This window comes from Kitasatospora sp. Ki12, assembly GCF_054601375.1.
Genome location: NZ_BAAIHT010000001.1, coordinates 3308307 through 3364321, shown reverse-complemented (window position 1 = coordinate 3364321; position 56015 = coordinate 3308307). Strand labels below are relative to the sequence as shown.

General features: G+C 72.8%; 50 protein-coding genes and 2 tRNA genes (1 of these 52 only partly in view). 16 read left to right on the top strand and 36 right to left on the bottom strand.

Annotated features, from left to right (window positions below; genetic code table 11):
* A protein-coding gene (gene folC, locus ACYP53_RS14805) for a bifunctional tetrahydrofolate synthase/dihydrofolate synthase (RefSeq protein ID WP_189923706.1) crosses the window boundary here: on the bottom strand, nucleotides 1-152 show its 5' end (the start). 1240 nt of this gene lie to the left of the window's left edge; the window shows 152 of its 1392 coding nt (coding positions 1-152); it begins with the start codon at nucleotides 150-152; the stop codon falls past the left edge of the window.
* 233 nt (nucleotides 153-385) lie between these two features.
* Between folC and ACYP53_RS14800 the strand changes: the two genes are divergently transcribed.
* Nucleotides 386-1819, top strand: a complete 1434-nt coding sequence (locus tag ACYP53_RS14800) for a glycosyltransferase family 2 protein (RefSeq protein WP_459647633.1) — start codon at nucleotides 386-388, stop codon at nucleotides 1817-1819.
* Nucleotides 1820-1872: 53 nt separating this feature from the next.
* On the top strand, nucleotides 1873-3018 hold the full coding sequence (gene wecB / locus ACYP53_RS14795) for a non-hydrolyzing UDP-N-acetylglucosamine 2-epimerase (RefSeq protein WP_189923710.1): 1146 nt from the start codon (nucleotides 1873-1875) through the stop codon (nucleotides 3016-3018).
* Nucleotides 3019-3107: 89 nt separating this feature from the next.
* Here the strand turns inward: wecB and ACYP53_RS14790 are convergent, their stop codons facing one another.
* Nucleotides 3108-3632, bottom strand: a complete 525-nt coding sequence (locus ACYP53_RS14790; RefSeq protein ID WP_189923712.1) for a hypothetical protein — start codon at nucleotides 3630-3632, stop codon at nucleotides 3108-3110.
* 322 nt (nucleotides 3633-3954) lie between these two features.
* A complete protein-coding gene (locus ACYP53_RS14785; protein WP_189923719.1) occupies nucleotides 3955-6591 on the bottom strand; it encodes a valine--tRNA ligase in 2637 nt (878 codons plus the stop codon).
* Nucleotides 6592-6782: 191 nt separating this feature from the next.
* On the opposite strand from ACYP53_RS14785, the gene ACYP53_RS14780 reads away from it, so the two are divergent.
* Nucleotides 6783-7586 (top strand): hypothetical protein, encoded by an 804-nt coding sequence (locus tag ACYP53_RS14780; protein ID WP_459647632.1) that lies wholly within the window; start codon nucleotides 6783-6785, stop codon nucleotides 7584-7586.
* Between the two features lie 82 nt (nucleotides 7587-7668).
* On the opposite strand, the gene clpX is transcribed toward ACYP53_RS14780, so the two are convergent.
* The 5 genes from clpX to ACYP53_RS14755 form a co-directional block, all read right to left on the bottom strand.
* Nucleotides 7669-8958, bottom strand: a complete 1290-nt coding sequence (gene clpX / locus ACYP53_RS14775) for an ATP-dependent Clp protease ATP-binding subunit ClpX (protein ID WP_030058268.1) — start codon at nucleotides 8956-8958, stop codon at nucleotides 7669-7671.
* Nucleotides 8959-9238: 280 nt separating this feature from the next.
* A complete protein-coding gene (locus ACYP53_RS14770; protein ID WP_189923724.1) occupies nucleotides 9239-9901 on the bottom strand; it encodes an ATP-dependent Clp protease proteolytic subunit in 663 nt (220 codons plus the stop codon).
* Between the two features lie 56 nt (nucleotides 9902-9957).
* Nucleotides 9958-10575 (bottom strand): ATP-dependent Clp protease proteolytic subunit, encoded by a 618-nt coding sequence (locus ACYP53_RS14765; RefSeq protein WP_308437644.1) that lies wholly within the window; start codon nucleotides 10573-10575, stop codon nucleotides 9958-9960.
* A 268-nt stretch (nucleotides 10576-10843) separates the two neighbouring features.
* The gene (gene tig / locus ACYP53_RS14760; protein WP_189923726.1) at nucleotides 10844-12232 is read right to left on the bottom strand and encodes a trigger factor; all 1389 of its coding nucleotides are present in this window, start codon (nucleotides 12230-12232) and stop codon (nucleotides 10844-10846) included.
* A gap of 293 nt (nucleotides 12233-12525) precedes the next feature.
* Nucleotides 12526-12599: transfer RNA gene (locus ACYP53_RS14755), tRNA-Pro, on the bottom strand.
* 205 nt (nucleotides 12600-12804) lie between these two features.
* On the opposite strand from ACYP53_RS14755, the gene ACYP53_RS14750 reads away from it, so the two are divergent.
* Nucleotides 12805-12875, top strand: a tRNA-Gly gene (locus tag ACYP53_RS14750).
* A gap of 78 nt (nucleotides 12876-12953) precedes the next feature.
* On the opposite strand, the gene ACYP53_RS14745 is transcribed toward ACYP53_RS14750, so the two are convergent.
* Complete coding sequence (locus ACYP53_RS14745; RefSeq protein ID WP_459647631.1) at nucleotides 12954-13568, bottom strand: DUF6197 family protein; 615 nt, start codon at nucleotides 13566-13568, stop codon at nucleotides 12954-12956.
* Nucleotides 13569-13758: 190 nt separating this feature from the next.
* Between ACYP53_RS14745 and ACYP53_RS14740 the strand changes: the two genes are divergently transcribed.
* On the top strand, nucleotides 13759-14550 hold the full coding sequence (locus ACYP53_RS14740; RefSeq protein ID WP_459647630.1) for a DUF6348 family protein: 792 nt from the start codon (nucleotides 13759-13761) through the stop codon (nucleotides 14548-14550).
* 45 nt (nucleotides 14551-14595) lie between these two features.
* Here ACYP53_RS14740 and ACYP53_RS14735 read toward each other — a convergent pair whose 3' ends face one another.
* The 4 genes from ACYP53_RS14735 to ACYP53_RS14720 all read right to left on the bottom strand — a co-directional run bounded on the left by ACYP53_RS14735 (nucleotide 14596) and on the right by ACYP53_RS14720 (nucleotide 17956).
* Nucleotides 14596-14793, bottom strand: a complete 198-nt coding sequence (locus ACYP53_RS14735; protein WP_030058274.1) for a hypothetical protein — start codon at nucleotides 14791-14793, stop codon at nucleotides 14596-14598.
* Nucleotides 14794-15273: 480 nt separating this feature from the next.
* A complete protein-coding gene (locus ACYP53_RS14730) occupies nucleotides 15274-16500 on the bottom strand; it encodes a PP2C family protein-serine/threonine phosphatase (RefSeq protein ID WP_189923732.1) in 1227 nt (408 codons plus the stop codon).
* A 311-nt stretch (nucleotides 16501-16811) separates the two neighbouring features.
* The gene (locus ACYP53_RS14725) at nucleotides 16812-17297 is read right to left on the bottom strand and encodes a ribose-5-phosphate isomerase (RefSeq protein ID WP_189923734.1); all 486 of its coding nucleotides are present in this window, start codon (nucleotides 17295-17297) and stop codon (nucleotides 16812-16814) included.
* Nucleotides 17298-17356: 59 nt separating this feature from the next.
* The gene (locus ACYP53_RS14720; protein ID WP_189923736.1) at nucleotides 17357-17956 is read right to left on the bottom strand and encodes a biotin transporter BioY; all 600 of its coding nucleotides are present in this window, start codon (nucleotides 17954-17956) and stop codon (nucleotides 17357-17359) included.
* 266 nt (nucleotides 17957-18222) lie between these two features.
* Here ACYP53_RS14720 and ACYP53_RS14715 point away from each other — a divergent pair, with 266 nt between their 5' ends.
* On the top strand, nucleotides 18223-19635 hold the full coding sequence (locus ACYP53_RS14715) for an amino acid permease (RefSeq protein WP_189923738.1): 1413 nt from the start codon (nucleotides 18223-18225) through the stop codon (nucleotides 19633-19635).
* Between the two features lie 80 nt (nucleotides 19636-19715).
* On the opposite strand, the gene ACYP53_RS14710 is transcribed toward ACYP53_RS14715, so the two are convergent.
* Nucleotides 19716-20348: a mycothiol-dependent nitroreductase Rv2466c family protein gene (locus ACYP53_RS14710; RefSeq protein WP_189923746.1), complete on the bottom strand. Its 633-nt coding sequence runs from the start codon at nucleotides 20346-20348 to the stop codon at nucleotides 19716-19718.
* A 227-nt stretch (nucleotides 20349-20575) separates the two neighbouring features.
* Between ACYP53_RS14710 and pepN the strand changes: the two genes are divergently transcribed.
* Nucleotides 20576-23140 carry an aminopeptidase N gene (pepN, locus tag ACYP53_RS14705; RefSeq protein ID WP_189923748.1) on the top strand — a complete coding sequence of 855 codons (2565 nt, stop codon included), beginning with the start codon at nucleotides 20576-20578 and terminating at the stop codon, nucleotides 23138-23140.
* 96 nt (nucleotides 23141-23236) lie between these two features.
* Here pepN and ACYP53_RS14700 read toward each other — a convergent pair whose 3' ends face one another.
* The 4 genes from ACYP53_RS14700 to ACYP53_RS14685 all read right to left on the bottom strand — a co-directional run bounded on the left by ACYP53_RS14700 (nucleotide 23237) and on the right by ACYP53_RS14685 (nucleotide 28821).
* Nucleotides 23237-24589, bottom strand: a complete 1353-nt coding sequence (locus tag ACYP53_RS14700; protein ID WP_459647629.1) for a glycoside hydrolase family 18 protein — start codon at nucleotides 24587-24589, stop codon at nucleotides 23237-23239.
* Nucleotides 24590-24763: 174 nt separating this feature from the next.
* Nucleotides 24764-27409 (bottom strand): aconitate hydratase AcnA, encoded by a 2646-nt coding sequence (gene acnA / locus ACYP53_RS14695; RefSeq protein WP_189923752.1) that lies wholly within the window; start codon nucleotides 27407-27409, stop codon nucleotides 24764-24766.
* 183 nt (nucleotides 27410-27592) lie between these two features.
* Nucleotides 27593-27748 carry a hypothetical protein gene (locus ACYP53_RS14690; protein ID WP_189923754.1) on the bottom strand — a complete coding sequence of 52 codons (156 nt, stop codon included), beginning with the start codon at nucleotides 27746-27748 and terminating at the stop codon, nucleotides 27593-27595.
* Nucleotides 27745-28821 (bottom strand): hypothetical protein, encoded by a 1077-nt coding sequence (locus ACYP53_RS14685; protein WP_459647628.1) that lies wholly within the window; start codon nucleotides 28819-28821, stop codon nucleotides 27745-27747. Before ACYP53_RS14685 ends, ACYP53_RS14690 begins: the two co-directional genes overlap by 4 nt.
* A gap of 29 nt (nucleotides 28822-28850) precedes the next feature.
* Between ACYP53_RS14685 and ACYP53_RS14680 the strand changes: the two genes are divergently transcribed.
* The 3 genes from ACYP53_RS14680 (at nucleotide 28851) to ACYP53_RS14670 (ending at nucleotide 30322) form a co-directional block, all read left to right on the top strand.
* Entirely contained in the window at nucleotides 28851-29198 is a 348-nt protein-coding gene (locus ACYP53_RS14680; protein ID WP_189923758.1) for a hypothetical protein, read from the top strand.
* Between the two features lie 50 nt (nucleotides 29199-29248).
* The gene (locus ACYP53_RS14675; RefSeq protein ID WP_229929097.1) at nucleotides 29249-29704 is read left to right on the top strand and encodes a type II toxin-antitoxin system VapC family toxin; all 456 of its coding nucleotides are present in this window, start codon (nucleotides 29249-29251) and stop codon (nucleotides 29702-29704) included.
* 84 nt (nucleotides 29705-29788) lie between these two features.
* Nucleotides 29789-30322 (top strand): superoxide dismutase family protein, encoded by a 534-nt coding sequence (locus ACYP53_RS14670; RefSeq protein ID WP_189923760.1) that lies wholly within the window; start codon nucleotides 29789-29791, stop codon nucleotides 30320-30322.
* A 55-nt stretch (nucleotides 30323-30377) separates the two neighbouring features.
* Here ACYP53_RS14670 and argF read toward each other — a convergent pair whose 3' ends face one another.
* The 3 genes from argF to ACYP53_RS14655 form a co-directional block, all read right to left on the bottom strand.
* Nucleotides 30378-31379: an ornithine carbamoyltransferase gene (argF, locus tag ACYP53_RS14665; RefSeq protein ID WP_189923762.1), complete on the bottom strand. Its 1002-nt coding sequence runs from the start codon at nucleotides 31377-31379 to the stop codon at nucleotides 30378-30380.
* 143 nt (nucleotides 31380-31522) lie between these two features.
* A complete protein-coding gene (locus ACYP53_RS14660) occupies nucleotides 31523-34126 on the bottom strand; it encodes a polynucleotide kinase-phosphatase (protein ID WP_459647627.1) in 2604 nt (867 codons plus the stop codon).
* Nucleotides 34123-35769, bottom strand: coding sequence for a 3' terminal RNA ribose 2'-O-methyltransferase Hen1 (locus ACYP53_RS14655; protein WP_459647626.1), 1647 nt, complete (start codon nucleotides 35767-35769; stop codon nucleotides 34123-34125). The genes ACYP53_RS14660 and ACYP53_RS14655 overlap by 4 nt, the downstream gene beginning before the upstream one ends.
* 140 nt (nucleotides 35770-35909) lie before the next feature.
* Here ACYP53_RS14655 and dapD point away from each other — a divergent pair, with 140 nt between their 5' ends.
* The gene (gene dapD, locus ACYP53_RS14650) at nucleotides 35910-36914 is read left to right on the top strand and encodes a 2,3,4,5-tetrahydropyridine-2,6-dicarboxylate N-succinyltransferase (protein ID WP_459647625.1); all 1005 of its coding nucleotides are present in this window, start codon (nucleotides 35910-35912) and stop codon (nucleotides 36912-36914) included.
* A gap of 191 nt (nucleotides 36915-37105) precedes the next feature.
* Here dapD and ACYP53_RS14645 read toward each other — a convergent pair whose 3' ends face one another.
* A complete protein-coding gene (locus tag ACYP53_RS14645) occupies nucleotides 37106-37414 on the bottom strand; it encodes a DUF6087 family protein (protein ID WP_189923770.1) in 309 nt (102 codons plus the stop codon).
* 129 nt (nucleotides 37415-37543) lie between these two features.
* The gene (gene helR / locus ACYP53_RS14640) at nucleotides 37544-39703 is read right to left on the bottom strand and encodes an RNA polymerase recycling motor ATPase HelR (RefSeq protein WP_459647624.1); all 2160 of its coding nucleotides are present in this window, start codon (nucleotides 39701-39703) and stop codon (nucleotides 37544-37546) included.
* A 399-nt stretch (nucleotides 39704-40102) separates the two neighbouring features.
* Here helR and ACYP53_RS14635 point away from each other — a divergent pair, with 399 nt between their 5' ends.
* Nucleotides 40103-40339: a hypothetical protein gene (locus ACYP53_RS14635; protein ID WP_459647623.1), complete on the top strand. Its 237-nt coding sequence runs from the start codon at nucleotides 40103-40105 to the stop codon at nucleotides 40337-40339.
* Here ACYP53_RS14635 and ACYP53_RS14630 read toward each other — a convergent pair.
* The 6 genes from ACYP53_RS14630 to ACYP53_RS14605 form a co-directional block, all read right to left on the bottom strand.
* Nucleotides 40285-41028, bottom strand: coding sequence for a DUF6099 family protein (locus ACYP53_RS14630; RefSeq protein WP_459647622.1), 744 nt, complete (start codon nucleotides 41026-41028; stop codon nucleotides 40285-40287). The genes ACYP53_RS14635 and ACYP53_RS14630 overlap by 55 nt on opposite strands.
* A gap of 147 nt (nucleotides 41029-41175) precedes the next feature.
* Entirely contained in the window at nucleotides 41176-41565 is a 390-nt protein-coding gene (locus tag ACYP53_RS14625; protein ID WP_459647621.1) for a nucleotide pyrophosphohydrolase, read from the bottom strand.
* Nucleotides 41562-43049: an AAA family ATPase gene (locus ACYP53_RS14620; RefSeq protein WP_459647620.1), complete on the bottom strand. Its 1488-nt coding sequence runs from the start codon at nucleotides 43047-43049 to the stop codon at nucleotides 41562-41564. Before ACYP53_RS14620 ends, ACYP53_RS14625 begins: the two co-directional genes overlap by 4 nt.
* A 206-nt stretch (nucleotides 43050-43255) precedes the next feature.
* Nucleotides 43256-44119 carry a putative RNA methyltransferase gene (locus tag ACYP53_RS14615; protein WP_459647619.1) on the bottom strand — a complete coding sequence of 288 codons (864 nt, stop codon included), beginning with the start codon at nucleotides 44117-44119 and terminating at the stop codon, nucleotides 43256-43258.
* 79 nt (nucleotides 44120-44198) lie between these two features.
* Nucleotides 44199-45062, bottom strand: a complete 864-nt coding sequence (locus tag ACYP53_RS14610; RefSeq protein WP_459647618.1) for an ATP-grasp domain-containing protein — start codon at nucleotides 45060-45062, stop codon at nucleotides 44199-44201.
* Nucleotides 45059-45967 (bottom strand): ATP-grasp domain-containing protein, encoded by a 909-nt coding sequence (locus ACYP53_RS14605; protein WP_459647617.1) that lies wholly within the window; start codon nucleotides 45965-45967, stop codon nucleotides 45059-45061. The genes ACYP53_RS14610 and ACYP53_RS14605 overlap by 4 nt, the downstream gene beginning before the upstream one ends.
* A gap of 293 nt (nucleotides 45968-46260) precedes the next feature.
* On the opposite strand from ACYP53_RS14605, the gene ACYP53_RS14600 reads away from it, so the two are divergent.
* Complete coding sequence (locus tag ACYP53_RS14600) at nucleotides 46261-47121, top strand: GNAT family N-acetyltransferase (protein WP_459647616.1); 861 nt, start codon at nucleotides 46261-46263, stop codon at nucleotides 47119-47121.
* Between the two features lie 155 nt (nucleotides 47122-47276).
* Here the strand turns inward: ACYP53_RS14600 and ACYP53_RS14595 are convergent, their stop codons facing one another.
* Together ACYP53_RS14595 and ACYP53_RS14590 are read right to left on the bottom strand one after the other, a co-directional pair.
* Nucleotides 47277-47672, bottom strand: a complete 396-nt coding sequence (locus ACYP53_RS14595; protein WP_373313904.1) for a fic family toxin-antitoxin system, toxin component — start codon at nucleotides 47670-47672, stop codon at nucleotides 47277-47279.
* Nucleotides 47673-47701: 29 nt separating this feature from the next.
* Nucleotides 47702-47938, bottom strand: a complete 237-nt coding sequence (locus ACYP53_RS14590; RefSeq protein ID WP_189923789.1) for a toxin-antitoxin system HicB family antitoxin — start codon at nucleotides 47936-47938, stop codon at nucleotides 47702-47704.
* A 248-nt stretch (nucleotides 47939-48186) separates the two neighbouring features.
* Between ACYP53_RS14590 and ACYP53_RS14585 the strand changes: the two genes are divergently transcribed.
* Nucleotides 48187-48384, top strand: a complete 198-nt coding sequence (locus ACYP53_RS14585; RefSeq protein ID WP_189923791.1) for a hypothetical protein — start codon at nucleotides 48187-48189, stop codon at nucleotides 48382-48384.
* A 140-nt stretch (nucleotides 48385-48524) separates the two neighbouring features.
* On the opposite strand, the gene ACYP53_RS14580 is transcribed toward ACYP53_RS14585, so the two are convergent.
* The gene (locus ACYP53_RS14580; protein WP_459647984.1) at nucleotides 48525-49874 is read right to left on the bottom strand and encodes a class I SAM-dependent RNA methyltransferase; all 1350 of its coding nucleotides are present in this window, start codon (nucleotides 49872-49874) and stop codon (nucleotides 48525-48527) included.
* Nucleotides 49875-50281: 407 nt separating this feature from the next.
* Nucleotides 50282-52357 carry an APC family permease gene (locus ACYP53_RS14575; RefSeq protein ID WP_189923793.1) on the bottom strand — a complete coding sequence of 692 codons (2076 nt, stop codon included), beginning with the start codon at nucleotides 52355-52357 and terminating at the stop codon, nucleotides 50282-50284.
* Nucleotides 52358-52604: 247 nt separating this feature from the next.
* Between ACYP53_RS14575 and ACYP53_RS14570 the strand changes: the two genes are divergently transcribed.
* Both ACYP53_RS14570 and ACYP53_RS14565 read left to right on the top strand, forming a co-directional pair.
* Nucleotides 52605-53273, top strand: coding sequence for a potassium channel family protein (locus tag ACYP53_RS14570; RefSeq protein WP_189923795.1), 669 nt, complete (start codon nucleotides 52605-52607; stop codon nucleotides 53271-53273).
* A complete protein-coding gene (locus ACYP53_RS14565) occupies nucleotides 53273-53944 on the top strand; it encodes a potassium channel family protein (protein ID WP_030060763.1) in 672 nt (223 codons plus the stop codon). Before ACYP53_RS14570 ends, ACYP53_RS14565 begins: the two co-directional genes overlap by 1 nt.
* A gap of 82 nt (nucleotides 53945-54026) precedes the next feature.
* Here the strand turns inward: ACYP53_RS14565 and ACYP53_RS14560 are convergent, their stop codons facing one another.
* From ACYP53_RS14560 to ACYP53_RS14550, 3 genes are all read right to left on the bottom strand, one after another.
* Nucleotides 54027-54758 (bottom strand): DUF3159 domain-containing protein, encoded by a 732-nt coding sequence (locus ACYP53_RS14560; RefSeq protein ID WP_189923797.1) that lies wholly within the window; start codon nucleotides 54756-54758, stop codon nucleotides 54027-54029.
* Nucleotides 54755-55162, bottom strand: coding sequence for an OB-fold nucleic acid binding domain-containing protein (locus ACYP53_RS14555; protein ID WP_189923799.1), 408 nt, complete (start codon nucleotides 55160-55162; stop codon nucleotides 54755-54757). Before ACYP53_RS14555 ends, ACYP53_RS14560 begins: the two co-directional genes overlap by 4 nt.
* A 65-nt stretch (nucleotides 55163-55227) precedes the next feature.
* A complete protein-coding gene (locus ACYP53_RS14550; protein WP_049657530.1) occupies nucleotides 55228-55908 on the bottom strand; it encodes a response regulator in 681 nt (226 codons plus the stop codon).
* Between the last annotated feature and the right edge of the window lie 107 nt (nucleotides 55909-56015).

Here is a 56015-nt window from a genome sequence, read left to right as displayed (position 1 = left end):
TCCATCAGCGCCTCGATCCGGTCGAGGGAGGGCTCAAGCTTGTTCTCCGGCCAGCGCTCGGAGAGTTCCACCTCGACGTCGCGCAGGGCGTCTCCGGTGCCGCCGTCGGCGGGGCGGATGGTGTACGGATTCGGGTCGGCCTTGTCACTCACGTCCACAGTCTACGGAGCGGTGGCGGGGCGTCCTCACAGGGTGAGAGCGGGGGTGAGGGCTGGGGTGAGGCCTGGGGCGAGGGCCGGGGTGAGAACGGCCACTTTGTCCGGTCTTCCACCACACCTTCCAGTTTGATCGCTTTACTATCTCTTTGGCGAGTTTGAACCGCAATGAAGCATCGATTCGCAGCCGACAGGAGCCACCAGCCTTTGATCACAAGGAGCACCGCGCCATGCCCGACGCCCTGCACGAGTGGATCGAGCTTCGCCAGGACGCCGTCGTCTGGGTCGCCGGACTGATCTCGCTGGCCCTCGTCGGCTACATGGTGCTCGTCTTCGGACGCTTCCTCGTGTACTGGGCCGGCTCCCGCCACGCCTTCAAGCACGGCCGGCCCGCCGAGCCCGGCGACCCCGCCGCCTTCGAGTGGCACCTGGTGATCCCCTGCCGCGACGAGGAGGCCGTGGTCACCCAGACCCTGGACGGCCTGCGGGCCGCCGCGCCCGAGGCGCACCTGTGGGTGATCGACGACGACAGCGAGGACGCCACCCGCGAGCTCGTGCTCGCCGCGGCCGTCCGCGACCCGCGCGTCCACCTCGTCCAGCGCCGCCGCCCGCACGCCCGGATCGGCAAGGGCGCCGCCCTCAACGCCGCCTACCGGGAGATCTCCGACCGGCTGCCCCGGTCCACCGACCGCTCCCGGGTGGTGATCGGCGTGGTCGACGCCGACGGCCAGCTCGACCCCGGCACCCTCGCCCAGGTCTGCAACGCCAAGGCGCTCGGCCGGCCCGACACCGGCGCCGTCCAGATCGGCGTCCGGATGCGCAACGCCGACGACGAGCTCCCGCTGCCCGGGCGCGGCCGCGCCGCCAACGCGCTGGCCCGCGCCCTCGTCCGGATGCAGGACGTCGAGTTCCAGGCCAACAACGCCGGCATGCAGCTGCTGCGCCGCCGCACCGGCAGCGTCGGCCTCGGTGGCAACGGCCAGTTCGTCCGGCTCACCGCCCTCGACTCGCTCACCGCCGAGGAGGGCCGGGCCGGCCGCCCCTGGCCCGAGCGCGCGCTGCTGGAGGACTACGAATCCGGCCTGGACCTGCGCCTGGCCGGCTGGCGGCTCACCCACGTCACCGAGACCCAGGTCTCCCAGGAGGGCCTGGTCTCGCTGCGCCGCTTCCTCACCCAGCGCACCCGCTGGGCCCAGGGCAACATGCAGTGCCTGCGCTACACCGGCCGGGTGCTGCGCTCCCCGCACTACACCTGGTCCGGCAAGGCCGAGGTGATGTACACCTTCCTGCAGCCCGTGGTCTGCGTGCTGCTGGTGCTGCTGTTCCCGCTCTCGCTCGGGATCACCGCCGCCGGGCTGGTGCTCTTCCCCGCCGAGACCGCCGACTTCCAGCTCCGCTTCGGGCCGTGGATGCTGCTCGCCTTCCTGCTCGCCACGCTGCCGATGGTGTTCTGGGGCCTCGCCTACCGCCGGGCCGTCCACCCCGACCGCGGCCGGCTCACCGGGCTGCTCTGGGGCGTGCTGGTCTGGCTCTACGCCTACCACCTGTTCGTGGTCGCGGCCCGGGCCGCCGTCCGGATGCTGCTCGGACGCAACGGCTGGGCCAAGACCCGCCGCAACGCCGAGCAGGTCGGCCTCGGCGCCCCCACCGCGCTCGAGTCCTGAGCCGCCGCCCCTCCCCCCTCGCTTCCTCCCCACGTCCCCACCGGAGCCCCCGCATGAGCACGTGTCTGCCCCCGTCCAGCGTCGCCGTCGTCCTCGGGACCCGCCCCGAGCTGGTCAAGCTCGCCCCGCTGATCCACGAACTCGGCGACGCCACCCGACTGGTGCACACCGGCCAGCACTGGGACGAGGCGATGTCCGGGCGCTTCCTGCGCGACCTGGACCTGCCCCGGCCCGAGCTGCTCACCGGTGTCGGCGGCCGCCCCCGGGCCGGCCAGATCGCCCAGTCCCTGGGCCAGCTGGACGCCGCCTTCGCCGAGGACCGGCCCGTCGCCGTGGTCGTCCAGGGCGACACCAACGCCACCCTCGCCGGGGCGCTGGCCGCCAACGCCCGGGGGATCCCGCTGGTCCACGTCGAGGCCGGGCTGCGCAGCTTCGACCGGGCGATGCCGGAGGAGCACAACCGGGTGATGGTCGACCACGTCTCCGACCTGCTCTGCGCCGCCACCGGGGACAACGTCGCCAACCTGCGCGCCGAGTCCCTGGCCGAGGAGCGGATCGCGCTCACCGGCAACACCGTCGTCGAGGTGGTCCGCCGTCAGCTGCCGGACGCGGCCGCCCGCGCCGCGCTGCTCGCGGCGCACGGGCTTCGCCCGGACGGGTACGTGCTGGCCACCGTGCACCGCCCGGAGAACACCGACACCGCCGAGGCACTCGGCGCCGTGCTCGCCGAACTGGACCGGATCGCCCGGGCCGGCACCCCGGTGCTGTTCCCGATGCACCCGCGCACCCGGGCCGCCGTCGAGCGCTTCGGCCTGGACGGCCTGCTGGAGCGGCTGGCCGTCACCGGGCCGGTCGGCTACGGCGACTTCCTGGGCCTGGCGAGCCACGCGGCGCTGCTGGTCTCCGACTCCGGCGGCGTGCAGGAGGAGTGCACCGTGCTCGGCCGTCCGCTGCTGGTGGTGCGCCGCTCCACCGAGCGCCCGGAGGCCGTGGCGGCCGGCTTCGCCGCGCTGGTGGGCCCGGGCGAGGAGCTGGGCGGGCTGGCCCGCGACTGGCTCACCGACACCCCCGAACGCCTCGCCCGGCTGGCGGCCACCCCTAGCCCGTACGGCGACGGCCTGGCCTCGGCCCGGATCGCCGCGCTGACCGCCGCGCTCGCCGAGCCCGCCGACGCCGAGGCACGGCCGCTCGCCGCCTAGGCGTGTCCTGACCGCGGGACCGATCCACTCCACCGTGTGGGGCAAGTCGCTTTTCCCGAAGGGGACTTGAGTTATCAACAGGTCGGAGCTCAGACCCCGGCCCGGGCCTCCGGCACATGCGCGGCGGCGCCGTGCCGACGGCGCAACTCGGCGGTGATCTCGGCGAGTTCGCCCTCCGGCAGCAGCGGCAGCATCATCGCCACGCCCTGCAGCAGACCGCCCAGCAGGAAGGTGGTGTCGGCCGTCGAGGCGACCAGGCCGCGGACCTCGCCCACCTCGCCGGCCGCCACCGCCTCGATCAGCCGGGCGGCGTTCGCGCTCTCCTCGTCCACCGCGACCGCGCCGGTGTCGGCCGGGGCGCGCCGGGCCATCGCCCGCAGCACCCGGTCGCCGACCTCGGGCGCGTACGCCTTGCGGACGGCCTCGGCGGCGATCCAGGCGAGCAGCGTGGTCACCTCGCGTTCGGCGCGCTCGGCGAACAACAGGTCCAGCTCGTGGTCGAACGCGAGCTGGTTCCCGTGCCGGAAGGCGAGCAGCAGGGTCGCCGCCCTGGCCTTGGCCTCCTCGACCATCTCGGCAGGCAGTTCGTCGGCCAACTCCTCGGTCACCACCACGCCGTGCCCTCCCGTCCGTCGCCCATCAGGAACACCCCGCAGGAACGCTCGGAAGAAACGTCCTTCGGAAACTCCGTGCACACCGTACACATCCGACCTGCAAACTTCGGCGAACGCGCGCGGGCAAGACCGGAATCAATTCGCTCGGAATAGGACCTCACCCGGTCCAGGATGAATATTCGCCGGAAGGGAGCAATGTTGCTGCGCTATTAGGCGTAACGAAAGCGCCCCCGAGGCGGAACCGGGAGCACGGGGCGCGAAACGCCGAAGGGGCCGCACCCCGCGTGTCGCGGAGTGCGGCCCCTCTCGGGCCGGTGGCGGCTCAGCCCTGCGGCAGCGCCGCGAGCTGGGCGGTGATCCGGGCGATGTCGGCCTCGGCGGCCTCCTGCCGCGTCTTGATCTTGGCGACCACCTCGTCCGGCGCCTTGGCGAGGAACGCCTCGTTGCCGAGCTTGGCGGTGGTCTGGGCCTTCTCCTTCTCGGCGGCCGCGAGGTCCTTGGCGAGGCGCTTGCGCTCCGCCGCGACGTCGATGGTGCCGGAGAGGTCCAGCGCCACGGTGGCGCCGGCGACCGGCAGCGAGGCGGTGGCCGCGAAGCCCTCCTCGGGGGCGGTCAGCCGCAGCAGCGAGCGGATCGCGTCCTCGTGGGCGGCCAGCGTGGTGCCGTCCAGGTCCAGCTGGGCCGGGACGCGCTGGCCCGGCTTGAGGCCCTGGTCCGTGCGGAACCGGCGGACCTCGGTGACGACCTGCTGCAGCGTGGCGATCTCCGCCTCGGCCGCGGCGTCGCGGAAGCCGCTGTCCTGCGGCCAGTCGGCGATGACCACCGACTCGGCACCGGTCAGCGTGGTCCACAGCGTCTCGGTGACGAAGGGGACGATCGGGTGCAGCAGGCGCAGGGTGACGTCCAGGACCTCGCCGAGCACCCGGCGCGCGGCGTCGGCCTGCGGGCCGCCCTTGGCCAGGGTGGTCTTGGAGAGCTCGACGTACCAGTCGAAGACCTCGTCCCAGGCGAAGTGGTACAGCGCCTCGGAGAGCTTGGAGAACTGGTAGTCCTCGTACAGCCCGTCCACCTCGGCGACGGTGCTGTTGAGGCGCGACAGGATCCAGCGGTCGCTCGCGGTCAGCTCCTCCGGCGCGGGCAGCGGGCCCTCGACGGTGGCGCCGTTCATCAGCGCGAAGCGGGTGGCGTTCCAGATCTTGTTGGCGAAGTTGCGCGCCGCCTGGACCCAGTCCTCGCCGATCGGCACGTCGACGCCCGGGTTGGCACCGCGCGCCAGGGTGAAGCGCAGCGCGTCGGAGCCGTACTTGTCCATCCAGTCCAGCGGGTTGACCACGTTGCCGAAGGACTTCGACATCTTCTTGCCGTTCTGGTCACGGACCATGCCGTGCAGCGCGATGGTGTGGAACGGCGGGGTGCCGTCCATCGCGTAGAGGCCGAACATCATCATCCGGGCGACCCAGAAGAACAGGATGTCGTAGCCGGTGACCAGGACGGAGTTCGGGTAGAACTTCGCGAGGCTCTCGGTCTGCTCCGGCCAGCCGAGCGTGGAGAACGGCCACAGGCCGGAGGAGAACCAGGTGTCCAGGACGTCGGTGTCCTGGTGCCAGCCCTCGCCCGTCGGCGGCTGCTCGTCGGGGCCGACGCAGACGATCTCGCCGTTCGGGCCGTACCAGACCGGGATGCGGTGGCCCCACCACAGCTGGCGCGAGATGCACCAGTCGTGCAGGTTGTCGACCCAGTCGAAGTACCGCTTCTCCATCTCCTGCGGGTGGATCTTGACCTTGCCGTCGCGGACCGCGTCACCGGCGGCCTGGGCGAGCGGGCCGACCTTGACCCACCACTGCATGGACAGCCGCGGCTCGATGGTGGTCTTGCAGCGCGAGCAGTGGCCCACCGAGTGGGTGTACGGGCGCTTCTCGGCGACGATCCGGCCCTCGGCGCGCAGCGCGGCGACGATCGCCGAGCGGGCCTCCAGGCGGTCCAGGCCGAGGAAGGGGCCGTGCACGGTGATGACGGCGTGCTCGTCCATGACGGCGATGTTCGGCAGGTCGTGCCGCTGGCCGATCTCGAAGTCGTTCGGGTCGTGCGCGGGCGTCACCTTGACGGCGCCGGTGCCGAACTCCGGGTCGACGTGGGTGTCGGCGACGATCGGGATCCGGCGGCCGGTCAGCGGCAGCTCGATCTCGGTGCCGACCAGGTGCTTGTAGCGCTCGTCCTCCGGGTGGACGGCGACCGCGGTGTCGCCCAGCATCGTCTCGGCGCGGGTGGTGGCCACGACGATGGAGTTCTCGCCCTCGCCGTAGCGGATCGAGACCAGCTCGCCGTCGTCGTCCTGGTACTCCACCTCGATGTCCGAGATGGCGGTCAGGCAGCGCGGGCACCAGTTGATGATGCGCTCGGCGCGGTAGATCAGCTCGTCGTCGTAGAGCTTCTTGAAGATGGTCTGGACGGCCTGGGACAGGCCCTCGTCCATCGTGAAGCGCTCGCGGGACCAGTCGACGCCGTCGCCCAGGCGCCGCATCTGGCCGGAGATCTGGCCGCCGGACTCCGCCTTCCACTTCCAGACGCGCTCGACGAAGGCCTCGCGGCCCAGGTCGTGGCGGGACTTGCCCTCCTTGGCGAGCTCGCGCTCGACCACGTTCTGGGTGGCGATGCCGGCGTGGTCCATGCCGGGCTGCCACAGGGCCTCGAAGCCCTGCATGCGCTTGCGGCGGACCAGGGCGTCGATCAGCGTGTGCTCGAAGGCGTGGCCCAGGTGCAGGCTGCCGGTGACGTTCGGCGGCGGGATGACGATGGTGAACGGGGGCTTGTCGCTCTTGGCGTCCGCGGTGAAGTAGCCACGCTCTACCCAGCGCTCGTACAGCTCGCCCTCTACGTCCGCTGGGGTGTAGGTCGTCGGGAGGGTCGCCGCGTCGTCCCCGGTGGTGCTCACGGGGCGCTGGTTCGTCGTGTCGGTCACGACGCACAGTTTACGTAACCGTGGGGGCGGGTCACGAACCGCTTTCGGTCCGTGGACCCGCCGCGCCCGAACGGGCCCCGGACGGGTGCCGTGCGGTACCGTGCCCGGGCGTTCGTCCGGTTGACCGGGCGTACACGGAACGACTCCACACCGAGACAGGCCGCGGGTGCGGCGGGGGAGCACAGACGCAGATGTACGGCCAGGGACAGCAGTATCCGCAGGGACAGCCGCAGCAGCCTTACGGTGGCCAGCCGCCGTACGGCCAGCCCCCGCAGCAGCCCTACGGCGCCCCGCAGCCCCAGTACGGCTACCCGCCGCAGCAGCCCTACGGCGCGCCCCAGCAGCCGTACGGGGTGCCGCCGCAGGCGCCGTACGGGCAGCCGGGTTACCCGCAGCCGCCGCGGAAGGGCAAGGGCGGCCTGGTCGTCGGCCTGGTGATCGGCGCGCTGGTGCTGGGCGGCGGCGGCTTCGCCGCGTGGAAGTTCCTCGGCGGCGACAAGGGCGGCCAGTACAAGATCACCGCCCCGCAGACCCTGGCCGACGGCTACGTCCAGAAGTCGGCCAAGGAGCAGGCCGCCGACATGAGCAAGCCCGGGGCCTCCAAGTTCGGCACCGACCTGCAGGTCCTGGTGGCCAGCTACAGCAAGGGCTCGGACCCGATGGACACCTTCTCGGTGGTCGGCGTCTACGGCAACCTCAACGACCCCGCGCAGATCATCGAGGACTCCAAGAAGGACGGCGACGGCCTGTCCACGTCGATGGCCGACTTCCCGGCGCAGGACGCCAACAACTCCGGGGCGAAGCTCTCCTGCGGCACCTCGACCATGCTCGGCAAGCCCGGCCCGACGATCTGCGTGTGGGCGGACAAGTCCACCACCGGCCGGGTCTCCTTCACCAAGGTCAGCCTGACCGGTGGCGGCGGCCAGGCGCTCACCGCGGAGCAGGCGGCCGCCAAGACCCGGACGATCCGCGACGCCATGGTCGTCGCCAAGTAGCGCCCGCGCCGGACGGCGCGCGCACGCGAGAGGGGCCCCGCACCGGATCCGGTGCGGGGCCCCTCTCGCGGAACGGCCTCGGTCAGGCGCTCTTGTCGCGGCGCTCGCGCTTGATCATGTCGCGCGGGACCAGGGTGGGGATGGCGTGCTTGGAGACGACGTCCCCGGTGACCACCACGCGGGCGACGTCCTGGCGCGAGGGGACCTCGTACATCACGGACATCAGCACCTCCTCCATGATGGCCCGCAGACCGCGCGCACCGGTGCCGCGCAGGATCGCCTGGTCGGCGATCGCCTCCAGCGCGTCCCGGGAGAACTCCAGCTCCACGCCGTCGAGTTCGAAGAGCTTGCGGTACTGCTTGACCAGCGCGTTGCGCGGCTCGGTGAGGATCTGCAGCAGCGCCTCGCGGTCCAGGTTGTGCACGCTGGTGATCACCGGCAGACGGCCGATGAACTCGGGGATCATGCCGAACTTCACCAGGTCCTCGGGCATCACCTGGCGGAAGTGGTCGCTGGCGTCCGACTCCCGCTTGGAGCGGATGTTGGCGCCGAAGCCGATGCCCTTGGCACCCGCGCGGCCCTCGATGATCCGCTCCAGGCCGGCGAACGCGCCGCCGACGATGAACAGCACGTTGGTGGTGTCGATCTGGATGAACTCCTGGTGCGGGTGCTTGCGCCCGCCCTGCGGCGGCACCGACGCGGTGGTGCCCTCCAGGATCTTCAGCAGGGCCTGCTGCACGCCCTCGCCGGAGACGTCCCGGGTGATCGACGGGTTCTCGCTCTTGCGCGCGACCTTGTCGATCTCGTCGATGTAGATGATCCCGGTCTCGGCCTTCTTGACGTCGTAGTCGGCCGCCTGGATCAGCTTGAGCAGGATGTTCTCGACGTCCTCGCCGACGTAGCCGGCCTCGGTCAGCGCGGTGGCGTCCGCGATCGCGAACGGCACGTTGAGCATCCGGGCCAGGGTCTGCGCCAGCAGCGTCTTGCCGGAGCCGGTGGGGCCCAGCAGCAGGATGTTGGACTTGGCCAGCTCGATGGCGTCCTCGCGGCCGTTGCCGCCGCTGCGGCCCGCCTCGCCGGCCTGGACCCGCTTGTAGTGGTTGTAGACGGCCACCGACAGCGCCTTCTTGGCGAGGTCCTGGCCGACGACGTACTGGTCCAGGAACTCGTAGATCTCGCGCGGCTTCGGGAGTTCCTCGAAGCGCACCTCGGAGGTCTCGGCGAGTTCCTCCTCGATGATCTCGTTGCACAGGTCGATGCACTCGTCGCAGATGTACACGCCTGGGCCGGCGATCAGCTTCTTCACCTGCTTCTGCGACTTGCCGCAGAACGAGCACTTGAGCAGGTCGCCACCGTCTCCGATGCGTGCCACGAGGTGCTTCCCCTTCGCCAGGGGCCCCGCAGGGGTTCCGGGGCCTGGTGCTGTGGACCGTCAACGCCGACGGCGCTCGGTCTCGCTATCCGACGGTACTCTGCCGGGCCCTTGATTCCGTCCTCTTCGCCGGGTCTGCCCTACGCCCTGGGCGAATTGATACCGAACAGATGCCGTGGCACGGCGCCGCCGACGGGTCGGGGCGGGACTCGCACCAGGGGTGCGTGCCCCGCCCCGACGGGTCCTCCGTGCCCGCCCGCGGACCCGGAGGGAGCCGGCCTCAGGAGGTCAGCGAGGTCTTGCGGGTGGAGATGATCTGGTCGATCAGGCCGTACTCGGCGGCCTCCTCGGCGGTGAGGATCTTGTCGCGCTCGATGTCCTCGCGGACCTGCTCCACCGACTTGTTGGAGTGCTTGGAGAGCATCTGCTCCAGCTGCTCGCGCATCCGGAAGATCTCCTTGGCCTGGATCTCCAGGTCGGACACCTGGCCGCGGCCGGTCTCGGTGTACGGCTGGTGGATCAGGATCCGGGCGTTCGGCAGCGCCATCCGCTTGCCGGGGGTGCCGGCGGCGAGCAGCACGGCCGCGGCGGAGGCCGCCTGGCCCATGCAGACCGTGGTGATGTCCGGCTTCACGTACTGCATGGTGTCGTAGATGGCCGTCAGGGCCGTGAACGAGCCGCCGGGCGAGTTGATGTACATCTGGATCTCGCGGTCCGGGTCCATCGACTCCAGGCACAGCAGCTGGGCCATGATGTCGTTCGCCGAGACGTCGTCCACCTGGGAGCCGAGGAAGATGATGCGCTCCTCGAACAGCTTGGCGTACGGGTCGTACTCGCGGATGCCCTGCGTGGTGCGCTCGACGAAGCGCGGGACGATGTAGCGGCCCTCCGCGCGCATGTCCTCGACGCGGGCCTGGGCGGACGACAGGCTGGGGATGTTCATGGGGATTCTGGTCCTCCGGGGCGTTGTGGCTGTGGTCTCGTGGGCCGGGCCGAGGCTCAGGCGCCCGTGCCGCCGCCGCCGGGGACGTCCGCGGCGCTGTGCATGATCGCGTCGATGAGGCCGTACTCCAGGGCCTCCTCCGGGCTGAACCAGCGGTCGCGGTCGGAGTCCCGGGTGATCTGCTCGAAGGACTGGCCGCTGTGGAAGGCGATCAGCTCGGACATCCGCTTCTTGGTGCGGAGCAGCTGCTCGGCCTGGATGCGGATGTCGGTGGCGGAGCCGCCCAGGCCCGCGGAGGGCTGGTGCATCAGGATGTTGGCGTTCGGCAGCGAGAAGCGCTTGCCCTTGGCGCCGGCCGTCAGCAGGAACTGGCCCATCGAGGCGGCCATGCCCATCGCGATGGTGACGACGTCGTTCTTGATGTACTGCATGGTGTCGTAGATCGCCATGCCGGCCGAGATCGAGCCGCCCGGGGAGTTGATGTAGAGGAAGATGTCCTTTTCCGGGTCCGCGGCCAGCAGCAGCAGCTGCGCGGTGATCTTGTTGGCGATGTCGTCGTCGACCTGCTGGCCGAGGAAGATGATCCGCTCGTTCAGCAGCCGGTTGTAGACCTGGTCGCCAAGGCCGCCGAGCACGTCACCAGCGGCGGCGTGCGGCGCCATCGGGCCAGGCATCTGCATCTGCGGGAACGTCACTTAGCCACCTGCTCAGTCGTTTTGGACGGTCGCTCGACGGCCGTCACGATGTCGCACAGCTTCCGGGTATCACGTCGTGATTGTCGCTGTCCAAGGACCCTAACGCGCAGGCCGGGCCGCAGAATCCCTCACGCAGAACTGTTCGCTGTGAGCGCAGGGTCGCGACGGCCCGCGGGCGGGAAGACAGCGGGCCCGGACACCATGACGGCGTCCGGGCCCGCTGTGTGCCTCAGGGGGCTGCCGGGGCTCAGGCCTCGGTCTTCTCCTCGGCGGCCTCGGCGGCGGGGGCCTCGACGGTCTCGGCCGTCTCGTCCTCGTCGTCGAAGTTGATCTCGTTGCCCTCGGTGTCGACGACCTTGGCGGCCTCGACCACCGTGGCCAGCGCCTTGCCACGGGCGACCTCGCCGACCAGCAGCGGCACCTGGCCACCCTGGACGACCTGCTGCGCGAACTGGTCGGGGGTGAGACCCGAGCCGGCGGCGCGGCGGATGAGGTGCTCGGTCAGCTCCTCCTGGTTAACACCCAGCTCCTCGTCGGCGACGATCTGGTCCAGGACGAACTGGGTCTTGATGCCCTTCTTCGCCTGCTCCTCGATCTCCGCGTCCCACTCCTCGCGGGTCTTGCCCTGGGTCTCCAGGTAAGCCTCGAGGTTCAGGCCCATCGGCTCCAGCTGGTGGTGCTCGACGTTGTGCTTGCGGGTCTGGATCTCGTCCGCGAGGAGCTTCTCGGGGTACTCGATCTCGACCAGCGCCAGCAGGGCGTCCAGCACCTTCTCCTGGGCCTGGGTGGCCTGGTCGTACTCCTTCATGCGCTCCAGGCGCTTGCGGGAGTCGGCGCGGAGCTCCTCCAGGGTGTCGAACTCGCTGGCCAGCTGGGCGAACTCGTCGTCCAGCTCCGGCAGCTCCTTCTCCTGGACGGTGGTGACGGTGACGGTGACCTCGGAGGTCTTGCCCGCCTGGGTGCCACCCTTGAGCTCGGTCTCGAAGGTCTTCTCCTCGCCGGCCGACAGGCCGACGACGGCCTCGTCGATGCCGTCGATCAGACGGCCCGAGCCGATCTCGTAGCTCACGCCGGTGGCGGTGCCGTCGTCCGGCACCTCACCGTCGACCTTCGCGACGAGGTCGACGACCACGATGTCACCGGCGGCCGCGGCGCGCTCGACGTCCTTGACCGACGAGAAGCGCTCGCGCAGCTGCTCCAGCGACTTCTCGATGTCCTCGTCGGCGACGACGATCGGGTCGACCGTCACCTCGATGGAGGAGAACTCCGGAAGGGTGATCTCCGGACGGATGTCCACCTCGGCGGTGAACTTCAGGTCACCGCCGTCGGCGATCGTCTCGACACCCTCGATGTTGGTGATGTCGGGCTGGCCGAGGACCTCGATCTTGCCCTCGTCGACGGCCTGCGTGTAGAAGCGCGGCAGGGCGTCGTTGACGGCCTCTTCCAGCACGGCGCCACGGCCGAAACGCTGGTCGATGACGCGAGCCGGGATCTTGCCCTTGCGGAAGCCCGGAACCGTGACCTGCTGGTTGATCTTCTTGTACGCCGCGTCGAGGCTGGGCTTGAGCTCCTCGAAGGGCACCTCGACGGTGAGTCGAACCCGCGTGGGGTTCAGAGTCTCGACGGCGCTCTTCACGGTTAGGTCTCCTAGGGGCTTGCGGTCAGGTTGTCTCCGCCCGGCCGCGCCGCCCGGCCGGAGCCGGAAGGGTGGGTCGGGCGAGACGGGCGATGGGCGGTTGGAGCTGCATCTCCCGTGGGGTGGACGGTGAGCTTGACTCCTCGCCCTCGTGCGGTTGACCTGGGTTGACGCCGCAGGGACTACCGCCAGCGCCCCATCCTACCGGTACCACGAAAGGCGGACGCCAGGCGCCACCGTACCGGCCGAACAGAACAGGGCCCCGCCCCGGTGGGCGAGACCCTGCCGCACTGTCGGGGTGGCCGGATTCGAACCGACGGCCTTCCGCTCCCAAAGCGGACGCGCTACCAAACTGCGCCACACCCCGTGGTGCCGAGAGGAAGCGTACACGGCGGGCCTGTTCGGCTCGCCGGGTATTGCGCGCGGGCCATTCCGCGCGGGCGCGGGGCGACGCGGGCGGACGGGCGCGCGGGGGTGCGCGACGGGGGTTCCCGAAATGGAGTGTGCACGCGGGCGGCCGGACCAGGTACGCTGTTGCCCGAACTTCCGGCCGGTGACGGCTGGGGGGTCACGCGGGCGTAGCTCAATGGTAGAGCCCTAGTCTTCCAAACTAGTCACGCGAGTTCGATTCTCGTCGCCCGCTCCTCGTCCGGCCCCGGCGCGCATTCCGCGCCGGGGCCGGTTGCGTTTCCGGGGCCCGTGCGCCCCTCCCCCGCCCCGCTCAGAGTCCGAGGCGGGCGGCCCTGGCCGCGGCCCGGTCGAGCAGCAGGTGGACGTCGCCCTCCCGGGTGGTGGGGCGGTCGTTGAACTCGTCCGGGGAGCGCGCCGGGCGTCCGGTGCCGTGCAGCACCTCCATCAGCTGGACCCGGGCGGTGCGGACCGTGGCCGGGGTGCCGTAGCCGTGCGCCAGCACGGCGGCCTGGGCGCCGAGCAGGCAGACCCGACCTCCCTCGTCCCACATCGCGCCCTGCAGCCAGCCGTGGACGCCGATGTAGCGGGAGGCCAGCCGGAGGTGGTCGGCCGCGGTGACCGGGACCGGACGGGGCGGGCGGCGCAGCGCCCGGTCGAGCAGGGTCGCCCGGGGCACCGGGTGGCCGGCGAACCAGGGGCTCGCGGTACGGCCGTACGGGCAGACGTACGGTCCGGGGGCGCGCGCGGGGGCGGGCAGCGAGGCGAGGTAGGCCTCGATCTCGGCGACCAGGCCGGAGGCGTCCGGGCGGAGCGGGAACGGGCGGGACGGGAACGGGCCGGACGGGTGCGGGCCGGGCGGGTGCTGCCGGAGCGGGTGCGGCCGGGCCGGGGGCGGAGGGGGCGTCGGGTCGGTGGTGCGGGGCATGCGGGCTCTCCGGGCGGAAGGCGTGCGGGTTCCGCTGCCCAAAGTGGGGCATTCAGAACAATTCCGCGACCGGAGGGCCGGGAAGTCCGAATGGTTTCCCGGTTGGGTGTCGGGCCGATAGCCTCGGCGGCGTTCGAGTGCAGTTCGAGCGCGAGCTCAGCCGCCGCGCTCCCAAGGTGGAGGAGTCGCGGTGGGTCCGCAGGAGCGACTGGCCGTCATACAGCGCTGTGTGGTCCGGGAGATGGCGCGACTGGGCCAGGTGTTCAGGCTGGACGGCGAGGTGGTGCGCGGCCCCGGCACCACGGCGGTGGCGGTGCGCGAGCACCCCGGGGACGACGGCGCCGGCCACGTGGACCTCGGCTTCGTACTGCAACTCGGCCGGGCGGACGCGCCGGTGGTGTGGGACTGCGCGGCCGGCCTCGGCAAGACCGAGGAGGAGAAGCTCGCCAACGCGGTGAAGATGTGGGCGACCACCACCGCCTCGGTGCTGGTCGAGCTCGCCGAGGGGCGCGGGGTGCACGCCGACCACCCGGACCTGCCCGAACTCCCGGGCTGGCGCGCGGTCCAGGGGCCGGCCGCGGTGTTCGGCTTCGGCAACGAGCACTTGGCGGGGTGGCTCGCCGAGAACCGGGTGCTCCCGGCGCTGGCCCCCGCCCTGCGCGCGGAACTGACCGGTCCGGGGCCGGTCGGGGTCAAGCTCTTCCTGGGCGGGAAGGCCGGGGACGACGTCGCCGAGGTCCGGGTGGGCGGCGAGGTGTCGGAGGCGGCGTCGGCCGCGCTGCGCGCGCTGGACTGGCCGCGGGGCGAACGGCTGTGCTGGGCACGCCTGTTCGTCCTGTTGACGGCCGAGCGGACGGCCCCGGAGCGGACCACGCCGACGGGCGCCGTGGCACCCGCGCCGATGCGCGCCCCGGCCCCGGCGGCCGCACGCCCCCGGGGACTGTTCGCTCGCTGGCGGGAGGCCAGACGGGCCGGGCGGTGAAGGTTGCTCGCCCGCTCCGACCGATGAGCGGGCGATGCGGTCGGATCAGCCCCCGGTGATGCTGGAGATGCTGTGCGCCAGGTTGGCCAGCAGGGAGTTGATCGAGGTCGCGACCGTGGTCTCGTGCAGCATGAAGCCGAACAGGGCGGCGACGATCGCGTGCGGGATCTTCATCTGCTTGTTGCGGATGAAGATGATGCTCAGGATCGCGAACAGGACCAGCGCGGAGACGGAGAGTGCCACCCGGACTCACTTCCTCGTTTTCATAGCGGGGTGCCACCACCCGGCGACACCAGCGAAAGCCGGACCCCGGCATGTCCCACGGTCCCGAGGCGGAATCGCGGACCGTCCGACACACCGCCGGTGAGGGAGGCCACGGTCGACCGCTGTCTGTCGTGCCGCATGTGACGCCCCCTATCCCCCGAATCCTGAACAGTCCCGCCCGGACTCAGTGTGGTCGACCGTGCCGATTGCGTAAAGGTCTGACAGTCAGCCCAGCGCCGATATCCTGCGATGCGAGACGAGTTTCCGCCGACCGGGACGATAGCCGAGCCGCGCTGACGGATCGTCGGCGGGGCCGTGCTGAGCGGCCGGGAAGCGGTCGGGGGCGGGTAGCGGAAGCCGCTGGTCCGGTCCGTCGGCGGGCCGTCCGATTTGGCCGAAGATCAGCTGCCTGGCTTGACAGCCGATGCCCGCGGCATGTGCACGCGAGCGGGTCGCGGCTCAGTCGCGCCAGAGCAGCAGCACCGCGCGGTCGTCGTTGATGTCCCGGGCCACGGTTTCGATCAGCGCGGCGGCGGCGCCCGCACCCGCGCCCCGGTCGGCACCGGGCACCAGCCGGTCGGCCTCCCCCATCAGCCGGTCCATGCCCTCCGTGAGGTCCCGCCCCGGCGCCTCGACCATGCCGTCGGTGCACAGCAGCAGGACGTCCCCCCGGTTCAGCCGGCCGCGCACGCCCTCGAACTTGGCGCCGTCGTAGATCCCCAGCAGCGGGCCCTCGGCCTGCTTGACCTCCCAGCGCCCGGCGCCGGCCAGGCGCTGCATGCCCGGCAGGTGCCCGGCCGACAGCAGCTCGTACTCGCCGGTGTCCAGGTCCAGCACCAGGTGGACGGCGGTGGCGAAGCCCTCCTCCCAGGACTGGCGCAGCAGGTAGCCGTTGGCGGCGGGCAGGAAGTCGTGCGCGGGCAGCGAGCCGACCAGGCCGCCGAAGGCGCCGGAGAGCAGCAGCGCGCGGGAGCCGGCGTCCATGCCCTTGCCGGAGACGTCCGCGAGGACCACCTCCAGCAGCCGCTGGCCGGGGCCGGTCCGAGCGGCGACCACGAAGTCCCCGGAGAAGGACTGGCCGCCGGCCGGGCGCAGCGCCATGTCCGCGTGCCAGCCGGCCGGCAGCGCGGGCACCCGGCTCTGCACCCGAAGGCGCTCGCGCAGGTCGAAGAGCATGGTGGAGCCGCCCCACCAGGGCACGCCGACCCTGGCCCGGAACTGGGCCAGCAGCAGTCCGCCCACCCCGGCGGCGCCGACCACCAGGGCCGCGCCCGGGGTCACGCCGTAGACGTAGGCCTCCGGGTTGTCGCTGGCGACCCGCTGGCCGGTGTGGATCACGGACTCGGCGGAGAGGCCGAGTGCGGCGAGCGCGTAGAGCACCACCAGGCTGCCGGGGCGCAGCAGCAGCGCGCCGGCCAGGATCGGCAGGACCAGGGAGGTGGGCGGGGCCCAGTCGGGCATCCAGATGTTGAGCAGGATCAGCAGGGGGACGAGCAGGGCGAGCGCGCAGAGCACCGGCCAGTCGGCGGCGCCGCCGCGGAAGTAGTCCACACCGGCGTTGCGCAGCCTTCGGCGGACCCGGCGGAGCTTCTTGCGCAACCGGGCCGTCACGGGGTCGGACGCCGTGGTGGCGCCGGGCCTCGTCGCAGTCGTCTGGGGCGGTGCGCCCGGCGGTCTGCCAGCCATGGGGTCCGACCCTATCCACGGGCACGGCCCGGCGTCGACGGCTCGGACGCGGGCGGGTGCGCCGGGGTGCGGGGCGCTCAGTGGGTTTCGGCCGATCGGGGTGGTCACGGGCGCGTCGTCAGGAGGCGTACACCGGTTGGGCGTACGAATCTCGTGGTCGGCGCGTGCGCCCCGCGCGCGGGGCCGTCCGCGCGCCGGGGCCTGTGTCCGATCCCACAGGGCGACCGGGGCCCGGGACGGCGGCGGCCGGGGACGGCGGCGGCCGGCCGCACGGGAGCGTGCGACCGGCCGTTGGCGGACGGGGGGTGGGATCAGCCCTGGGGGTGGTGGGCCGGGATCGGCGGGAGCTCGCCGGTGGTCTCGTACTCGCTCAGCATCTCGATCCGGCGGGTGTGCCGCGGCTCGCCGCTGTACGGGGTGGCGAGGAAGACCTCGACGAACTTGGTGGCCTCCTCCTCCGTGTGCATCCGGCCGCCGATGGAGATCACGTTGGCGTTGTTGTGCTGACGGCCGAGCTCGGCGGTCTGCGTGCTCCAGGCCAGTGCGGCCCGGACGCCCTTGACCTTGTTGGCGGCGATCGCCTCGCCGTTGCCCGAGCCGCCGATCACGATGCCCAGGGCCTCGGGGTCGGCGGCGGTGCGCTCGGCGGCGCGCAGGCAGAACGGCGGGTAGTCGTCCTCGGCGTCGTAGATGTGCGGCCCGCAGTCGACCGGCTCGTGGCCGGCCCCCTTGAGCCACTCCACGAGGTGGTTCTTCAGTTCGTATCCGGCATGGTCGGAGCCCAGGTACACGCGCATGCCATGAGTGTGGCACGCGGGTGCGAGCCGGGCGCGAGCGGCCCGATCACGGCGGGCCCTCAGCGCTTGCCGAGGAGCTTCCAGGCGAGCGGCAGGGCCCCGGCGGCGAAGGCGGCCTTGAGGGCGTCGCCGACCAGGTACGGGTAGAGGCCGAGCTCGGCGGCGCGGGCGAGCGGCACGTCCAGCGCGAAGGCCAGGTAGGGGACGCCGACCGCGTAGATGGCGAGGCTGCCCAGGACCATGGTGACGGCGGTGTTGACCGGGCTGCGGTCGGCGCCGCGGCGGGCCAGCGCGCCGGTCAGGGCGGCGGCGAGGACGAAGCCGAGCACGTAGCCGAAGGAGGGCATCGCCCAGCCGGAGGTGCCCTCGGCGAACCAGGGCATCCCCGCCATGCCGGCGAGCAGGTAGAGGGCGAGCGAGGCGACGCCGCGGCGGGCGCCGAGCGCGGTGCCGACCAGCAGGGCGGCGAAGGTCTGGCCGGTGACCGGTACCGGCGAGCCGGGGACGTTGACGGACAGCTGGGCGGCCACGCCGGTCAGCGCGGCGCCGCCGGCCACCAGGGCCAGGTCGCGGACCTGGCCGCCGAGGCGGGTGGAGGCGGCGGGCAGCAGGTCGGCGAGGACGGCGCGGCGCGGTATCGGGGTGGTGGCAGTGGCCATCGGGGGTCCCTCCGTGGGGTCCAGGTGAGTGAACACCTGTGAACCTACGCGGTGATCCACTGCGCGACCTGCACGGTTTCGGACAAACCCCCACCCCGGGGCGTTGTCGGAACCGGCCCGAAGCGACACGGGGTGACCACTCGGGCACCCTCCGTTCCGGCCCGGTCCGCAATGTGGTCCCGAACCGGAGGTGGTTGGCATGAACAGAGGCCCCACCGGATATTGGACAGCTCATGCCGCATACCGCACAGTCTGGAACCACCCCTATGGCCCCCACCTCCGCGCCCCCGGCGCCCGGGACCACCGACGCCGCCACCCCGGCACCGGGCAGCCAGCAGCTCTCCCACGGGCTGAAGCAGCGCCACCTGTCGATGATCGCCCTCGGCGGCGTGATCGGCGCCGGCCTCTTCGTCGGCTCCGGCGCCGGCATCGCGGCCGCCGGCCCGGCGATCATCCTGGCCTTCGTGCTCTCCGGCCTGCTGGTCATGCTGATCATGAGGATGCTCGGCGAGATGTCCGCCGCCCGCCCCGCCTCCGGCTCCTTCTCGGTGCACGCCGAGAAGGAGATCGGCCCGTGGGCCGGGATCACGGCGGGCTGGATGTACTGGGTGATGCTCTGCTGCGGCGTCGCCGCCGAGGCCACCGCCGCCGGGAAGATCGTCAACGGCTGGATACCGGGCGTCTCGTCCTGGGTCTGGGTCGCCCTGTTCATGGTCTTCTTCTGCGCCAGCAACCTCACCGCGGTGAAGAACTTCGGTGAGTTCGAGTTCTGGTTCGCCACCGTGAAGGTCGCCGCGATCGTCGCCTTCCTGGTCCTCGGCGGGCTCGGCGTCGCCGGGGTGCTCGGCCCCGGCGCCCCCGGCACGGCCAACCTCACCGGCCACGGCGGCTTCCTGCCCAACGGCGTCGACGGCCTGATCGTCGGCCTGCTGGCCTCGGTCTTCGCGTACGGCGGTCTGGAGACCGTCACCATCGCCGCCGCCGAGTCCGACGACCCCAAGAAGAACGTCGCCAACGCCGTGCGCACCGCGGTGTGGCGGATCGCGATCTTCTACATCGGCTCGATGGCCCTGGTGGTCACCCTGGTCTCCTGGCAGGACCCGGCGGTCGTCGCCGACGGCCCGTACGTCACCGTGCTGCGCCACCTCGGGGTGCCCGGCGCCGGGGCGATCATGCAGGTGGTGGTGCTGGTCGCGCTGCTGTCCGCGATGAACGCCAACATCTACGGCGCCTCCCGGATGGCGTACTCGCTGGTCGGCCGCGGCCAGGGCCCCAAGGCGCTGGCCAAGGTCAGCGGCGGGGTGCCGCGCCGGGCCGTGCTGGCCTCCTGCCTGTTCGGCTTCGGCGCCGTGCTGGCCGCCAAGTTCTGGCCGGACACCGTGTTCACCTGGCTGATGAACACCACCGGCGTGGCGATCCTGGTGGTCTGGCTGTTCATCTGCGCGGTCCAGCTGCGGATGCGCCGCCGGCTGGAGCGCGAGGCGCCCGAGCTGCTCACCGTGAAGATGTGGGGCTACCCGTACCTGACCTGGGTCGCGATGGCCGCCGTGGCCGGCATCCTCGCGCTGATGACCACCACCGAGGGCAACCGGGAGCAGCTGTACGCGGCCGGGGTGCTGGTCGCGGCGCTGGTCACCGCCGGTCTGTTCAAGCAGCGCCGGGACGCCGCCGCCCGCTGAGCCGCCGTCCACGCGCAGGGCCCGGTACCGCTCGCGGTACCGGGCCCTGCCGCGCTCCGGCTCGGGGCCGGGGCCGGGGACTACTCGAAGGACGGGCCGGCCGTCCGGGTGCGCTTGATCTCGTAGAAGCCCGGGGTGGAGGCCACCAGCAGGGTGCCGTCCCAGAGCCGGGCCGCGGCCTCGCCCTTCGGGGCCGGGGTGACCACCGGGCCGAAGAAGGCGACCCGCTCGCCGTCCGCGCCCTCGACCGCGATCACCGGGGTGCCGACGTCCTCGCCGACCAGGGTGATGCCCTCCTTGTGGGAGGCGCGCAGGGCCTCGTCGTGGATGTCCGTGCCGGCCGCGTCGGCCAGCTCGGCGGGCAGGCCCGCGGCCACCAGGGCGGCCTGTATGGTCTCCCGGTCCTGCGGCAGGCCCTGGTTGTGGAAGCGCACGCCCAGCTCGGTGTAGAGCCGGCCGAGCACCTCCTCGCCGTGCTTCTCGGCGGCGGCGATGCAGACCCGCACCGCGCCCCAGGCGTTGTTCAGGAGCTCGCGGTAGTTGTCCGGCAGGTCCCGGTGCTCGTTCAGCACCGAGAGGCTCATCACGTGCCAGCGCACGTCGACCGGGCGCAGCTGCTGGACCTCGATCAGCCAGCGGGAGGTCATCCACGCCCACGGGCAGGCCGGGTCGAACCAGAAGTCGGCGGTCTTGCGCTCAACGGCAGTGGTCACTGCGTGTCGTCCTTCGTGAGGTGATCCGAGGCAGGGGTGAACTCCCCCGCAGGACCCCAACGCCCGCTCGACGCCGCTGATTCCGCCCCGGGCGCGTCGGCCTGTGCAATGGTACCGACGGCGGAACGCGTGAAAGGATGACCCCGCGTGCGCGGCCGACACCCGTGCGCCGAGACCGCACCACCCATCCGCGCACCACCGTGCGAGCCGGACAAAGGAGTACCGCCGTGCCGGGCAAGAACCTCAGCCGCGACGAAGCCCAGCAGCGGGCCAGCATCCTGGCCGTGGACGGCTACCGGGTCCGGCTCGACGTGACCTCGGCCCCCGACCCGGCGGCCGCCACGTTCCGCTCCACCACCACGGTCGCCTTCCGCTGCACCCAGCCCGGCGCCGGCACCTTCCTCGACCTGCTCGCCCCCGCCGTCCGCTCGGTCACCCTCAACGGGCGCGCCCTCGACCCGGCCACCGCCTACGACGGCGCCCGGGTGCACGTGGACGGCCTGGCCGCCGAGAACGAGCTGACCATCGAGGCCGACTGCGCCTACAGCCGCACCGGCGAGGGCCTGCACCGCTTCGTCGACCCGGTGGACGGCGAGACCTACCTCTACACCCACTACGAGCCGGCCGACGCCCGCCGGGTGTTCGCGACCTTCGAACAGCCCGACCTGAAGGCCCCGTTCACCTTCACCGTGACCGCCCCGGCCGCCTGGGACGTCCGGTCCAACGCGCCGCACGAGTCCGTCACCGCCGAGGACTCCGCGCGTACCTGGGAGTTCGCGCCGACCAAGCCGATCTCCACCTACCTCACCGCGGTCGTCGCCGGCCCGTACCACGTCGCCCGCGACCACTACAGCCGCGAGCTCGCCGACGGCACCACCCTGGAGATCCCGCTCTCCGCGATGTGCCGGCGCTCCCTCGCCCCGTACTTCGACGCGGAGGAGATCCTCGGCGTCACCAAGCTCGGCCTCGACTTCTTCCACGAGGAGTTCGACTACCCGTACCCCTTCGGCAAGTACGACCAGGCCTTCGTCCCCGAGTACAACATCGGCGCGATGGAGAACCCCGGCTGCGTGACCTTCCGCGAGGAGTTCGTCTTCCGCTCGAAGGTCACCGACGCCGCCTACGAGGCCCGGGCCAACGTCATCCTGCACGAGATGGCGCACATGTGGTTCGGCGACCTGGTCACCATGCGCTGGTGGGACGACCTCTGGCTGAAGGAGTCCTTCGCCGACTTCATGGGCTCCTACGGCCTGATCGGCGCCCGCACCCGCTACTCCTCCGCCTGGGTCACCTTCGCCAACCAGCGCAAGGCCTGGGCGTACCGGCAGGACCAGTTCCCCACCACGCACCCGATCACCGCGGACATCCGGGACCTCGAGGACGCCAAGCTCAACTTCGACGGCATCACCTACGCCAAGGGCGCCTCCGTCCTCAAGCAGCTGGTGGCGTACGCCGGTTCGGAGGCCTTCTTCGAGGGCGCCCGCCGCTACTTCAAGCGGCACGCCTTCGGCAACACCGAGCTCACCGACCTGCTGGACATCCTGGAGGAGACCAGCGGCCGCGACCTCAAGGCCTGGGCCGCCGCCTGGCTGCAGACCGCCGGCGTGAACTCGCTCACCCCGCAGGTCACCACCGACGCCGAGGGCCGGATCACCGAGCTCGCCGTGCTGCAGGACGGCGAGGTGCTGCGCCCGCACCGGATCGCACTCGGCCTGTACGACCGGGACTCCGACGGCGCCCTGGTGCGCACCGAGCGGATCGAGCTGGACGTCACCGGCGCCCGCACCGTCGTCACCGGGGCGGCCGGCCGCCCCCGCCCGGCGCTGGTCCTGCTCAACGACGACGACCTGACCTACTGCAAGATCCGCTTCGACCAGGACTCCCTGGAGACCCTGCGCACCGGCCTCGGCGACATCCGCGACGAGCTGTCCCGCGCCCTGGCCTGGTCCGCCGTCTGGAACCTCACCCGGGACGGCCTGATGCCGGCCCGCGACTACGTCGCCCTGGTGCTGCGCTTCGCCGGCCAGGAGGGCAACATCGGCGTGCTGCAGTCGCTGCACCTCCAGGCCAAGACCGCCGTCGACCTGTACGCCGACCCGGCCTGGCGCGCCGAGGGCGGCCGACTGCTCGCCGACGGCGCCCTGCGCGAGCTGCGCGACGCCGTCCCCGGCAGCGACCACCAGCTGGCCTGGGCCCGCTTCCTCGCCCAGACCGCGGGCGGCGCCGAGCATCTCGGCCTGGTCCGCGGCCTGCTGGCCGGCAGCGCCCGGATCGACGGCCTGGAGGTCGACCAGGAGCTGCGCTGGTCGCTGTGGCTGGCCCTGGCCGCCGCCGGGCAGGCCTCCGACGAGGAGCTGGCCGCCGAACTGGCCGCCGACAACACCGCCGGCGGCAAGCGCCAGTACACCCACTGCCTGGCCGCCCGGCCCACCCCGGAGGCCAAGGCCGCCGCCTGGTCGGCCGTGGTCGACTCGGACGAGCTGCCGAACGCCCTCGTCGAGGCCAACATCGCGGGCTTCGCGGTGCCCGCCCACCGCGATCTGACCGCCCTCTACGCGGCTCCGTACTTCAAGCTGCTGGAGCGGATCTGGGCCGAGCGGACCATCGAGGTCGCGATGCGGTTCGTCGCCGGCTTCTTCCCGAGCGCCCACACCGACGAGTCGACCCTGGCCGAGGCCGACGCCTGGCTGGACGGGCACCCGCAGGCCGCGCCGGCGCTGCGCCGCCTGGTGCTGGAGCGCCGGGACGACCTGGCCCGCGCCCTGCGGGCACAGGCCTGCGACCGGGCCTGACGGTCCTGACGTCCTGACGTCCGGGGGCCCGCCGTGTTCGTCACGGCGGGCCCCCGGGCGTAGGGGCCCGGGGGGTCCGCCGTAGGGGCCGCCGGGTCAGTCGCGGCGCAGGCCGCGGTCCAGGGCGGCGATCGCGCTGCCCCGGGCGTCGTCGCCGTCCAGCGACCAGACCATCACGCCGCCCAGGTCGTTCCAGCGCGCGTACCGCGCCTTCCGGGTGAGCACCTCGGCGGTGTCGTAGCTGTAGAAGGTGGTGCCGTCGTACTTCCAGGACGCGCCGTGGTCGCGGTCCACGTAGACCTTGCCCGGCAGCGCGTTGATCTCCTGGTACGAGTGGTCGGGCGCGGCGGCGGTGGCGCTCTGGTAGAGGCCGCCGCGGTCGCCGGGGGCGACGCCCGTCCAGCCGTGGCCGTAGAGCGGGGCGCCGAGGACGAGCTGCCGGGCGGGCAGGCCGCGCTCCTGGTAGTGCGTCACGGCCGTGTCGGCGCTGCGCCGGCGGGGGTCCGGGTCGGCCGGGTCGGGGTAGAGGTTGGCCTGGTGGTTCGCCGGGCCCGTGCCCTCCCAGGGACCGTGCAGGTCGTAGGTCATCACGTTGAGCCAGTCCACCGACCGGCTCAGCTCCGGGAGTTCGAGCCGGTCGGCGACGGTCTCGTTGGCGGCGACGGCGGCGGTGAGCAGGTAGTGCCTGCCCTTCTTGCCGCCGGTGCCGGAGCTGCTGCTGGTGCCGGCGCTGGTGCCGGAGCCGGACAGCGCGTCCAGCTGGGTGCGGAACTCCCGCATCAACAGGGTGTAGTTGCGGCCGTCCTCGGGGCGGACCACGTTGCCCGCGTCCCCGCCGCCGCCCGGGTACTCCCAGTCGATGTCGATGCCGTCGAAGACGCCCGCGGCCGCGCCCTTGCCGCCCTCCGGGGAGCCGGCCAGGACCGGCACGTTCCCCTTGAGGTAGAGGTCGATGCAGGAGGAGACGAACTTCTTCCGGGCCTCGTCGGTGGCGGCCGCGTCCGAGAAGTACTTGGACCAGCTCCAGCCGCCCAGCGAGATGACCGTGCGCAGCTGCGGGTTCTTCGCCTTGAGCTTGCGCAGTTGGTTGAAGTGGCCCTTCAGCTTCTGGCCCGGGGCGTCGGCGACGCCGTCCACCGACTCGGCGGCGGAGAAGGCGCGCTGGTAGTCGTTGCGGGCGTCGCCCTGGCCCGCGTCGTCGCTCTCGAAGCAGGTGCCGTCGGCGGAGACGTTGCCGAAGGCGTAGTTGACGACGGTGAGCCTGGCCGCCTGGCCGGACTCCTGGACCCGCTTGGCGGAGCTGTCGGCGCCCCACTGGGTGAAGTAGCCGACCCGCTGGCCCTTCAACGTCGGGCCGTGCCGTCCGTCGGCGGCGTCGGCGGTGGCGGGGGCGGCGAGCAGCGCGGCGACGGTGGCGGCGGCGAGCAGGGCTGAGGCGCGAGTTGGCATACCGGACCCGTTCTCTGAAGCGGCGTCAAATGGTCTGGACCAGATGGGACAGAGGTTTAGTCCATCCGCCGTTCACCGCACAAGGGGGCGGGCCGGGTCGGCGCAGCATGCAAAAGGGGGCCGGGCCCGCGGAGTCGCGGGTCCGGCCCCCTTCAGGAGCTACTGAACCGGAGTTCAGCCGATGAGCGAGCGCAGCACGTACTGCAGGATGCCGCCGTTGCGGTAGTAGTCCGCCTCACCGGGGGTGTCGATGCGGACGACCGCGTCGAACTCCACATCCCCGGCCTTGACCTTGACGGTCTTCGGGGTGCGGCCCTCGTTGAGCTCGGTCACGCCGGTGAAGGAGAAGGTCTCCTCGCCGGTCAGGCCGAGGGAGTCGGCGTTCTCGCCCTCCGGGAACTGCAGCGGCAGGACGCCCATGCCGATCAGGTTCGAGCGGTGGATGCGCTCGTAGGACTCGGCGATGACGGCCTTGACGCCGAGCAGCGCGGTGCCCTTGGCGGCCCAGTCACGGGACGAGCCGGAGCCGTACTCCTTGCCGGCCAGGACGACCAGCGGGGTGCCGGCGGCCTGGTAGTTCTGCGAGGCGTCGTAGATGAACGACACCGGCGCGTCGGCCTGGGTGAAGTCGCGGGTGTAGCCGCCCTCGGTGCCCGGCGCGATCTGGTTGCGCAGGCGGATGTTGGCGAAGGTGCCGCGGATCATCACCTCGTGGTTGCCACGACGGGAACCGTAGGAGTTGAAGTCGCGCTTCTCGACACCGTTGGCGGTCAGGTACTGCGCCGCCGGGGTGCCCGGCTTGATGTTGCCGGCCGGGGAGATGTGGTCGGTGGTGACCGAGTCGCCCAGCTTGGCCAGGACGCGGGCACCGGCGATGTCGGTCACCGGGCTCGGGGTCTTGGCCATGCCCTCGAAGTACGGGGGCTTGCGGACGTAGGTGGACTCGGCGTCCCACTCGAAGGTGTTGCCGGTCGGGACCGGGAGCGACTGCCAGCGGTGGTCACCGGCGAAGACGTCCTGGTAGCCCTTGTCGAACATCGCCTCGTCGATGGAGCCGGCGACGGTGGCCGCGACCTCCTGCTCGGACGGCCAGATGTCGGCGAGGAAGACGTCGTTGCCGTCGGCGTCCTGGCCCAGGGCGTCCTTGGTGATGTCGATGTTCATGTTGCCCGCGAGGGCGTAGGCGACCACCAGCGGCGGGGAGGCCAGGTAGTTCATCTTGACGTCGGGGTTGATCCGGCCCTCGAAGTTGCGGTTGCCGGAGAGCACCGAGACGACCGCGAGGTCGGCCTCGTTGACGGCGGCCGAGACCTCCTCGGGCAGCGGGCCCGAGTTGCCGATGCAGGTGACGCAGCCGTAGCCGACCAGGTTGAAGCCCAGCTTCTCCATGTACGGGAGCAGGCCGGCCTTCTCGTAGTAGTCCATGACGACCTTGGAGCCGGGCGCCAGGGTGGTCTTGACCCAGGGCTTGACGTGCAGGCCCTTCTCCACGGCCTTCTTCGCCAGCAGGGCGGCGCCCAGCATGACGGAGGGGTTGGAGGTGTTGGTGCAGGAGGTGATCGAGGCGATCACGACCGCGCCGTTGTCGATCTCGTAGGTCGAGCCGTCGGGGGCGGTGACGGTGGTCGGCTTCGAGGCCTCGGCGGAGTAGGTCGGCAGCGCCTCGGCGAACTTGCTCGCGGCCTCGGCCAGGATCACGCGGTCCTGCGGGCGCTTCGGGCCGGAGATCGACGGGACGACGGTGGAGACGTCCAGCTCGAGGTACTCGGAGTAGACCGGCTCGACCGACGGGTCGTGCCAGAGGCCCTGCTCCTTGGCGTACGCCTCGACCAGGGCGAGCTGCTGCTCGTCGCGGCCGGTGAGCTTCAGGTAGCTGATGGTCTCGGCGTCGATCGGGAAGATCGCGCAGGTCGAGCCGAACTCCGGCGACATGTTGCCGATGGTGGCGCGGTTGGCCAGCGGGATGGAGCCGATGCCGTCGCCGTAGAACTCGACGAACTTGCCGACCACACCGTGCTTGCGCAGCATCTCGGTGATGGTGAGCACCAGGTCGGTGGCGGTGGTGCCGGCCGGCAGCTCGCCGGTCAGCTTGAAGCCGACGACGCGCGGGATCAGCATGGAGACCGGCTGGCCGAGCATCGCGGCCTCGGCCTCGATGCCGCCGACGCCCCAGCCCAGCACGCCCAGGCCGTTGACCATGGTGGTGTGCGAGTCGGTGCCGACGCAGGTGTCCGGGTAGGCCTGGCCGCCGCGGACCATGACGGTGCGGGCCAGGTGCTCGATGTTCACCTGGTGGACGATGCCGGTGCCCGGCGGGACGACCTTGAACTCGTCGAAGGCGGTCTGGCCCCAGCGCAGGAACTGGTAGCGCTCCTTGTTGCGGCCGTACTCGATCTCGACGTTCTGGGTGAACGCGTCCTTGGTGCCGAACTTGTCGGCGATGACCGAGTGGTCGATGACCAGCTCGGCCGGGGCGAGCGGGTTGATCTTGGCCGGGTCGCCGCCCAGCTCCTTCACGGCCTCGCGCATGGTGGCGAGGTCGACCACGCACGGCACGCCGGTGAAGTCCTGCATGATCACGCGGGCCGGGGTGAACTGGATCTCCTGGCTCGGCTGGGCGTTCTCGTCCCAGTTGCCGAGGGCGCGGATGTGGTCGGCGGTGATGTTCGCGCCGTCCTCGGTGCGCAGCAGGTTCTCCAGCAGCACCTTGAGGCTGTACGGCAGCCGCTCGGAACCCTCGACGGCGGAGAGCTTGAAGATCTCGTACGACTCGTCGCCCACCTGCAGCGAGCTGCGGGCGTCGAAGCTGTTCGCGGACACGACTGACTCCTTCTGGGTGCTTCGTGCGATATCCGGCCGCCACGCGGTGGTAAGGTCAGCCTTACTTAGGCTTACCTTGCCCGCATCGCCGGTGAGCGCCTCTCGGCAAGTATCTTGATGTCGAGATATATCGTAAGGGTGAGTTATCTCGATGTCGAGATAAACCATAGTGCATGCCGTGGCTCACTCGCCGTCCGGGCCGCGCCGCTTGCGCTCCAGCCTGATCAGCCAGACCGCACCCGCCACCACCGCGGCCGCCATCAGCAGCACCACCACAAGCTCACCACCGGAACCGCCGGTCGGCGAGGGGGCGATGTCCGCCAGCAGGATCGTCCTCATCTCTTCACCTCCACTCCATCCACGCTCCACTCCGTACCGGACCGCGCGCCGGCGCCGAGCACCAGCGTCAGCAGCACCGGGAACTCCAGGTACGCGTGGTAGCTCGCCAGCGCCGCGTACAACGACCGGCCCTGCGCGTAGTCCACCGCGAACAGCACCGCCAGCAGCACCCCGGCCCCCGCGCCCAGCAACCACGCCCGGCCGCCGCGCAGCACCGGCACCCGGGCCTCGAAACGCTCCGCCGCCTCCGGCGCGTACCGCGGCAGGAACCAGACCCAGACCACGTAGTGCATCGTCTGGAGGAAGGCGAACACCGCCAGGAAGCGCAGCCCCGCCTCCGGCGTCAGCCAGGCCGGCGGGGTGTACGCGGCGGCCAGCCGGTCCGTCCAGCCGCCCGGGCGCCCCGACAGCGGGCCGTTCAGCAGCCCGTCCAGCAGACCGCTCAGCAACAACGCCGGCACCAGCAGCACCCAGACGCCCTGCAGCACCAGGAACGCCGCCCGCCCGCGCCGCAGCCGACGCGACCACTCGGCCAGGAACAGCAGCGGCACCACGTTGTGCAGGTGCGCCAGCGCCACGAAGTGGTACGCCGGGAAGGCCAGCGAGGCCGCGCCGGCCGCCGCCAGCAGCACCGCGCTCGCGGTCAGCAGCCACGGCCGCCCGCGCAGCCCGTACCGGCAGGCCGCCGCCAGCAGGCCGTAAGCGAGCAGGATCTCCGCCGACTGGGACAGCCGGGAGGGCGGCAGCAGCCGGCACAGCACGATGCCCGTCACCAGCGCCAGCAGCAGCCGCAGCAGCGGCCCGGCCAGCACGGCGGCGAAACGGCCCGCCACGTAGCGCAGCTCCAGCACGTTGTGCAGCAGACCGAAGGCGGCCAGGCCCAGCACCGCCAGACCGGTCGGCGCCCGCAGGGCCAGCGCCAGCGCCAGGACGGCCGACAGCGCGAAACCCGCGAACGGCGCGGCGCCCAGCCGGACGGCCGGGCCCGGCGCCGGCCAGACCGGCCCGGACGCGCCTGCTCCGTCGGCTCCTCCGACCGTCGACGCCGACGCGGGTACCGCCCCGGTGGTCATGCGCCCCTCCCCGTGGCACGATCCCCGCCGTGCCCTACGCCCTCGCCCTCGCCCTGACCCTGCTGGTCGAGGTGCCCGTCTACACCGTCGCGCTCACCCGGGCCGGCGGACTGCGCCCCTCCCGGGCCGCCGGTGCCGCCGTCCTGGTCAACCTGGCGACGCACCCGCTGCTCTGGTGGTCCCTGCAGCCGTACGCCGCCGGGCCCGCCGCAGCGTACTGGACCGCCTTCGGGCTCGGCGAGGCCGGCGTCTGCCTCGCCGAGGGCGCCCTGCTCGCCCCGCTCACCGGACTGGCGCCGCGCACCGCACTCCCCTGGGCCGCCTCCGCCACCGCCAACGCCGCCTCGGTGCTCGCCGGGCTGCTGCTCGGGGGCTGAACCGGCCCCCCGCCACCCGAACCGGCGGGCCCGGTACGGTGATCGGTGACGTGACCGGTGACGTGCCCGGTCCCGTGACCGGCGGAGGGGACCTGAAGATGATCGTGGTGGACGCGTCCGCGCTGATGCTGGCGCTGGCCGACGAGGGCCCGCGCGGGGCCGCCGCCCGGGCCGAACTCGCCGCCGACGGGGAATGGCTGGCGCCCGAGCACATCACGGTCGAGGTGATGCAGTCGCTGCGCGGCCTCTACCTGGCCAAGGAGCTGACCGCCGAGCGGGTCGCCGAACTCACCGGCGAGCTGGCCGCGGTGGCGATCCGCAAGGTCGAGGTGGCACCGCTGCTCGGCCGGATCTGGGAACTCAAGGACAACCTGACCCCGGACGACGCCGCGTACGTCGCGGTCGCCGAGCGGTACGGCGCGCCGCTGGTCACCGCCGACCTGCGGCTGATGCGGGCCAGCGGGCCGCGCTGCGAGATCCGGGGCATCCGGCGCGAGCCGCAGTGAGCGGCGGCGCGCCCACCGGGGTGTCCCGGGCGGCCCGGCCTCGTTGAGCAGGGCGACCGCCCCCCTGCTCCAGAAGGTCCGCCGATGACCGCTCCGTTCGCCGCCGCCCTGCTGCCGCTGGCCCTGCTCGCCCCCGCCACCTCGCGGGTCTCCGTCGTCGAGGCCGCCTTCGACCCGGCCACCGCCTTCGTCCCGCCGACCGCGGTCAGCTACGCGGACGACCTGGTGCCGTACGGCTCGCACGTCCGGGTCGCCACCGACCGCTCGGTGCCCGGGCGGACGGTGCTCACCCTGACGGTGTCCGGGCTCGCCCCCGACCACGAGTTCCCGGCGCACCTGCACACCGGCAGCTGCGGGGCCGACCCGGCCTCCTCCGGCCCCCACTACCAGCACGTGGTCGACCCGGTGCAGCCGTCCACCGACCCGGCGTACGCCAACGGGCGCAACGAGCTGCGCCTGGTGCTGCGCACCGACGGGCACGGCAGGGGCACCGCGACGGCGGCGGTGGACTGGCAGCCGCGCCCGGGCGGGGCACGCTCGCTGGTGCTGCACGCGGGCACGCCGGCCGGCCCGCACGCGGCGGGCGACCGGGTGGGCTGCGTCAAGCTGGACGGCTGACCGGGGGCTCCTCAGGCTGCCCCTCGGCTCGTCAGGCCGTTCCTCGGGCGGCTGCTCAGGAGCCGAGGGTGGCGACCAGGACCGCCTTGATGGTGTGCAGCCGGTTCTCGGCCTGGTCGAAGACGATGGAGTGCGGCGACTCGAACAGCTCGTCGGTGCACTCCAGCTCGGTCATGCCGGTGGCCTCGAACATCTGCCGCCCGACCACCGTGCCCAGGTCGTGGAAGGCGGGCAGGCAGTGCAGGAACTTCACGGCCGGGTTGCCGGTGGCCCGGACGGTGTCCATGGAGACCTGGTAGGGCTTGAGCAGCTCGATCCGCTCGGCCCAGACCTCCTTGGGCTCGCCCATCGAGACCCAGACGTCGGTGTAGAGGAAGTCGGCGCCGGCCACGCCCTCGGCCACGTCCTCGGTCAGCGTGATCCGGGCGCCGGTCGACTCGGCCAGGGCCCGCGCCGACTTCTGCACGTCCTCGGTCGGCCAGAGGGCGCGCGGGGCGACGATCCGGATGTCCATGCCGAGCAGGGCCCCGGTGACCAGCAGTGAGTTGCCCATGTTGGAGCGGGCGTCGCCGAGGTAGGCGAGGGCGACGTCGGTGAGCGGCTTGACGGTGTGCTCGGTGACGGTGAGCACGTCGGCCAGCATCTGGGTCGGGTGCCACTCGTCGGTGAGGCCGTTCCAGACCGGGACACCGGCGTGCTCGGCGAGCTCCTCGACGACCTCCTGGCCGTGACCGCGGTACTCGATCCCGTCGAACATCCGGCCGAGCACCCGGGCGGTGTCCTTGATGGACTCCTTGTGACCGATCTGCGAGGCCGCCGGGTCCAGGTACGTGGTGGTGGCACCCTGGTCGTGGGCGGCCACCTCGAAGGCGCAGCGGGTGCGGGTCGAGGTCTTCTCGAAGATCAGCGCGATGTTCTTGCCCCGCAACCTGGGCTGCTCGGTGCCCGCGTACTTCGCCGCCTTGAGCCCGGCGGCGAGGTCCACCAGGAAGCGGAACTCCTGGGGCGTGAAGTCGAGCTCCTTGAGGAAGTGCCTGTTCCGGAGGTTGAAGGCCATACCGGGCTCCTGGGGTGACGGGACGAGGGGGAAGGCTGGCAAGTGTATACGATACTTGGAATTTCTATACAGACATGGGGATGAGAGAGGGGAGTCCCGTCGGACGGGACTCCCCTCTGCCCGGTTCCGCAGGCGCCGCGCCGCTACAGCCGCGGGTCGACCGGCTCGGACTCCAGCGCCAGCACCGCGAACACCGGTTCGTGCACCCGCCACAGCGGCTCCCCGGCCGCCAGCCGGTCCAGCGCCTCCAGCCCCAGCGCGTACTCGCGCAGCGCCAGTGAGCGCTTGTGGCCCAGCGAGCGCTGACGCAGCCGGTCCAGGTGCTCGGTGTAGTCCGGGCCGTAGATGATCCGCAGGTACTCCCGCCCCCGCACCTTCATCCCCGGCTGCACCAGTCCGCCCGGACGGCCCTCACCACGCGTGGTCCGCACCAGCGAGGCCAGCGGCTTGACCACCATGCCCTCGCCGCCCGCACCGGTCAGCTCCTCCCACCAGGCGGTGGCGGCCGCCGTCGAGGCCTCGTCCTCGGTGTCCACCAGGACCCGGCCGGTACGGTGCAGCACCGGCTCCTCCCCGTCGTCGGCCGCCACCAGGCGGTCGATCCAGGCCAGGTGCTCGTCGTGCGGACGCACCGCCAGGTTCGCCCCCTCGGCGGCCAGCAGCTGGAACGGCGCCAGCCGGATGCCCGACAGGCCCTCGGTCGGCCAGCAGTACCGCCGGTACGCCTCGGTGAACGCCCCCGCGTCGGCGGAGCGCTGCCGCTGGCGGGCGGTCAGGTCCGCGAGGTCCAGGCCGCGCCCGGCCGCCCGCTCCAGGGCGGACAGCACCTCCGGCAGGGCCGCGCCCGCCGCCGCGCCGACCGCCGCGTACTGGCGGCGCAGCAGCTCCACCGCCTTCAGCGACCACGGCATCAGCTCGGCGTCCAGCAGCAGCCAGTCGGTGCCCAGCTCCTCGAACAGCCCGGCCCGCTCGGCGGCCGACCGGACCCGCCCCAGCACGGCGGCGGTCAGCCCGTCGTCGTCGAGGAACGCCCGGCCGGTACGGGTCCAGATCGCACCCGGGCCGGCCACACCGAAGCGGCGCTCCAGCGCGGCACCGTCCCGGGCGACCAGCAGCACCGCGCGCGAACCCATGTGCTTCTCCTCGCACACCAGGTGGCGCACGCCGTCCGCGCGGTAGGCGAGGAACGCCTCCTCCGGGTGCTCCAGGTAGCCGTCCCGGCGGGAGGTGGCGCTCGGCGCCATGGTCGGCGGCAGGTAGGCCAGCAGCCGCGGGTCCAGCGCGAAGCGGCTCATCACCTCCAGTGCGGCCGCCGCGTTCTCCTCCCGGACGGCGACCCGCCCGTGCAGGCGGGTCTCAACGATCCGGCGCCCGGCCACGTCGGCGAGGTCCAGCGGACGGCCCTCGCGCGCACCCGGCGCGTCGGTGATCAGCGGACGCACCGGGGCGTACCACTCGCGCTCCGCCTCCACGCTCACCAGCTCGCGCTCCGGGTAGCGCAGCGCGGTCAGGCTGCCGCCGAAGACGCAGCCGGTGTCCAGGCAGAGGGTGTTGTTGACGAAGCCCGCCGTCGGCACCGGGGTGTGGCCGTAGACCACCAGCGCCCGGCCGCGGTACTCCTCCGCCCACGGGTAGCGCACCGGCAGGCCGTACTCGTCGGTCTCGCCGGTGGTCTCCCCGTACAGCGCGTGCGAGCGGACCCGGCCCGAGTTGCGGCCGTGGTACTTCTCCGGCAGACCGGCGTGGGAGACCACCAGCGCGCCGCCGTCCAGCAGGTAGTGACTGACCAGGCCGCGCATGAACTCCCGGACCTCGGCCCGGAACTCCTCGGACTCGCCCGCCAGCTGGTCCAGCGACTCCTTCAGGCCGTGCGAGACGGTGACCTTCTTGCCGTCCATCGCCCGACCGAGCTTGTTCTCGTGGTTGCCGGGCACGCAGATCGCGTGGCCCGCCGCGACCATGCCCATCACCAGGCGCAGCACGCCCGGGGTGTCGGGGCCGCGGTCGACCAGGTCCCCGACGAAGACGGCGGTACGGCCCGCCGGGTGCGCGGCGTCCACCGGGCGGCCCTCGGCGTCCCGGGTCAGGGAGTAGCCGAGACGGGTCAGCAGGGTCTCCAGCTCCGAACGGCAGCCGTGGATGTCGCCCACGACGTCGAACGGACCGGTGAGGTGGCGCAGGTCGTTGTAGCGCTTCTCCGGCACGACCTCGGCCGCCGCCACCTCGGCCTCGCCGCGCAGGATGTGCACCTTGCGGAAGCCCTCGCGCTCCAGGCCGCGCAGGGAGCGGCGCAGCTCGCGGTTCTGGCGCGGGCTGACATGGGCGGGCAGCTGGCGGTCCGGGCGGGACCGGTTGCGCTCGGCACACACCCCCGGCGGAACGTCCAGGACGATCGCGATCGGCAGCACGTCGTGCTCACGGGCGATCCGGACCAGCTGCCGGCGGGCCTCGGGCTGGACGTTGGTGGCGTCCACGACGGTCAGCCGGCCGGCCGCCAGGCGCTTGCCGACGATGTAGTGCAGGAGGTCGAAGGCCTCGGCGGAGGCGGACTGGTCGTTCTCGTCGTCCGCGACCAGGCCCCGGCAGAAGTCGGAGGAGACCACCTGGGTGGGCAGGAAGTGGCGGCGGGCGAAGGTGGACTTGCCCGCGCCGCTGGTGCCGATCAGGACGACGAGCGAGACGTCGGTGACGGGCAGGAGGCGGGGGGCGGTGCTCTCGGTCGTCGCGTCGACCGTGGCGTCGGTCATCGGGGTTCGCCTCCTTCGGGCGTCGTGGTGGTGGCTGCTCCGGTGGTGGCCGCTGCTCCGGTGGTGGCCGGCGCGTCGACGGCAGTGGGCGGCGCGTCGACGGCAGTGGCCGGCCCGTCGACGGTGGCCGTGAACAGGGCGAGCTGGGTCGGTGCGCCGACCTCCTCGTCCTGCGGGCCGACCGGGCGCAGCACCACGGTGTAGCCGTAGGCGGCCGCGACCTTCTCGGCCCAGGCGCCGAACTCGGCGCGGGACCACTCGAAGCGGTGGTCGGCGTGCCGGACGGTGCCCGCCGGCAGGGTCTCCCAGCGGACGTTGTACTCGGCGTTCGGCGTGGTGACCACCACGGCCCGGGGCCGGGCCGCGCCGAACACGGCGTACTCCAGGGCGGGCAGCCGCGGCAGGTCCAGGTGCTCGATCACCTCGCACAGCACTGCCGCGTCGAAGCCCTTCAACCGGGCGTCGGTGTACGTCAGCGCGCCCTGCGCCAGCGTCACCCGGGCCGCCTGCCGCTCGGGCAGCCGGTCCAGGCGCAGCTTGCGGCTCGCCGCCTGCAGCGCCCGCACGGACACGTCCACGCCGAGGATCCCGGTGAACCGGGCGTCCTTCAGCAGCTCGCCGATCAGCTCGCCCTGGCCGCAGCCGAGGTCCGCGACGCGGGCGGCCCCGGTCTCGCGGAGGGCGTCGAGGATCGCGGCACGGCGCTGCTCGGCGAGGGACGGCGGACGGGGCCGCTCGGGCTCCGCCGGCCGCTCCCCGCTCCCCTGAGTGCCCTCCTCCTCGGGCCGGGCGCCTTCCTCCTCGGGCCGGTCGTCGACCGCGTTGTCGACCTCCTCGACCTCACGGTCGTCCGCCTCGGCGAGCCGGGCCAGTTCCAGGCGCTCCATCGCGGCCCGGGTCAGCGACCAGCGCCGGGCCAGGTAGCGACGGGTGATCAGAGCACGCTCCGGGTGGGCGGCCAGCCAGCCCTCGCCGGCGGCGAGCAGCTTGTCCACCTCGTCCGGGGCGACCCAGTAGTGCTTGGCGCCGTCCAGCACCGGCAGCAGCACGTACAGCTGCTGGAGCGCGTCGGCGAGCCGCACCGCCTCGGAGACGAGCGCGATCCGCACGTACCGGGAGTCGCCCCACTCCGGGAACGACTCGTCCAGCGGGATCGCCACGGCCTCGACCCGCCAGCCCAGCGGCTCGAACAGCCGGGCCACCATCGCCGGGCCGCCGCCCTCGCCCGCGCCGTTCGCGGGCACGGCGGGCAGCTCGATCCGCAGCGGACGCGCCCGCCCCGGCAGTTCGGGGCGGGCCGGGCAGGCGCCCTTCATCGCGGACCGGAACACCGTCCGCAGCGCCACCGCGAGGAGCGAGGACGCGGCGTACGGGCGGTCGTTGACGTACTGGGCGAGCGCGAAGTCGGGCGAGCCGCCGCGCCCCCTGCCGTCGCCCCGGCCCTTGCGGACCAGTGCGACCGGGTCGATGTCCAGCAGCAGCGCCGCCGTGCAGACCTCGTCCCCCGCCTCGGGGTAGAAGACGTGGGCCTCACCGTGCGACGTCGTGAAGCGCTGGACCTTGCCGGGATGCTTGTGCAGCAGGAACCCGAGATCCGTGGCCGGGTCCTCGGCGCTGCCGATGGTGGAGATCGACATGAACACCCGCCGAAGTATTGCTCAGCGAAACGGCGCTGAGCACGGGGTTTTCCCGCCCGGGGCCCCGAGGCCGGGAAGTCCGCCGGGCAGGTCCGGACGGTGGGCGTGTTCGGCACCGGGGCCCCGCATTGGTTAACGTGCACGATGTGACTGCTGAATCCACCTCGCTCGAATCCACCTCCCCGGCGAACGGCGCCGTGGCCACCGGCCTGGCCACCATCGCCGCCGACGGCACCGTCCTCGACACGTGGTACCCCGCCCCCGCTCTGGCCGCCGAGCCCGGCCCGGCCGGCACCGTCCGCCTGACCGCCGAGCAGGCCGAGGCCGAGCTCGGCACCGGCGCGGCCGAGGCGCTGCGCGCCGACGCGCGCCGCGGCGTCGAGGTGGTCGCCGTGCGCACCACCATCGCCTCGCTGGACGAGAAGCCGCTCGACACGCACGACGTGTACCTGCGCCTGCACCTGCTCAGCCACCGCCTGGTCAAGCCGCACGGCCTGAACCTGGACGGCATCTTCGGCCTGCTGGCCAACGTCGCGTGGACCAGCATCGGCCCCGTCCCGGTGGACAAGGTCGAGCAGGCCCGCCTCGCGGTGCGCGCCCAGGGCGGCCAGCTTGCCGTGTTCGGGATCGACAAGTTCCCGCGGATGACCGACTACGTCGCCCCGACCGGTGTGCGCATCGCCCACGCCGACCGCGTCCGGCTGGGCGCGCACCTGGCCGTCGGCACCACCGTGATGCACGAGGGCTTCGTCAACTTCAACGCCGGCACGCTGGGCACCTCCATGGTCGAGGGCCGGATCAGCGCGGGCGTCGTCGTCGGCGACCACAGCGACATCGGCGGCGGCGCCTCGATCATGGGCACCCTGTCGGGTGGCGGCAAGCAGGTCGTCTCGGTCGGCGAGCGCTGCCTGCTCGGTGCCAACGCGGGCATCGGCATCTCGCTCGGCAGCGACTGCGTGGTCGAGGCCGGCCTGTACGTCACCGCCGGCACCCGGGTCACCACCCCGGACGGCACGGTGGCCAAGGCCGTCGAGCTGTCCGGCCAGGACAACCTGCTGTTCCGCCGCAACTCGCAGACCGGCGCGGTCGAGGTCATCGCCCGCTCCGGCTCCTGGGGCGGCCTGAACGCGGACCTGCACGCCCACAACTGACGTACGGGCCACGACGGTCGGGGTCCGGCGCCGGTGGCGCCGGGCCCCGCTCGCGTCGTCGGACGTCGTCAGGCGCCCGCGGGGCGCCGAGGCTCGCCCGGCCCGGCACCCGCGCCACCCGCCGCGCGTCACGCGCAGCAACCGGGCGACGGGCGGCTCCCCGCTCCCCGCTCCCCGCTCCCGGCGGCGCCTCACACCCCGCGGGGCTTGCGGTGGCGCCCCGGTGGCTTGGTCGGCCGCGGCGCCCGGTACCCGGGGCGCCGCAGGCCGTCGCCTTCGACGCCGTGCAGGATCCGCTGGGCGGCCGCGTAGTCCTCGGCCACCGTCTCCGGCAGCCACTGGTAGCCGTCCCAGCGCACGATCAGCCGCGGCTCGCCCGGCGCCACGTGGGCACCGCCCGGCCGCCCGTCCGCGAGCCGGACGGCCCGCAACTGCCCTACCGGCCGCAGCCGTTGCTCCCGCCTGGCCGCCCACGACGCCAGCGGTTCCTCCTCGTCCATCGCCCCAGTCTGGCGTCCGGGAGCCGTCTGCCGACACCCGCGTCACTCGACCGGGCGACGGGCGGTACGGCCCCTCCGCACGCTCGGCTCCCCTCCGCTCCCTCCTGTTCACCACTGTTCACTCCCGTCTCACGAGCTCCTGAGGACCACCAGCCGCTGGGTCGCCCTGGTCATCGCGACGTAGCGGTCGACGGCGCCCTCCACGCCCCCGCCGAACGCCTCCGGATCGACCAGGACGACCAGGTCGAACTCCAGCCCCTTCGACAGCTCCGGGGTCAGCGACCGCACCCGCGGCCGGGCCCGGAAGTCAGGGGCGCCGATCACACAGGCGACACCCTCGGCGTGCTCGGCGAGCCAGCCGTCCAGGACCGCGTCCAGCTCCGACACCGCCCCGTGCCCCACGGGGATGCCGCTGCTGCGGACGGAGGTCGGCACGTTGGCGTCCGGCAGGGCGGCCCGGATGGCGGGCTCGGCCTCGGCCATGACCTCCTCCGGCGTCCGGTAGTTGATGCTCAGCGAGGCCACCGTGGCGCGGTCGAGCCCGATCCGCTCCAGCCGCTCCAGCCACGACTCCGTGAACCCGTGCCTGGCCTGCGCGCGGTCCCCGACGATGGTGAAGCTCCGGGACGGGCAGCGCAGCAGCAGCATCTGCCACTCCGCGTCGGTCAGCTCCTGGGCCTCGTCCACCACGACGTGCGCGAACGGGCCGGCCAGCGGCTCCGGATCGGCGACGGGCAGGGCGGTCTCGTCCACCAGGCTGTCCTGGAGGTCCCGCCCGCGCAGCATCGTCACCGCGCCCTCGCCGTCGTCGTCGGCCTGGAGCAGGTCACCGATGACGTCGGCCATGCGGGCCCGCTCGGCCGCGACCGCGGCCTCGCGCCGGCGCTGCCGCCGCGCCGCCTCCGGATCGCCGAGCCGCTGCCGGGCGGCGTCCAGGAGCGGCAGGTCGGACACCGTCCAGGCCTGGGGCGCCTCCTTGCGCTGCAGCTTGCGGACCTCCTCGGGGTCGAGCCAGGGAGCGCACATCCGCAGGTAGGCGGGCACCGACCAGAGGTCGCCGACCAGGTCGGCCGCTTCGAGCAGCGGCCACGCGCGGTTGAGGGTCTCCACCAGCTCGCGGTCCTGCCGCAGCGAGCGGCGGAACAGCTCGGGCGACACCTCCTCCTCGTCCTCGCCCAGCTTGTCCAGCAGGATCGTGGTGAGCTCCTCCCAGATCTGCTCGCGCGCCTCGTTGTGCGGGGTGCCCGGGTCCGGCGCGGCGAAGGCGTCGGACCAGTCCTCGGCGCTCAGCCAGAGGTCGGACCAGTGGGTCGTGACCGCCATGCCCTCGGTGGGCGGCTCCTCGTAGAAGCGGACGGCCTTCTCGATCGCCTTCACCATGTCGACCGTGGATTTCAGCCGGGCCACCTCCGGATCGGCCTCGGCCCCCGCCTTCGCCCCTTCCGCGACCAGGTCCCGCACGGTGCAGGTCCGCACGCCCTCCTCGCCGAGGCTGGGCAGGACGTCGGCGACGTACGACAGGTACGGCTGGTGCGGGCCGACGAACAGCACACCGCCCCGCCGGTGGCCGAGGCGCGGGTCGGAGTAGAGCAGGTACGCGGAGCGGTGCAGCGCGACGACGGTCTTGCCGGTGCCCGGACCGCCGTCGACCACCAGGGCGCCCCGGGACCCGGCCCGGATGATGGCGTCCTGGTCGGCCTGGATGGTGGCCAGCACGTCCCGCATCCGGGGCGAGCGGTTGCCGCCCAGGCTCGCGATGAAGGCGGACTGGTCGTCCAGGGCGGCGTGCCCCTCCAGGGCCTCGGTGGTGAACACCTCGTCCCAGTAGTCGCCGATCCGGCCACCGGTCCAGCGGTACCGACGGCGGCTCACCAGCCCCATCGGATCTGCGTGCGTCGCCGCGAAGAAGGGCTCGGCCGCGGGCGAGCGCCAGTCCACCAGCAGCCGGCGCCCCTCGCTGTCGGTGAGGCCGAGCCGCCCGATGTACACCGGCTCCACGTCGTCCGCGCGAACGACGTGGCCGAGACAGAGGTCCAGGCCGAAGCGGCGCAGCGCCCGCAGGCGACCGGTCAGCCTGTGGACCTCGATGTCCCGGTCCATCGCCTCCCGGCCCTTGCCGCCCGGTGCCCGGCGCACGGCGTCGAGGCGGTCGGACAGCTCGGCGATCGTCGCTTCGAGGCTCTCCGCGATGGCCGCGAAGTGCCGCTCGTCGTCGCCGATCAGTGCCGGGTCGGCCTTGGCGGCGAGGCGGTCGGGAAGGTCGAACGCGCTGGTGGTCAGGGGGGTCATGGCATCAACTCCGATCTGAGGCCTGCGATTGTGCGCCACCACGGGGGCCTTGCCGCAAGACCCCCCTTGCGCTATACCTTGAGAGTGGCAAGGGGTGGGTGTTCCCCCTTCTCCGCCTTCCTCCACCTCCGTTCGTCCTCGTCGCCGAGTCGTGGCGCGCTGCGCCGGGGCATGCGATCTGCGTGCCATCTGTCTCCGGGCCTCACCGCACCGCACCGCACCGCACCGCACCGGGCCACCGCCTAGCCCAGGCCGCGGCGCGGCGGCAACCCGGGCTCACCCGGGAGGCTTACGGCGTACCGGAGTCGGACCGCATCGGGTGGTGCCCGGTGACCCGCCACCGGCGCGGTTCGTTGGTCGCTGCGGCACACCGCACCACCGATCCGAAGAGGTCCCGCCATGTCCGAACCCTCTGCCACGCCGCAGCCCCCGAGCAGCCCGACGGGCTCGGCCGACGGCGCCTGGGCCGGGCCCGACGCCCCCAAGAGCCTGCTGGAGCAGATGCAGGAACTGCTCGCCTCGGTCACCGCGGATCTCGCCGCGCTGCGGTCCTCCGGCCTGCGGGACACCGAGCCCGCCACCTATCCGACCGGCACGGACACCTCCGGGGCTCCGACCGTTCCGGGCGCCCGGTAGCCGGCCGCCCGCTCCCGCTCCGACGGCCCGCCCTCACCCGGCGGGCCGTCGTCGTCCGGCGGGCGACTCTCCCCCGGCGGGCGGCCGTCGTCGACCTCCCGTGCCCCGCCGCCATCACGGGACTCGCTACCGTCCCGTGCGTCGTGGTCATCCGGCGGGCCGAGCCTGACGACGAGTAACGGAGAGCCGCAGTCGGCCCGTTCGGGCCCCGCCCCGCCGAGCGGCGCCCGCTCCGTTCCCTCGGCCCGGCCGGCTGCCTCACACAGCCGCCCGGCCAGGTCCTTGCACTCCGACACCGCGTCGACGCCGTCGATGCACGTCCAGTAGAGGCTCTCGGTTTCGGCCCCGCAGGCCAGCACCACCAGCGTCTCCCCGACCTCCTGCAGCAGCCCGTCCAGCGCGCCCAAGGCCGCGGCCGGCTCTCCGAGTCCGGTGAGCCGCGCCGCCCGGCCGCCGCTCACCAGGGCGGCCCGGACGACGGAGCGGTCCAGGCAGACCGCCGCGTGCGCCCCGGCCTCGGCGAGCTGCTGGCCCAGCCCGGTGAGCTCCTCGTCCGCCGACTCCGCCAGCCGGGCACCCACCGCCTCGGTGAGCAGCGCGGCCTGCCGCGCCTCGGCCAGCACATCCGGTACGTGCCTGGCCTCGGTCAGCGCGTGCCGGGCCGTCTTGATCAGTCGCAGCGCCTCCATGGCCACCGCTCCTCTCGCTCGCCGTCGCCCCGGCCGCCGAGGAGGCGGCCGGATGGTCACGGCGACAGCGTGCGAGGAAGCGCGGAAACCCGCATCCGCCTTGTCAGAAGCTGTGGATAAGTCGGGGGTTGTGGATAACTTCGTCCCTCACAAGGGTTGATCGCTCGCGTCCGAGTTGACGTCAGCCGCTTCCTCCGGCACCGGGAAGCGGTGCTCGTTGCGCTCGATCTTGGCCGCGAGGGCCTCCAGCGGGTCCACCCCGACCGCCGTGCAGAACTGCAGCAGATACGCCATCACGTCCGCGACCTCGTCGCGCACCCGGTGCGCGCGCTCCGGCTCGGACATCACCGCGGCCGCCTGCTCGGGCGTCAGCCACTGGAAGATCTCCAGCAACTCCCCCGCCTCCACGCTCAGCGCCGCCGCCAGGTTCTTCGGCGTGTGGAAGGGCTCCCACCGCCGGGCCGCCGCGAAGTCCACCAGCCGCTGCCTCAGGGCCTCCAGGGTCGGCTCCCCCGGTCCCGTCACTCGTTCGCTCACCCCTCCAGGTCTACCCCATCGCAGCCCGCCACCGGCCCGGGCCCCTCCACCCCGAACCCGTCCGCCGCCGTCCCCGCCCCTTCCCCCGCCCCGTCGGCACCGCCGGCACCGTAGGCGCTGTCAGCTCCGTCAACCCCGTCGGCACCGTCGGCCCCCTCCCCGCGCCCGCCCTGGAACGGGACCCGGGCCGGCACCCGGGCGGTCTCCGGCCGCAGCACCGTGAACCCCGAGCCGGGATCCCGCCGGCACTCCACCACCGCCACCCCGCCCGACTGCGGATCGCCGCCCAGCGCCTCCCGCACCGCCCCCGGCTCCTGCAGCGCCGCCACCACCCGCAGCTGGCTTCGGTCCGCCATGTCCCGGGCCAGCCGCAGCAGCGTGGCGGTCTGCTCGGTGGACAGCCCCGCCCCCAGGTCCTCGGCCAGCACGGTGAGCTGCCGGTGCGCCCACGGCACCTCGGCGGCCACATCGAGGTCGAGCACCCCGGCCCCGGTCAGCAGCACGGCGGCGAACGCGAGGTGGCGCAGCATGCCGTCGGAGGCCTGGTCGGCCCCGGTGCGCCCGAGCACACCCTCGTCGAAGACGGCCAGGACCCGCCGCACGCCCTCGTCGCCCGTCCGCTCGGCCACGGTGAGCCCCAGCAGCGGATGCGGCGCGGCGGACTGCACGACGCGCAGGAGCTGCCCGTACCGGCGCTGACACTCGTCGCCCAGCCGGGCGATGACGGCGGAGATGTTGGCGGCGTTGCCGCGCAGCCTGGCCTGCGGGTCGGCCCGGGCCCAGCCGCGCATCAGGGCGGGGACGGGGTGCAGCGGGAAGACCTCGCGCAGCGCGGTGAGCAGGTCCTCGGTGGCGGCCAGGACCAGGCACTCACCGGCCGACGAGCCCGCGACCCGCAGCGGCAGCTGCGCGGTGATCATGGTGCCGCTGGGGAAGGGCGCCCGGATGTCGCCCTGACGGGTGTCGTTGTGCCAGCAGACGTTGACCCGCTTGTTGCGGACGTCCTGCTCGCCGGTGTCCATCAGGGTCCGGCCGTCGAGGGTGAGCGACTCCCGGGCGATCCGGACCGGGCCGTCCGTCCGGATCACGACGTCGAGCCGGATCCGGCCGTGCGGGGAGCGGACGGTGCAGCCGAGGATGATCGCGTCCCGCCCGTGCGGGACGCAGCCGTGCAGCCCGCCCCGGACGGGCAGGGCGAGCGGGCCGGCGCGGTCGGGCAGCCCGTCCAGCGAGTCGGCGAGCTCCTCGCCGAGCGCGAGCCGGGACAGCACCGCGAGCGCGTCGAGCGCGTTGGATTTGCCGACCCCGGCGGGCCCGTGGAGCACGGTCAGGGGCGCGAGGGGCAGCACCGCGCGCCGGTAGGACTTGAACGAGGTGAGCCGGAGCTCCTCGACGGTGGGGCGTGGCACGGGCGACCGGCCGGGCCCCGGGGTGTCCGGTCGGAGGGGGGCCAGCCCGGCGGGCCTGGTGGCGTCGCGGTTCACCCGTCGGACGTTAGCCGCAGGCCGACCGGCGGAAACGTGCCTGCACGACAGATTCATCCCAACGTGGCGCCCCTACCCCGCCCCGATGACCACCCACCGCACCCGGAAGCGACGCCGAAGCGCCATCGAAGAACGCGGAAGCACCGTCGAAGAACGCAGAAGAACTCCGAAGCACTCAGCAGCGACGCCGAACGAGTCCCGGGCGCTCAGCGCCGGTAGGCGGCCACCGTCACCGAGGCGGTCACCTCGACCGGGTCCGGCAGGGCCGCGAGCGAGGCCTCCAGCCGCTCCGGGTCGGTGTGCCAGGCGCTGGGCCCCATGCCGACGACGGTGCGCACGTCCTGCGGGCCGAGCCGCAGGGTGAACTCGACCTCCCGCCGGTCCGCGGGCGTCAGGTACGGCCCGAGCTTCTCGTCGATCCGCCGCTGCTTCTCCTCGTCCACCGACAACAGCCCCAGCGCGTCGACGAGTTCGCGCAGGTGGCGGGCGGTGGGCGAGACCAGCAGCAGGGTGCCGCCGGGGCGCAGCACCCGGCGGATCTCGGGCCCGTTGCGCGGCGCGAAGACGTTGAGCATCAGCTCGGCGGAGGCGTCGCGCAGCGGCAGCGGGCGCCAGGCGTCGCAGACGACGGCGCCGATCCGCGGGTGTGCCTTGGCGGCGCGTCGCAGCGCGTACTTGGAGATGTCGAGGGCCGCGCCGACCCGGTCGGGCAGGGCGTCGAGGACGTGGGCCAGGTAGTGCCCGGTGCCGGCGCCGAGGTCGGCGACCAGACCTCCGGACTCAGCGGCGGGGCCTCCTGCGCGATCACCGGCGGTCGCCGCGGCTGCGGCCTCGGCGAGGGCGTCCGCGATGGGCCGGTAGTGCCCGGCGGCGAGGAAGTCGGAGCGGGCGGCGACCATCCCGGCGGTGTCCCCGGTGCCGGTGTGGGCGTCGCCGGCGAGGAGGCTGACGTAGCCCTGCTTGGCGAGGTCGAAGCTGTGCCCGGAGGGGCAGCGCAGGCTGCGGTCGTGCCGGGTGAGGTCCTGCGCGCAGAGGGGGCAGGCCAGGTAGCGCTCGATGTCCTGCAGCAACGTTCCGTCTTCTCTCGCCGTACGCCCCGGCCGGTCGGGGCGCCAGCCAGCCTAACCATCCCGACCCGCCGGTCGCCCCTCACGACCCCGACGGCACCGCCAACCGCCCCACCGGCGTCCGCCCGCGCCCCGCCGCGACCCGCAGCGCGAGCGCGGCGAGCGCCTCGGGCGCGCCGGCCCGGCCGCGGATCCCGGGGAAGGCGTTGACGTCCACGATGACGGGCTCGGCCGGCCCGTCGAGCAGGTCGACCCCGTACACGTCGAGCCCGAACACCTCGCCGACGCGCAGCGCGAGCGCGGCCCGCGCGGCGGGCGGTTCCCAGTCCTCGGCCCGGCCCGGCTCCCCCGATCCGGTGGCGAGCTCGGACCGTCGGCGGGCGGCGAAGACCCGCCCGTCGACCACCCACAGCTTCTGGTCCCAGCCGGTCCCGGGGACGAACGGCTGGGTGACGACGGGCTCCTCGGGCCACTGCTCGGCGAGTTCGCGCAGCCGGTCCGGGCCGTCGACCCGGGCGACCAGGTCGTGCCGCCTGCTGTGCCGGCTCTTGACGACGAACGGGTAGGCCGGGGCGGCGAGTTCGCGCAGCGGCCCGGCGGCGACGGTGGCCGCGAAGGGCAGTCCGGCGGCGGCCGCGAGGTCGGCCATCCGCACCCGGTCCTGACAGAGTCCGGTGGCCGCCGCCGAGTTCACCACGGGTACGCCCCGCTGCTCGAACTCCCGTGCCAGCGACAGCGCTCGGGGCGTACGGGCCTTCAGCAGACAGACGTCCACGGGGCCGTCCGCCACGTCCGCGAACGGCCCGGCGGACGCGCCGACCGGCGCCTCAGCAGACGCCCCGACCGGCGGCACGACCACCAGCTCGTGCCCGCCCTCCACCAGCAGCGCCGCGGTCGCCGCCAGCACCGGGTGCCCGGGGTTCCCAGTGATCAGCCCGACCTTCACAGCAACTCCCCCTCGCCGAAGCCCAGTTGCCCGTACCGATCGGCGCCGCCCGCCGACACCAGGGCGGCGGGCTCGCCGGGCACCGACACGGCGGTCCCGCTGCGGGCGAGCCTCAGCACCGCGCGGGCGACCCGGGCCACGGCGTCCGGCACCTGCCGGAAGCTCGGGAAGTCGTTGATGTCGACCACCACCGGCCCGTCCGGCCCGAGCAGCACGTCGACCCCGTACAGGTCCAGCCCGAACACCTCGCCGACCTGCGCGACGATCCGCGCGACGCTCCCCGGCAGCGGCACCTGCCGCTCCCGGACGCCCTGCCCGAGGTGCAGCGGGGAGGAACGTTCCGTCGCGAAGAGCTCGCCGTCGACGCAGTACACCTTCAGGTCGGTGCCCGAGTTCGGCACGTACGGCTGGGCGATCAGCAGCCCCTCGCCGGCCAGTTCGGGCCCGACCTCCAGCAGGTGGTCCGGGCTGCGCACCAGCCGGACGGCGCGCCCGGAGCTGCCGTCGGCCGGCTTGACCACCAGCGGGTACTCGGCGGTCGGGATCTCCGCGAGCCGCTCCCAGCGCGCCGCCGCGTATGTCACCGGAACGGGCAGCCCGCGGGTGCGGCCGATGACCGCGGCGAGCGCCTTGTCCCGGACGCCCCGGATGGAGCGCACGTCGTTCACCGTGGTGAGGCCGACGGCGGCGGCCGCCTCCAGCAGGGTCAGCCCGGGACCGCCGGAGACGGTCTTGAGCACCCAGGCGTCGTGGCTGCCGGCCCGGACCGCCTCGGAGATCGCCATCAGCGAGTCCCCGGGGCGCAGCACGTCCACCCGGTGCCCCCACGCGGTGAGCTGACGCGCCACGTCGAGCGGCATGCCGTCGCGCCGGTAGTGTTCCTCCACCAGAAAGCAGAGCCTCATGGGCCTGTCTTCCCCCTTGCCTCGCCGAATGCAGACGTCCGCCGTCCCCCTCGGCAGAGCTGTAAAAGCATCAGCATGCACGCTTTGTCCGCACAAGATCGCTGCGGGCCGGTAAGCGTTCGGCAACAATCCCCGCCCGCACCCCGCACAGCCCCCGCCCGCACCCCGCCGAACCCCCGTCCGAACCCCGCCCGAACGCCCCGCTCCACCACCCCGGCCCCTACCCCGACGCCCCGCCCCGACGCGCGGCAAATCGGTGGCAGCCCGCCCGCACCCCTGCTTTGATGCACGCCGTGACTTCTGACGATCATGCTCCCGACCGCCCGCTGCTCGACGAGATCGAGCGCTACTACGACGCCGCACCGCGCAGCGCCGCCCGTGCCGAGGACTTCGGCCCGCTGACCCTCTTCGTCCGCGAGGGCGACACCGGCTGGCACTACTACGCCCGCCCGACGCCCGGCCACACCGGCCCGGCGGCCACGGCCGAGGACGTCCGCCGGGTGCTGGAGCGGCAGCGCGAGGTGGGCGCGCCGGAGGCCTTCGAGTGGGTGGCCGAGCAGAATCCCGAGCTGCGCGCGGCCGTCGAGGCGGCCGGCCTGACGGTGCACGAGCACCCGCTGCTGGTGCTGGGCGCGCAGGACGAGCCCGCCCCGGCGCCGGTACTGCCGGAGCGGGTGGAGGTGCGGGTGCTGGGCCCGGACGCGCCCGAGCTGGCGGAGGCGGTGGCCGTCCCGCGCGTGGCCTTCGGAACCCCGGGCACCGCGATCGGCGCGGCCGGTGCGGCCGAACTGGCGCAGAGCGTGGCGGGGTTGGCGGCCGACGGCGCGGTGGCGCGGATCGCGCAGCGGATCACCGACGGCGTCACCGTGCAGGCGGCCGCGCTGGAGGGCGGTTCGGTGCTGTGCGCCGGCCAGTACAACCCGGTGGGCCCGGTCGGCGAGGTGGTCGGCGTGGGCACGCTGCCCACCGCCCGTCGGCGCGGCCTGGGCCTCGCGGTCACCGCGGTCCTGGTCGCGCACGCCCGGGCCAACGGCGTCGGGACGGTGTTCCTGTCCGCCGCCGACGAGGACGTCGCCCGGATCTACCGCCGGGCCGGCTTCCGCCCGTTCGCGACGGCCCTGATCGCCGAGCCGGCCGACGCACCGCAGGCCTGACCGGACGGCGGCGGGGCACAGCGGGCACGCCTCGGTAGGGCCGACGGGCACAGCGGTGGCACCCCGCTCCGGCCGACGGTCGCAGCGGTCACGCCCCGGTACGCCTCCCGGCCGCAGCCGTCACGCCCCCGCTGCGACGCCCGGGAGGGCGGCGGTCAGTCGTCGTCCTCCTCCTCGTCGTCCGCCCCGCTGACGCCCTCCCCCTCGGCCTCGTCCACCACCCACGCCGCCAGCCGCTCGGCGACGCCGGACACCCCGAGCCGCCCCTCGCGGATGGCCCGGGAGAGGCTGCGCACCTCGCGGGCGGTGGTGGCGACGGTGCAGCCGCTGGCGACGAGGTAGGCGTACGCGACGGCGGTCGCGAAGAGCTCGTTGGTCTTCTCCAGGGCCGGCACCCGGATCAGCTGGTGCATCAGGGCGGCGGCGCGGTCGTGCGGTTCGGGGTAGACGGCGATGTCGAATATCTCGGCCTGGTGCCGGGTGACGGCCGCGAGCAGCGAGCCGTAGTCGGTGACCTGCGGGTCACCGGGCGTGTACTGCTCGGCGGTCATGAGCAGCCACGAGAGGTCGACCTCCAGTTTCAACGGCGCACGTCCTGGAGGTCGCCCGGCTCCCCGAACTCGGCGAGGAAGGACGTCTCGTACTCCTTCATGAACTGCGCGGCCGCGTCGACGAAGGCCCGGCCGGACTCGCCCATGTCCTGCTGGACCAGGCGCTCGATGTACTGGTTCATGCTGATCCCCTGCTGCTCCGCCCGTTCCCGGGCAATCTCCGCGGTCGTGGCGTCCACGCGGACGTTCAGCTGCTTCTTGGCCATGCCCTTCAAGCTAGCGCCGAAGTGCTAGCACAACAAGGGCGCGCGCACACCGCCCGCACACCTGCCGCACGCCCCCACGCAACCTCCCCGTCACCGACCACCGCTCCGGGCCGCCCACCTCCCATACCCGCCCGTCGCCGCCCCACCCCACCAGGACGAGTGAGACTTGAAGAGTCCTGCACCATCCGGGAATCTGATCTCCCCTGAGCGTTCCACTGAGCGGCACCGACCGGTGTGGAGGCCGGCAGATGACAGCCATGTTCGACCAGGAGCTGCGCGAGCAGCTCGCCCAGGCCCGGCAGGACCTCGCGGCGGCACGGGCCGAAGGGGACGCCGACGGCGTCCAGGCATACGAGGGCCGGATCGCCTCACTCATCCGGCTCGCGGCCCAGCACGGCATCGACCTCCCGCACGACGCCGACGAGGAGGAGCACAACGAGCCCTGACCGGCCCGGCCGGCAACGCCGAGGAGGCGGCACCCGCCGAGCGGGTACCGCCTCCTCACCGGCTGCTCCACCGGCTGGTCAACCGAACGGCCGAACGGGACCGGCCGAAAGGGAACCGGCCCAACGGGCCACCCCCGGAATCACTCCCCGGCCGGCTCCAGGATCGCCACGCACTCGAAGTGGTGCGTCATCGGGAACAGGTCGAAGGCCCGCAGCGAGACCAGCCGGTAGCCGCCCTCGCGGAAGAACTTCAGGTCCCGGGCGAGCGCCGCCGGGTCGCAGGCCACGTACGCGATCCGGCGCGCCTCCAGGCCGACCAGGTGCGCCACCGTCTCGCGCCCGGCGCCCGCGCGCGGCGGGTCCAGGACGATCAGGTCGGTGGCGGTGATGCCGGTGCGCGGCAGCAGCGTCTCGACCCGGTCGCACTCGATCTGCACGTTGTCCAGCGCGGCCAGGTTGTGCCGGGCGTCGACCACGGCCTGCTTGGAGGACTCGATGCCGAGCACCGCGCCCTCCTCGCCGACCCTGTCGGCCAGCGCGCCGGCGAACAGGCCGACACCGCAGTAGAGGTCGAGCGCGCTCTCGCCCCACTGCGGGTCCAGCCCGTCCAGCACGGCGTCGACCAGGGTGTCCGGCGCCTCCGGGTGGATCTGCCAGAAGCCGCCGTTGCTGACCCGCCAGGTCCGCCCGGCCGCCCGCTCGCGGACGAAGCCGCGCCCGTGCACCTTGTGCACGTCGCCCTGCTCGTCCACCCGGGCGATGGACACCGGCTTGTCCAGCTCGACCAGCGGCAGCTGGGCGCCGTCGCGCGGGGTCAGCACCACCTGGCGGTCCGAGGAACCGGTCGCGGCGATCACCTCGACGCTGGCCACGCCCGGCCAGTCGCGGGACTCGATGCCCAGCTCGGTGACGCCTTCGGCGGCGATCAGGCAGCGGTCCACCGGCTGCACCTCGTGCGAGCGGTGCTTGCGCAGGCCGACCTTGCCCGTCTCCGCGTCCACCGCGTACTGCACCCGGGTGCGCCAGGCCGGCACCTGGCCGGACGGGAGCTTGCCGCCGACCGGCTCGACGCTGCCGTCCCAGCCCGCCTCGGCCGGGGTGAGCCCGGCCAGCTTGGCCAGCTGCTCGGTCAGCACCGCCGCCTTGAGCTTGCGCTGCCCGCCCGGGGTCACGTGCTGCCAGTCGCAGCCGCCGCACTTGCCGGGCCCGGCGAACGGGCACGGCGCCTCGATCCGGTCCTTGGCGGGCTCCAGGATCTCCACCGCGTCGGCCCGCAGGAACCGCGAGGTGGACGTGCCGTCGGTCACCAGCGCGACGACCTTCTCGCCGGGCAGCGCGTGCCGCACGAACAGCACCCGCCCCTCGTGCCGGGCCACGCAGTGCCCGCCGCCGTGCGCGACCGGGCCGACCTCGACCTCGTAGCGCTGTCCGGCGAGCGGCTCGCCGGACGGCGCCTCGGGCCGGGAGGGCCGCGCGGCGGCGGTGCGCAGCGCCTTCGGCGGCCGGACGGCCTGCTTGCGCGGCGCCTTCCGGGCCCCGCCCTCGGCGCCCGGCCCGCTCGCGTCCCTGCCCGCACCCTTCGCCGCGGCACCCTTGCCGGCGGAGCCCTTGCCCGTGGAGCCCTTACCGGCGGCGCCCTTGCCAGCCGCGCCCTTGACGGCGGACCCCTTCGCCGAGGAGCCCTTGCCGGCCTGGCCCTGGCCCGGTCGGCGGTCCTCCTCCGGCTCCCGCTCCCCCGGCACGACCGGCGCGGTGCGCGCGGTCAGGCCGTCGCGGTCGGTGGCCTCCGGACGGGACGGCCGGCCCCAGCGCGGCCGGGAGACCTGCCCGGGCTGGGAGCCGCCCCGGCGGGAGCCCTTGCCGGAAGAGCCCGAGGAGCGGGACGGAGTGTTGCGCGTCACTGGGAGGAGTCCTTGCTGCGGTCGGAGGTGCCACCGGCGTTCGTACCGGTGGAGACGGAATCCTTCGACTTTACGGCCTTCGGGGCCCGAGGCTCGCCACGCCGGACGGCACCCGGCGCCGACCAGGCCTTCTGCGGCTTGCGCCGCTCCGAGGACTCCAGCTGCCAGGGCACCGAGGTGACCATCACACCGGGCTTGAACAGCAGCCGCCCCTTGAGCCGCAGCGCGCTCTGGTTGTGCAGCAGGTGCTCGTACCAGTGGCCGACCACGTACTCGGGGATGTAGACCGACACCACGTCGCGCGGGCTGCTGCGGCGCAGGTTCTTCACGTAGTCCAGGACCGGCCCGGTGATCTCGCGGAACGGCGAGTCCAGCACCTTGAGCGGCACCTCGATGCCGCGCTCGTCCCACTCCTGGCGCAGCGCCGCGGTGTCGGCCGGGTCCACGTTGACCGTGATGGCCTCCAGGGTGTGCGCACGGGCCAGCTTGGCGTACGCGAGGGCGCGCAGCGCAGGCTTGTGCAGCTTGGAGACCAGCACGATGGCGTGCACCCGGGTGGGCAGCACCACGTCGTCCGGCTCCTCCGCGGCGATGAGCTCCTCGGAGATCCGGTCGTAGTGGCGGCGGATGCCCTTCATCATCACGAACAGCACGACCATCGCCGCGATCGCGATCCAGGCGTGGCTGATCTTGGTGACCAGGACGACGATCAGCACCGCCATGGTCATCACCAGGCCGAAGGTGTTGATCGCCCGGCTGCGCTGCATGTGGGCGCGCTTGGCCGGGTCGGTCTCGGTGCGCAGCAGCCGGGTCCAGTGCCGGATCATGCCGGACTGGCTCATGTTGAACGACACGAAGACGCCGACGATGTAGAGCTGGATCAGCCGGTTCGGGTCGGCGTCGAAGGCGATGACGAACAGGATCGCGGCGATCGCCAGCAGGATGATGCCGTTGGAGAACGCCAGCCGGTCACCGCGGGTGTGCAGCTGGCGCGGCAGGTAGCGGTCCTGGGCCAGGATCGAGCCGAGCACCGGGAAGCCGTTGAAGGCGGTGTTGGCGGCCAGCACCAGGATCAGGCCGGTCACGGCGGCGACGAAGTAGAAGCCGGGCGTGAAGTTGCTGAACACGGCCTCGCTGATCTGGGCCAGCGCGGTCTTCTGGTGGTAGCCCTCCCCGGCGCCGCCGAGCTGCTCGGCCGGGTTCTCGGCCATCTGGACGCCGGTCAGCCGGGCCAGCCAGATGATGCCCATGAACATCACGACGGCGATGCTCGCCATCATCAGCAGGGTGGTGGCGGCGTTCTTGCTCTTCGGCTTGCGGAAGGCCGGTACGCCGTTGGAGATCGCCTCCACGCCGGTGAGCGCGGCACAGCCGGAGGAGAACGACTTCAGCAGCAGGAACACCAGGGCGATGCCACCCAGCGACGCGTTGCCCGGGGTGGCCTCCAGCGTGAAGCCGGAGCTCTCGGCGGGCATGTCCTGGCCGAGCACGAAGTGCCGGACGAACCCGTAGCCGACCATCCCTATGACGCCGATCATGAAGGCGTAGGTGGGAACGGCGAAGGCGGAACCGGATTCGCGCACACCGCGCAGGTTCATCCCCATCAGCACGATGACGACGATCACCGACACGACCAGTTCATGGCCGCGTAGGGAGGGAACGGCGGAGACGACGTTGGCGACGCCCGACGTGGTCGACACGGCCACGGTGAGCACGTAGTCGACCATGAGCGCGCTGGCGACCACCAGACCGGCGGCCGGCCCGTGGTTGACGGTCGCGACCTCGTAGTCGCCGCCACCACTGGGATAGGCGTGCACGTTCTGTCGGTACGAGGCGACCACGGCGAGCATCACGACCGCGACGACGACGCCGATCTGCCACGAGAAGTGGATCGCCGAGGCGCCCGCGACTGAGAGCGTGAGCAGGATCTCCTCGGGGGCGTACGCGACCGAGGAGAGCGCGTCCGAGGCGAACACGGGCAGCGCGATCCGCTTGGGAAGAAGTGTTTCGCCCAACTTGTCGCTGCGCAGCGCGCGCCCGATCAGGATGCGTTTCGGAAGGTCTTTCGGCATAGGCACGGTAAGGAATCGTAGGGGTTCCCCGGACAAGGCTCCGCCGTTTGTCCCCCCCTTCGTCGCGACTGCGTTCTACGGACCGGCTAGCGTGTCGGATACGAGTCGGTGGGCAACACTCGGGTTGTCGGATGTTGCCGAGGCCGGCACCCCACGAGAACGCTCGCCCGGCAAGGCCCGGCGGGAAAGGGAGATGAACGGTGTTTGCGCAGGTCAGTACCCCGACGGAACGGGTGAGGTAGCGCCGGTGCACATCGTCATCATGGGCTGTGGCCGCGTGGGCTCGGCCCTCGCGAGAGCGCTGGAGAAACAGGGCCACTCGGTGGCCGTGGTCGACCAGGACCCGACCGCGTTCCGCCGGCTGGGCGCCGGGTTCAACGGGCGCCGGGTGACCGGCGTCGGCTTCGACCAGGACACCCTGCGCGAGGCGGGCATCGAGGAGGCCGGCGCGTTCGCCGCGGTCTCCAGCGGCGACAACTCCAACATCATCGCCGCGCGGGTGGCCCGGGAGAACTTCGGCGTCGAGAACGTCGCGGCCCGGATCTACGACCCCCGCCGCGCCGAGGTGTACCAGCGCCTGGGCATCCCCACCGTCGCGACGGTCCGCTGGACCGCCGACCAGATGCTGCGCCGGCTGCTCCCGAGCGGCGCCGAGCCGCTGTGGCAGGACCCGAGCGGCGGCGTGCAGCTCGCCGAGGTCGCCTACGACCCACGCTGGGTCGGCCACCGGATCGGCCTGCTGGAGGAGGCCTCCGGCGCCCGGGTGGCGTTCGTCACCCGGCTCGGCGAGGGCGTCCTGCCCACGCCGCAGATGGTGGTGCAGGAGGGCGACCTGGTGCACGTGATGCTGCGCCGGGGCGACCTGACGGCCGTCGAGGCCGCGTTCGCGCAGGGGCCGAAGGAGGAGGGTCACTGATGCGCGTCGCCATTGCCGGGGCCGGTGCCGTGGGCCGCTCGATCGCGGGCGAGCTGCTGGAGAACGGCCACGAGGTCCTGCTGATCGACAAGAACCCCAACTCCATCTCGGTGGAGCGGGTGCCCATGGCCGAGTGGCTGCTGGCCGACGCCTGCGAGATCACCTCGCTGGACGAGGCCGCCCTGCAGCGCTGCCACGTGGTGATCGCCGCCACCGGTGACGACAAGGTCAACCTGGTCGTCTCGCTGCTCGCCAAGACCGAGTACGCGGTGCCGCGGGTGGTCGCCCGGGTGAACAACCCCAAGAACGAGTGGCTCTTCAACGAGTCCTGGGGCGTGGACGTGGCCGTGTCCACGCCGCGCCTGATGTCCGCCCTGGTCGAGGAGGCGGTCAGCGTCGGCGACCTGGTCCGGCTGATGCGCTTCAGCCAGGGCAACGCCAACCTGGTCGAGCTGACCCTGGCCTCCGACACCGAGCTGGTCGGCACCCGGGTCGGTGACGTCGCCTGGCCGCAGGACACCGCGCTGGTGACCATCATCCGCGAGGGCCGGGTGCTGGTGCCGGGCAAGGACGACACCCTGGAGGGCGGCGACGAGCTGCTCTTCGTCGCCGCGCAGGAGCGCGAGGAGGAGCTGGAGGAGCTGCTGTCGGCCACCTCCGGCGCCCAGTAGCAGCGCGAGCACGGCCGAGGGCCCGCACACCACTCCCCGGATTCCAGGGGTGGGTGCGGGCCCTCGGCCTTCGCGGGAGCGGCTACTTCACCGGCTCTTCCTCGTCGTCCAGCTGCGCCTTGATCGGCGGCGGCGCCTTCAGCAGGATCTGCCACGTCACGTACATCGCCAGCAGCAGCGGCGGGATGCCGAGGGCGACCTTCAGCCAGCCCAGCAGATTGACGTTGTGGGTGAAGTACAGCGGGAAGAGGACCAGCGGCTTGAGGCCCATGATCAGCACCCAGGCCCAGGTCGCCTTGGTGTAGGCGGCCAGTCGGCCCGGGTTCTCCTTGCGCCAGGTGAACATCTCACCGGTGATCGGGCCGAGCATCACGCCGATCATCGGCCAGCGCACCAGCGCGGACGTCGCCAGCGCGATGCAGTAGCCGACGTTCCAGAGCAGGCCTGGCAGGTAGAAGTCCTCGGCCTTGCCGCTCTTCATCGAGATCCAGGCGCCCAGCGCGACGCCGAACACCCCGCTGAAGGCGTGCTGGATGGTCTCCCGCTTCGCCAGCCGGGCCACCACGAACAGGGCGCTCAGTCCGAGCGCCGCCCACGCCGAGGTGCTGACCTGGTGGGTGAGGTTGTACGTGACGATGAAGACCAGGCCGGGCAGCGTCATGTCGATCATGCCGCGCACGCCGCCGAAGGCCTTCAGGACGGTGTCGGCGGCCTCCTTGGAGGCGGCCTTGCGGGCGGCTTCCTCCGCCGCCGCGTCGACGACCGGGTCGAGCTGGGCGGCGGTCTCGCCGCCGGGCAGGTTGCTCACGCTCATTCGCTCCCGTGTCCGACCGGACGCAGCTCGTAGCGGGGGTTGAACAGCACGCGGCGCCCGCGCGCGTGGCTGATCCGACCGCTGGCGACCAGCCTGCGGCCGGGCTCTATGCCCGCGATCGAGCGGCGTCCGAGCCAGACCACGTCCAGGGGCTCGGTGCCGTCGAAGAGTTCGGCCTCCAGGGCCGGCACCCCGGCCCGCGGGCGGAGCGTCACCGTGCGCAGCGTGCCCGCGACGGTGACCAGCTCGCGGTCGCCGCAGCCGGCGATCGGCGTGCAACCCGACTCCGCGGCACTCTCCTGGCGCAGATCCTCGGCGTCCAGTTCCTCGGCCGAGGAGGTCAGCCTGCTGAGCATGCGGCGGAACCGCCCCTGCGGCTGGCCGCTGCTGTTGTCACCACTCATGCCCGAAGGGTACCGGGTTCCGGGGCCCCGGCGGCAGGTCGTTCAACCACCGGGGGCACCGGCCGTCAGCTCTCGAACCGGTATCCCATTCCCGGCTCGGTGATGAAGTGGCGCGGGTGCGAGGGGTCGCGCTCCAGCTTGCGGCGCAGCTGCGCGAGGTAGACCCGCAGGTAGTTGGTCTCGGTGCGGTAGGCCGGGCCCCACACCTCCTGCAGCAGCTGGGTCTGGCTGACCAGCCGCCCGGCGTTACGGACCAGCACCTCCAGCAGGTGCCACTCGGTCGGGGTGAGGCGGACGTCGGCGCCGTCCCGGTTGACCTTCTTGGCCGCGAGGTCGACCGTGAAGCTCTCGGTGACGACCAGCGAGTCGGCCTCCCCGGCCACCGGCTCGGCCCGCCGCACGGCGGCCCGCATCCGGGCGAGCAGCTCGTCCATGCCGAACGGCTTGGTCACGTAGTCGTCGGCGCCGGCGTCCAGGGCCTCGACCTTCTCGTCCGAGGCGTGCCGGGCCGACAGCACGATGATCGGGACCCGGGTCCAGCCGCGCAGGCCGCGGATCACCTCGACCCCGTCCATGTCGGGCAGGCCCAGGTCGAGGACGACCACGTCCGGATGGCGGGCGGCGGCCAGTTCCAGGGCGCTCGCGCCGTCATGGGCCGCGTCCACCTCGTACTTGCGGGCCTTGAGGTTGATCACCAGCGCGCGGACGATCTGTGGTTCGTCGTCCACGACGAGGACCCGGGTCATGTGCGGGCTCCGCCTTTCGGGGCTGTCTGAACTTTCGGGGCTGTCTGGGCTTGCGGACTGTGGGACTGGATCGATGAACCGGATCGACGAACCGCCTCGATCGCGGG

What these genes read in the sequence shown, in the direction of transcription:
- ACYP53_RS14800 (WP_459647633.1), top strand. Translation starts at nt 386, where the DNA reads ATGCCCGACGCCCTGCACGAGTGGATCGAGCTTCGCCAGGACGCCGTC.
- wecB (WP_189923710.1), top strand. Translation starts at nt 1,873, where the DNA reads ATGAGCACGTGTCTGCCCCCGTCCAGCGTCGCCGTCGTCCTCGGGACC.
- ACYP53_RS14780 (WP_459647632.1), top strand. Translation starts at nt 6,783, where the DNA reads ATGTACGGCCAGGGACAGCAGTATCCGCAGGGACAGCCGCAGCAGCCT.
- ACYP53_RS14770 (WP_189923724.1), bottom strand. Translation starts at nt 9,901, where the DNA reads ATGAACATCCCCAGCCTGTCGTCCGCCCAGGCCCGCGTCGAGGACATG.
- ACYP53_RS14765 (WP_308437644.1), bottom strand. Translation starts at nt 10,575, where the DNA reads ATGCCTGGCCCGATGGCGCCGCACGCCGCCGCTGGTGACGTGCTCGGC.
- ACYP53_RS14745 (WP_459647631.1), bottom strand. Translation starts at nt 13,568, where the DNA reads ATGCCCCGCACCACCGACCCGACGCCCCCTCCGCCCCCGGCCCGGCCG.
- ACYP53_RS14730 (WP_189923732.1), bottom strand. Translation starts at nt 16,500, where the DNA reads ATGGCTGGCAGACCGCCGGGCGCACCGCCCCAGACGACTGCGACGAGG.
- ACYP53_RS14725 (WP_189923734.1), bottom strand. Translation starts at nt 17,297, where the DNA reads ATGCGCGTGTACCTGGGCTCCGACCATGCCGGATACGAACTGAAGAAC.
- ACYP53_RS14720 (WP_189923736.1), bottom strand. Translation starts at nt 17,956, where the DNA reads ATGGCCACTGCCACCACCCCGATACCGCGCCGCGCCGTCCTCGCCGAC.
- ACYP53_RS14715 (WP_189923738.1), top strand. Translation starts at nt 18,223, where the DNA reads ATGGCCCCCACCTCCGCGCCCCCGGCGCCCGGGACCACCGACGCCGCC.
- ACYP53_RS14700 (WP_459647629.1), bottom strand. Translation starts at nt 24,589, where the DNA reads ATGCCAACTCGCGCCTCAGCCCTGCTCGCCGCCGCCACCGTCGCCGCG.
- ACYP53_RS14690 (WP_189923754.1), bottom strand. Translation starts at nt 27,748, where the DNA reads ATGAGGACGATCCTGCTGGCGGACATCGCCCCCTCGCCGACCGGCGGT.
- ACYP53_RS14685 (WP_459647628.1), bottom strand. Translation starts at nt 28,821, where the DNA reads ATGACCACCGGGGCGGTACCCGCGTCGGCGTCGACGGTCGGAGGAGCC.
- ACYP53_RS14670 (WP_189923760.1), top strand. Translation starts at nt 29,789, where the DNA reads ATGACCGCTCCGTTCGCCGCCGCCCTGCTGCCGCTGGCCCTGCTCGCC.
- argF (WP_189923762.1), bottom strand. Translation starts at nt 31,379, where the DNA reads ATGGCCTTCAACCTCCGGAACAGGCACTTCCTCAAGGAGCTCGACTTC.
- ACYP53_RS14660 (WP_459647627.1), bottom strand. Translation starts at nt 34,126, where the DNA reads ATGACCGACGCCACGGTCGACGCGACGACCGAGAGCACCGCCCCCCGC.
- ACYP53_RS14645 (WP_189923770.1), bottom strand. Translation starts at nt 37,414, where the DNA reads ATGGACGAGGAGGAACCGCTGGCGTCGTGGGCGGCCAGGCGGGAGCAA.
- helR (WP_459647624.1), bottom strand. Translation starts at nt 39,703, where the DNA reads ATGACCCCCCTGACCACCAGCGCGTTCGACCTTCCCGACCGCCTCGCC.
- ACYP53_RS14635 (WP_459647623.1), top strand. Translation starts at nt 40,103, where the DNA reads ATGTCCGAACCCTCTGCCACGCCGCAGCCCCCGAGCAGCCCGACGGGC.
- ACYP53_RS14630 (WP_459647622.1), bottom strand. Translation starts at nt 41,028, where the DNA reads ATGGAGGCGCTGCGACTGATCAAGACGGCCCGGCACGCGCTGACCGAG.
- ACYP53_RS14605 (WP_459647617.1), bottom strand. Translation starts at nt 45,967, where the DNA reads ATGAGGCTCTGCTTTCTGGTGGAGGAACACTACCGGCGCGACGGCATG.
- ACYP53_RS14595 (WP_373313904.1), bottom strand. Translation starts at nt 47,672, where the DNA reads ATGACCGCCGAGCAGTACACGCCCGGTGACCCGCAGGTCACCGACTAC.
- ACYP53_RS14590 (WP_189923789.1), bottom strand. Translation starts at nt 47,938, where the DNA reads ATGGCCAAGAAGCAGCTGAACGTCCGCGTGGACGCCACGACCGCGGAG.
- ACYP53_RS14585 (WP_189923791.1), top strand. Translation starts at nt 48,187, where the DNA reads ATGACAGCCATGTTCGACCAGGAGCTGCGCGAGCAGCTCGCCCAGGCC.
- ACYP53_RS14575 (WP_189923793.1), bottom strand. Translation starts at nt 52,357, where the DNA reads ATGCCGAAAGACCTTCCGAAACGCATCCTGATCGGGCGCGCGCTGCGC.
- ACYP53_RS14565 (WP_030060763.1), top strand. Translation starts at nt 53,273, where the DNA reads ATGCGCGTCGCCATTGCCGGGGCCGGTGCCGTGGGCCGCTCGATCGCG.
- ACYP53_RS14560 (WP_189923797.1), bottom strand. Translation starts at nt 54,758, where the DNA reads ATGAGCGTGAGCAACCTGCCCGGCGGCGAGACCGCCGCCCAGCTCGAC.
- ACYP53_RS14555 (WP_189923799.1), bottom strand. Translation starts at nt 55,162, where the DNA reads ATGAGTGGTGACAACAGCAGCGGCCAGCCGCAGGGGCGGTTCCGCCGC.
- ACYP53_RS14550 (WP_049657530.1), bottom strand. Translation starts at nt 55,908, where the DNA reads ATGACCCGGGTCCTCGTCGTGGACGACGAACCACAGATCGTCCGCGCG.